Below are 54177 nucleotides of genomic sequence, written 5' to 3' on the forward strand. Positions count from 1 at the left end.
ATCGTGCTGCTGACCTGCGGCACATGGCTGTTTCACTTCGGCACGTTTTTTCATGCTTATTTCGAATCGCTGGAGACGCCCTGGTCTGGCGAACTTCACTGGTGGGCCATGAGCGTGATGGCGCTGGGCCTGATCATCATGCCTAGCGCCATGTTGCACCTGCTCCTAAGGCTCGCGCGCACGGGCGTGGTGGCGCATCCGCCGTTTGCCCCTGTATTCGGACTCGCCTACGCGCCCCTGATGTTGGTTCCGATCGTGATCGCCCGCTTCGCGGCCGATCCTGAGGGAAGATTTCTCGATATTTGTCGTCCGTGGGTGTGGCCTTACGTGGGCTGGACCGCGGCGGTGAACGTCACCGCGGCGGTCGTTTGCTTTCGGTTGAAGCTCGACGGGCAGGCGCCGTTTTACCGCGTGCTTGGCGTGACCCTGCTCGGCATGACGCTGCTTGTCGGCATCGCGGCGCCGCTGGCGCTGGTATGGCCTGACGGACTGCCGGCGTTACAAACCGTGGCGGTTTTGGCGCCGCTGCTGCCCGTGGTGCTGTTCACTTATTTCGTCGTGCGCTTCAACTTCTTGCAATTGTTTGTCGAGCGGACGCTGTTGTACGCGGCCGTCGCCATCGTCTTGCTGCTGGTCTATCAGTTGGCGCTACACGACGTGCATATGCGGATCGAAGATCGCTATGGGATTAACGTCGAGATTCTGCAGGGTGCCCTGGTATTCCTTCTGATACTGTTGCTGCCGCCATTGCGCCTTCGCATATTGGAATCGCTGCGGTATCTCGTGGCGGGGAAGAGGATCGTCGCGTTGCGCGATCAGATTCGCCGCATCGCGGTACATATCACGGAGCACGCGGGCGAGCCGCCCGCCGAACTATTTGCCAGCTTCGCCGTCGATTTGCGCCAGGCGCTACGGCTGGCCTATGTCTCGGGCTGGTTGGTTGGTGATCGTGGCGAGCTTATCCCGGTTGGCGACGATATTCTGGCGATCGAACCGAGCCAGTTGAAACTTTTGTATGGCGAACTGGCGGCGCAGCCCCATATTCTCTTTACGCGGCGGGATGGCCCCAGCGGCGAGGCGCATAGTGCCATGCATGCGGCTAATGCCTCGGCCGCGATGGCGTTTGCCGCGAATCGCGTACACGGGCTGATCATGCTCGGCCGCCGCGAGCGCAATCGGGATTTTGGCGAGGAGGAAGCCAGCATTTTGATGGTCTTGGCAGAGCAATTGGCGGTTGCCATGGACAACAGTCAATTGCAGGCGCAACGACTGGCCGCCGAGCGCCGCGCGTTTCAGAACGAGCGGTTGACAACGCTGGGATTGCTGGCCGGTGCTGTGGCGCACGAGATCAAAAACCCGCTCTCTTCGATCAAAACCATTGCCACCGTCCTGGGCGAAGACCTGGGGCCAGATAGCCCGCATGCGGACGATCTGCGCTTGATCGTCAACGAAACGCATCGCCTGGCGGTGACCACATCGCAACTTCTAGGCTTTGCCCGTCCCCCGGTAGACGCCGGCGCCGCGGGATCGGTTGTGGCGACTCTCAACGTTACATTGGCCGTCTTGCGGCACCTGGCGCGGCAAGAGGATATCGAACTGATCGCGCATATACCGGCCGAGTTGCCGGCGGTACGCATTGTCGGACCGGCGTTGCAAGAGATATTCTTGAACCTGCTCAACAACGGTATCGAGGCCGCCGGCCGAGGCGGCCAAGTGTCGGTGATCTGTCATCACGAGAATGGTCATGTAATCACCGAGGTTCGTGACACCGGGCCAGGCATCGCCCCGGATATCCAGGACCAACTGTTTCAACCTTTTATCACTACCAAGGAGTCCGGGACCGGTTTGGGGCTGTATATCGTTAGTTGTCGCGTGCGAGAAGCCGGCGGAGAGATCAGTTGTCAGAGCCGGGCCAACCAGGGAACAACTTTCGTGATTCGACTGCCGGTCGCCCACGTATGAAACTGCGGATTCTCATCGCCGACGACGAAGAAGCGGCACGCCGCGGCATGGCCAAGGCGCTCGAACGGACAGGACATGAGATCTTGTTCGCCGCGGACGGACGCGCCGCCATCGACGTGCTCAAAGACGCGGCGCCCGACCTGGTCTTTCTCGATCTGAACATGCCACAGGCGAATGGGCTCGACGTCTTGCGCACGATTGGTCCTACGACTGGTGAAATCATCGTCGTCACAGCCAACGATACGGTGCAAGTGGCGGTCGAGTGCATCCGGCTCGGCGCCGCGGACTATATCACCAAGCCGTACGAAGTGGAGCAGTTGCGGGCGATCGTGCGGCGATTAGAGCGGCGCCGTGAGCTGGAGCAGCGGATCGACTCGTTGGAATCACAACTCGCTACGAAGACGGCTTGCGGCGCTTTGGTGGGCGTCAGTCGACCGATGCAACAGCTATTCGCGCAGATCGAACGCGCGGCCCGCGCTCCGTTGGACGTGCTGATCCGCGGAGAAACAGGAACGGGCAAGGAATTGATTGCCCGCGAGTTGCACCGCCTTAGCCCGCGCGCGGCAGGACCGTTTGTTGCCATCAACACTGCCGCGGTTACTGAATCACTGGCCGAAAGCGAGTTGTTCGGCCACGTGCGCGGCGCGTTTACCGGGGCCGCCACTGATCGGCAAGGCGTATTTCAGCAGGCGCACGGGGGCACGCTATTTCTTGATGAAATCGGCGACATGCCGCCAGCCATCCAGGTCAAGCTACTGCGGACCTTGCAAGAGCGGGTGGTTCAACCTGTCGGCTCGACCGGACAGATTTCCATTGATGTGCGCGTCGTCTGCGCGACGCATCACGACCTGGCAACGGCCGTGCAAAGTGGCGGCTTTCGACAGGATTTGTATTATCGCGTGAAAGGAATCGAGCTAACGGTGCCGCCCTTGCGGCAGCGGCGCGAGGATATTCCGCTGCTGGCCGACTATTTTCTGGGTCGCCTGGCGAACAAGACTGGCGGGGCGCAGGGGACGCTTGCCGCCGCGGCGGTCGATCGCCTGCTCTCGTATCAATGGCCCGGCAATGTCCGCGAGCTGGAACACGTCATCATGGCGGCCGCCAGCATGGCCGCTGGACCAGAGGTTGCCGCGACAGAGCTGGCACTGCCCAGCCATGACCACGAGACGCACGATTGGGCCGACATGGGCGCGCTCGTGGATCTGCCGCTGACCGAGGCCAAGACGCGCTTGGTGGACTCGTTCGAGCGAAAAATGATCACCGCGGCGCTCGAGAAGCACAATGGAAACGTGAGCGCGGCGGCCCGGCAACTAGGAATCTATCGCCAGAATTTGCAGCAAAAGATGGCACAACTTGGTATCGCAAGCGGTGCCGATTAATTTCGGGCGATGGACGGGCCATTTATTAACAACGGTGCAAGCTTCCTGCTGACGAGTGACGTGACGGCTGCTGGTGCGATCGGGAATTGCCAATTCATTAAAATTTGCTGGCAAACCGTTCGGAAAGATTGCACAATGACGGTCCGGTGGGACATCCATTATTGCTGTGGCTGGCAATCCCAAAACCACTCGGGCCCAAAAACACTCGGGATAGGGGAGCAGGATGTTAGAGCGAGGGCAGAATCTCGTGCAGCAATCTCAGCGGATGATCTTCCGCACGAAACTTTGTCGAGAGGTTTGCACGGCAGCGGTTGCCTGCACTGTGCTTTTCGCGGGGATTTTTCCCGCCACGGCGGATCCGACGGCAGACGCCGGTAAATCCACGCCGCCAGAGGAACAAAAACAGCCCGCGCCGCCTCTTTCGCTGGCATACGTTCCCTCCGACGTCGTGGGATTGTTCGCGCTACGGCCCCAGGGTTTCTTTGGGCTGGGCGAATTCAAGGTGCTCGACCGCTGGTTGAACATTCCCGGGACGGATTTTCGGAATCCGATCGCGGTGACACAGATCGAACAGATCACGATGGCGGTCATGCGGCCCAACGCCGATCGTCCGCCTCCCGCAGCGGGTATGCGTCTGGACTTCGACATCAACATCATCCGTTCACGTGAGCCGATCGACTGGGAACGGAAGAAGGAGGCGGTTCCGTTTCGGCTCGAGCCGGCCGAACATGCCGGAAAGCAATATTACACGATTCCGGAGCAACCCAACGTTTGCTTCTGGCCGGTCGACGCGCACACCTACGTCTTGGCCGATCAATGGACGCTCAAGCGAGTGATCGAACAGGCACCGGGCGATGCTGCGCAGCTTCCCTGGGGAGATGCCTGGTCCGAGGTGGCCAATGCCCCGCTGGGATTTGCGTTTGCCTCGGACTGGGCCGCGCAATCGATCACGCAGGGGCGGCGCGATTTGCCGGGCGCGGATACGCTTCTCAAGGACACCAAGGCCCTGCTGGCGTCGCTGGATGCTGAGCACGGCGTTCGCTGGCGCGTCATGCTCAACTGCGCCGATGACGAATGGGCCAACAAGAAAACGCAGGCAGCCAAGGCGCTTATCGGTGCGGCGCGCCTGTTGATGAAGCCCAAGGCGGCTCCCGCACCTCAGCCGGACGGCAAGTTACCTCCCCCCTCGAGCGCCGAGCTGACGAACCAACTTTTAATGTCGGCCGAGTTTGCGCAGTCCGGGCACTGCGCGATCGTGACCATGCGCAGCGAGATCGAAGTACCTGTCGCCATGCAGGTTGTCGTTGGCGCGGTAGGACAGTTTTTTGGTCGCGGCGTGAGTGCCTCTGCCGGTCGTGTGCAATTTGGACGACCTGTCGAAGCCGCGACGACAGCCGTACCGGCGGGCGTGGTCAACTCGCCTGCGATGGCCAAGCGGCGAGCGCTATCTAAGGAGAATCTGGGTCGGGTGGCCGCGGCCCTGGCAAAATATCACGAACGAACCAGTACATTTCCCGCGCGGGCCAGCAAATCGGCCGACGGCAAACCGCTGCTAAGCTGGCGAGTTGAACTATTGCCCGACCTAGGGTACGAAGAACTCTATCGCGAATTCCATCTGGACGAAGCTTGGGATAGCGAGCACAACGCGCCGCTGGTGGCGAAGATGCCGCGCGAATACGGCGGCTCGTTGGCGGCCGACGCAAAGCCGGCCAACGGCAACACGCTGGTCGTGGCCGTGGTTGGGCCGGGAACCTGTTTTCCTGAGGAGGGCACGACGAGCGTGTCGCAGATCGCCGACGGCGTCGCCACGACCGAACTCATCGCTGAATCACGAAGCATTACACCCTGGACCAAGCCTGCTGACCTGGAATTGGATGCGTCCGGAAAATTAAAGGGGCGGCTCGGCGGTGTTCATCCTGGCGGCGTGGTGATTTGTACGGCTGACGGCAAGCCGCACTTTGTCCGCGATGCCAATTTGTCCGTGCTATTGCCAGGGCTAATTACCATCGCCGGAAACGAGACGATCGACCTCAAGGCCCTCGGCGAGGAATGAGGGTCACCGCCGGTATGCCTGGGCGGCATGCGACGGAGAATTGCGGGAATGGGCAGCACAAAGGGGACAGGACGATGCGCGAGGAGCATATTTCTCGGCCAGTGTGCCGTGGGGGCACGGCCTTGGTCGTGGCGGCTTTTTGCCTCGCGCAATGCTCGTGGCTTTCACACAGCGTCGCGGCGGAATCGGCGCCGGCAGCCGTCTCGTGGAGCGAGGCTAGCGCCCTCACGGCGACGATCGATGCGGAACTGGCCTCGCGCTGGAGCTTGCAAAACATCGTGCCGGCGGCTCCGGCCGGTGACGCCGAATTTCTTCGTCGAATATATTTGGACGTGGCTGGCCGCATCCCTTCGGTTTCCGAGGTCCGCGACTTCTTGGAAGACCAGTCGGCCGATCGGCGCGAACGGCTGGTCGATCGTTTGCTCGACGGCCCCGCGTTTACGAATCACTTTGCCCGCACGTGGCGCGCCGCGCTGATTCCGGAAGCGGATGCCAACATCCAACTGCGCTTTTCGTCACCATCGGTCGAGGGCTGGTTCCGCGGACAGCTGCGCGAGGGGCAAGGTTATGACGAGATCACGCGTCAGCTTCTGACGACACCCGTCACACAAGGGGGCCGACCGATTGGCCCGTTTGAACGGCGTACAGCCAGTCCTGTGGGATTTTACTTTGCCAAAGAGGGCAAGCCGGAGAATCTGGCCGCGACGACCGCGCGGACGTTTCTGGGGGTGCGGTTGGAGTGCGCGCAATGTCATGATCATCCGTTTGCCCATTGGAAGCGCGAACAGTTTTGGCAACTGGCCAGTTTTTTTGCCGGCATCGAGCGACAGCAAAAAGACGCCGACTATTCTCCGCTTAACGACGATGGGGTCCGTCACGAGCTGCGCATTCCGGATACCGAACGTGATGTGACGGCCGCGTTTCTCGACGGCTCGGCACCTACCTGGGGCGAAGGAGCGACGGCCCGCGGCAAGCTGGCCGAATGGGTCACCAGCCGTGAGAACCGGTATTTCAGCCGTGCGCTGGCCAATCGGATGTGGGCGCACTTTTTTGGCATCGGCCTGGTCGACCCTGTGGACGACCTCGACGAAAACAACCCTCCCAGCCATCCGGCATTGCTGGACGTCTTGGCCGAACGATTCGCCGGTCATGGATTTCGCATTGAGTATCTGATTCGCGCTATCACGCTCAGCCGTGCCTATCAATTCAGCAGCAGCGTAAGCGACGACAGCCAGCGCGACCCGCGCCGGTTTGCTGTGATGCCGGTGCGCGGTCTTTCGGGCGATCAGCTTTTCGACAGCCTGTCCGTGGCTGTCGGTTATCTGGACCAAAATTTACAGAACGGCCAGGAAGGGCTTGTGAACGGATCACCCCGCAGCATGTTCGTCGACTTGTTCAATAACCAACGCGATAAGCCGATCGACTACGACACCTCGATCATTCAGGCCATGGCGATCATGAATGGGCCGTTTGTCGCCGAGGCTACTAAAGTTAAGGGGAGCGCTATGCTCGCCGCCATTGCGCAATTTCCAGGGTTCGACGCCGCGCAGCGTTTGGAAACGATGTACCTGGCAAGCCTCTCACGGCTGCCCCGGCCAGACGAGGTCGAGCGCCTGACAAAGTACGTCGCCGAGGGGGGGCCGCGCCACAATACCGAGCAAGCGCTGGGGGACGTGTACTGGGCACTGCTGAACTCCAGTGAGTTTTTGTTCAACCATTAGATCAGTCAGAGCGACGCGCGTTTCCGCTACAGTTGTGGAAAAATAATGCCAAAACGGAACGAGGGCCGGTCGTCGTGCCGGCCTCGCTGCCGAGGAGGGTGAGGGGAATGGCGAACGAACGAATCAATATGTCAGGGTTCCCGCAACGCGAAGGACTATCGCGCCGCGAATGGCTGCGCAACTCGCTGGCCGGCGCCTTGGGCGTTTCGGCCAGCGGATGGTTCGAGGCTCTAGCCGCGAGGGCCGCCACGGACACCCGCCGCAAACGATCGTGCATTTTGTTGTGGATGCCGGGCGGGCCAAGCCAGACAGACACCTTCGATCCCAAGCCGGGGCATGAAAATGGTGGTCCGTTCAAGGCCATCCAGACGGCCGTGCCAGGCATGTCGATTTGTGAGCATTTCCCGCGGTTGGCGCGGCTGGCGGAAAACCTGACATTGGTGCGCTCGATGAGCACGAAGGAAGGGGACCATTCGCGCGCCACGTACCTACTGCGTACCGGCTACGTTCCCGGCGGTCCCGTCGCTTATCCGGCGTTGGGGACTTTGCTAGGCAAAACGCTGGGTGATGAAACAGCCGAGTTGCCGAATTGCATCTCGATCGGCGCCATGCCGTTTCTCAGCCCGGCCGCCTTTGGACCGGGCTTTCTCGGTCCGCGGCACGCGGCGCTGATGGTGGGCGGCGGCCAGGTGATGGTTGGGCAGCCTGGCAATAATAGTTATGAACAGCAGCTCAAGGTTCCTAACCTCGCGCCTCCCGCCGGCATTGAGCCGTCGCAGGCCACGGCACGGTTGGAGTTGCTGGCAGACCTGGAGCGCGATTTTGCCCAGACGCATCCTGCGCATGCGCCCCAAAGCCATGTGGCCGCCTATCGGCAGGCCGATCGCCTGATGCGGTCGGCATCTACCGCGGCCTTTGAGCTGGGTCGCGAGCCTGCCTACCTGCGCGACGCCTACGGCCGCAACACTTTTGGGCAAGGCTGTCTGCTGGCCCGTCGTCTGATCGAGCGCGGCGTGCCGTTTGTCGAAGTGTCGCTCAATGGCGTGCAAAACTCGAACGCCTTCGGCTGGGACACGCATCAGAACAATTTCGACGCGCTGAAGGCGATGCTCCCCGTGCTCGATAACGGCTGGTCGTCATTGCTCGAAGATCTAAAAATGCGCGGCCTGCTCGATTCGACGCTGGTGGTCTGGATGGGAGAATTCGGCCGCACGCCCAAGATCAACACCAACCAAGGACGCGATCACTTCGCGACGGCCTGGTCGACAGTTGTGTCCGGTGGAGGGATAGCTGGCGGCCACGTCATAGGCCGCACCACTGACGACGGGATGCAAGTCGCGGACAGACCGGTGACCGTGCCCGACCTGCTCGGCACCATCGTGCTGGCCCTGGGACTGGACCCGCTGGAACAGAATATGTCGAACGTCGGGCGGCCGATCCGCCTGGTCGATCCGAACGCCAAACCGCTGCACGAGTGCCTGGTATGAACAATCGTCTGATCGTGTTTTTTCTACTCTTGATCGTGGGCGCCGCCGTATCCTCGCCGGCGGTGGCGGACGAGCCCGCGGTGATGGCGCCCGCGGACGATCCTACGAACGTGCAGGATCTGGTCCTGCTGCACATTGGCCGGCCGATCATTATTCGTCTGCACATCCGCCTGGCAGGGCAGGGGTATCAGGCCACTTGGGGCGATTGCCTGTGGGATCGCTTTCAAGAACTTGACGCGGATGCCAACGGGTCCCTGGACCACGACGAATTTCAGCGCGGCGACTGGTCCACGTTCACAGAGCGGCGCACCAAGGCGGGCACCGTGCGCGGTGAGGCCATTACGTTTCTCGATTTGGATACCAATCCCCAGGACGACGTCATTTCGTTCACTGAGTTGGTCGAGCAGCTGGCCCAATGTTGCTTCGGGCTGAATCGCGCCGTTCAACGTCGTGCCACGGCCGCGGGCGATCCGCTGTTTGCGCTATTGGACCATGATCGTGATGGCCAGCTCGACAGTCAGGAAATGACAGCCGGGATCGAAACGCTCTACAGATTCGATCGGGACGAAGATGAGATGTTCAGTCAATTCGAGCTGCGCGCCGACGGGAATCCGTTTGCCGATTCCGTTTACGAGAACCCAGGCCAGGCGGGGCAGGCCAGCGGAGAGTTGATACTGGCGCCGATACCTGATCAAACGGCCGAGGCGGTTTGCCAGGCCATCATGGCGCGCTACGATCGGCCGGCCCAGGGTGAAACGCCGGCCGACCGCCGGCTCTCGCGCGAGGAATTGCGCCTGGCGGACGATCAGTTCGTCGCTGCCGACGCCAACGGCGATGGCGGAATCGACGCCGCCGAATTGCAAGCCTGGTATACGAGTCGACCCCCCGATGCAGAGCTCTCGGTCGTGCTCGATTCGGGCGTGCCGAACGACAAGCGGTTGCAAGTGATTAACTCGACCGGTGCCAGCGAATCAGGAATTGTGCAGAGTGCGGTCGCCGCGGACGGCTCGCTCGTGATTCGCGGAACCGCCTTCGAGCTGGACGTGCGGGCCAGCGGATCGGGCGAGCCGAAGCAGGTGGCAGAATCGGCGCGTCAGCTGTTTAAACGCGGCGACATGGACAAGAACGACTACCTGGACAAAAACGAACTGCGACGAGTGCGCGGCGGAGCCGAATTCTCGCGCATTGACAAGGACCACGACGGCAAGATCTTCGTCGAGGAATACGTCGAGTACATCACGCGGCAAACCGAGATCGCGTCGCAACGTACGAGTGCCGTTTTCTCCGATCGTGGCAGCACGTTGTTCGAGCTCATGGACACCAACCGTAATGGCCAACTGGCGACGCGCGAGCTGCGAACCTTGCCGCAGGTCGTCTCCGGCTGGGATAACGATCACGATGGCAAGATCAAGCACGACGACATTCCGCGCCGCTATCAGTTGCAATTCGCGCCGGGGGCCGGAAACGCGACAGCAAACAACGTCGGTACGTTTACCGTTGCCGCGCGCAGCCCCAACAATGCGCGTCTCAGTGGTACCGGCCCGGAGTGGTTTCAGCGCATGGACCGTAATCGCGACGGCGATCTCTCACGACGCGAGTTCCTCGGAACGCGTGCCGATTTTCTCAGGCTCGACGCAGACCACGACGGACTGATGAACCCCAAGGAAGCCGAAGCCCTGGGCACGGCAAAGTAAATCGCCTAACGCGGCACGCGTGGCAATCCGTCGGTGTTTGCCAGTCGCCGGGCAACCCGCTTTTTTGGGCTTTGCATTGGGGCAGCAGGTGCGAGGCCTTGGGGAAGCGGCTTTTCACCGTTAGGCCGGCGCAGCCATAGCGACGCCACGGCGATTTCCGCGGCCAGCGCCGCAAGCATCTGCTTGTTTTCGTTGAGCATGTCAGCGACGCCTTTTAACGATGCCCATTGATCGTCGGCCGGCATGGCCCGCTCGAGTGAAGACGACTCCTGCTGATCGACCGTAGCTTGGCCGCGTTGTGTCGCGTCCGCTATGGCGATACGCGCTGGCTGTTGAGTGCCATCCCATTCGAGAATCGCGGCATCGTGTACGGCCCAAGCGCCGGGCTGCGACGATCCGCCAGCTTGTGCGACGTGTCGGGCTGCAGCGCGATCCTGGGAAGCGATGCCGTGTTGTTGCACGGCCTGAAGTGCGTCTTGGTCCCCTGTGCCCTGGACGAGCGCGGCCAACTCGGGAAGCGCCACTACAAAGGCCTGAACACTGATACGCGTGGGCTCGAGCGCCGGGCGCGCCTGCGGATCGCGCGCCGCGAGGAACTGCGCAAAGTGGGATTCATCCGCTTGCGAATCCAGCTGATGTTCCTCGGCGGCAGAGAAGGTCGCCGACAACCAGCGCGGGCTATAACTACTGACGGCGCTAGTCGTGGCCGAGGTAGCATTGGCGGCAGTCGTGCTCGTGACAGCGCTCGCGACTGTGATCATGCCGGTGATTGCGCCTGGCGCTGGTGCGGCCAGCACCCTCGCCGCCGGCGCGGGAATGTCTGCCGAAATAGGCTCAATGATTTCGATTGGCCCTGAGCTCAGCAGCGTTGTCGGAGTTGACTTGCTTGCGCCGCTGGGATCAGGCGTTGAAACAGGATTCGTCGGTCCGTTCACCGCGATCGGATAAGACGGCGGTAAGGGCGACGCGATCGGCGCTGTTTCTGGTGGCGTAAGAGGATCGTGCCCGAGAATCGGATCGAGCTTTAGCGGCGCGAAAAGACCGGGCGGCTCGCCATCAAGGCCCCCATCCGACGCGGTGACGGGCGGCAGGCCACCAGACGTGACTCCCGCGGTGGCGGCCCCGCCTGTGGCGGACACGGTTATGCCTGCCGGAGTGGTCGAGGTTCCCAAGTCGTTTGTGATACTGATCACAGGGAACCCGCCGAGCGCGGTGAGCTTCCCGAGGTCCGCGATGCTTGTGCGTAAGACGAAGTTGCCTGCGCCGGTCGCGGACAGGGGTGTCGCGACCTCGCCGAACGAGATGCTTTGTGCCGAAGCAACCGGCAGGGCGCTCAGCATTTGGCGCGGTTCGCACAGCTCGAAACGGCAGCGGCGATGTCGAGATCGGCCCCGGTGGGATGTCTTGCCCATAGTTTGCATTCCGGTCTGAAGTGGATGGTCTTCCGGTCGGGTGAGTTACAGTTCTACTCGGCTACTCGAGGACGCACGACGCGCGGTACCTCGTCCGACAGAACGCGCGGCAGCAAAGGCAATGCCGTATCGATCGTCATATCAGCAAGCCGGCTGGCGGCTGCGGTTGGTTGGTCCAGAGATTGCTCCAGGGATTTCGATTGCTCCAGAATCTGGGCTGCGCGGCCGCTATGGGGGCTGGCGCTATCGCTCTGCTCACTGGCCTTGACCACTCGTTGCAGGTTGGCCTCGTGCGCCTCGAGGTACGACTGCGCTTGCTGCCAGTGGGGCGATAGATCAAGCGCCTTGCTCTGCCAATTGATAGCTTCGCGGTAGGCGGCCTGCGCGCGATCGAACGCGCGTCGGCTTTCGCAAGCCAGGCCAAGATTGTTGCAGATCGCGCCCAGACGGCTGGCATATTCAGGCGACTTCGAGTGCGCGCTGGCGAGGCGCGTGAGGTTAGCTCGCGCGCTGTCGAACTGTTCGATGGCGGCATCGTGGCACTCGCGTTGCGCGAGCAAATAGCCGAAGTTATTTTGCGATACGCCGAGGTCGCGTAGAAAGGCAACGACTTGAGGCGCCCGCTCGGCAAGTTGCTTCTGCAGGTCGATGGCGCGCTGGTAGGCGGCCGTGGCCTCGTCGAGGCGTCCGTCCCTCGTTGCCAGCGCCGCAAGATTGTTGAACGTGGTGGCCCATTCTGACTGCCACCGCAAGACTTGCGGCTCTTCATCAGCCAGTTGTTCGAATGCGACGGCTGCCTGACGATAGGCCGTCTTGGCGTCGGCCCCGGATGCCTGGCTGCACACGTATCCGAGTTGATTGTACGTGGCGGCCAGATCGCCGCGCTGCTGCGGAGACGCGACGCCCGCGCTTAACTGCATATCAATGGCCCGTTGCAGGTGTTCGCGGGCCGCGACCAACTGCCCCCCTAGCCCTAGCGCCGCGCCGAGATTGGCATAACTCAGCGCCAGCGACCGCTGCCCTGCGGCATTCTCCGGCTGGCGCTTTACCAGTTGGCTGTGCAGTTGGACCGCCGCACGCAAATGAGACTCTGCCTCACGGATTCTACCGGCGCGCAGGTAAATCAGCCCCAGATTGTTCTCGCACAGGCTAAGCGGCTGCGATTGATCTTCGCCGTCCTTTTCCGTTTGCAGAGCTAACCAGAGTTGTTTTGCCGCGCCGTATGCTGCGCACGCCGCTTCGTCATCGCCAAGCTGCTCGTTAATCTGCCCGGACCGATAATAGGCCGAAGCTGTCTCAGCGCGCACGGTCGCATCAGACGACGGCTGCGCGACGAACTTCCGATAGTACGAGAGAGCCTGGGTCAATAGCCGGTGGCGCACGCGTTCGGCACCGGGAATGTTGGTGAGATCCGCCGCGATGCCGGTAAAAACCTCGTCAACGGCGTGCCGGGCATCTTGCAAGTGCTCCGCCGCGCGCTCGTGATTGTCGCTCGCCAACATGAGCGCGCGCTGCGTCGCTGTTTGCGCCCGCCACACCAAGGCGGCGCTGACCGCGGTGCAGATCATGATCAGCAATAGGGCAACGCCGGCCGCCGCCACCAGGCGGGCATGTCGGCGGATCCACTTGTCGCACTGGTCGATCAGGGTGGCTGGTCGGGCAATGGTGGGGCGGCCATCCAGAAACGCCCGCAAATCATCTGCCAGGTCGCGGGCCGAGGCGTATCGTCCGTCCGGCGCTTTCGCTGTCGCCATGGCAATGATGCTGTCTAAATCGCGTGGCACGCGCGCGTCGCAACGCGCGAGCGATGGCAGCTCGTCCTGCTCAATCTGGCGAATCAATTCCTGGTGCGACTGCCCGTCAAAACCCGGGCGACCCGCAATCAACTCGTACAGCGTGAGGCCGAGCGAGTAGATATCCGTGCGATGGTCGACAATGCCCGGCTTGCTGCGCAGCTGTTCCGGGCTCATGTAGCGAAGCGTTCCCAGCAACTCGCCGCTGGCCGTCTTTACGTTATCTCGTGCGGTGCGTGCCAGGCCAAAGTCTGTGACCCACAGCTCTCCTTCGCCGCAGATCATAAGGTTCGAGGGTTTGATGTCGCGGTGGACGATGCCCTGTTCGTGCGCGTGATCCAACGCATCGGCGGCTTGCACAATCCACTGCACCAGCTTATGGCAATCCGCAGCGAGCGCCGGGAAGCCGACGGGGATTTCCGCCGAGGCGCGAGTGAACGTCCCGTCGTTCCTCTGCGCAGGGCCGCCTGGCGTCGCACGATTATGAATCAACTGCTCGAGGGTCTGTCCCTCGATCAATTGCATCACGTAGAAGTGCAGGCCGCGCTCGCAGCCCACGGCAAAGACGGGCACGATATGGGGATGCTGCAATTGCGCGGCGGCGAGCCCCTCGTTTTTGAAGCGCGCCAATTGGCGCTCGTCGAGCATCGAGGCAAACGGCAGGACTTTCAGCGCCACCCGGCGCCGCAGCGAAAGCTGCTCGGCTTCGTAAACGACGCCCATCCCGCCGCGGCCGATCTCGCAAATGATGCGAAAGTCGCCCAGCCGGCTGGGCATGGGGGGATTGGCCGTCGTGTCGTCGCCGAGCGGCTGGGCCTGGCACAACATTTCAACCCAGGGCAGATAAGGCGCGAGGTGTGCCGCGTGTTGCGGATGCTGGGCCAGGAACGCCTCGCGGTCGGGACGCAGTCCCTGTTCAAGTCCCGACAAGTACGATTCGAGTCGTTCCGCCAGGTCGGGACCAATTTCGCCATCGGCCTCCAACATCAGACTCGCCTGCGACATTCGATCGGTGTTCACGATAAACCCTCGTCGGTCAGTGATTGTCGTAGTCGGTCAATGGCCCTGACCCACAGCATTCTGGTGGCGGCGGCCGTTCGCCCCAAGCGCTGTGCAACCTCCTCGAAAGAGAGCTCTTCCAAGTGGCGCAGCACCAGAACGTCGCGGTATTGCGACGGTAGCTTTGCCAAATGGTCGGCCACGGTTGCCGCCCGTTCTGACGACTCGGCTCGATCGATCTGCGCAGGGACGGCGGCGCCGAACACCTGCTCTAGCCGGCAGGACGATTGATCGAAGGCCCGGGCGATGGCATCCAGCGAAACCTCTCTGCGCACATCCCGCTTTTGTGCGGCCAGATGGTGTTCGACAAGCCGGGCGATATTGCGGACCAGGATTTTGCGCAACCAGGCGACAAATTCCGCCAGAGTCGTTCCGCGGAATTGGACAAAGTCGCGATAGGCTTCGAGAAATGTGTCTTGCACGACGTCGGACGGCGTCGCACGCGGCAACAACTCGGGCGTCAACTGCGAACGGGCAAGAATGCGCAAGTAGTTGCGGTACAGCTCCAGCAGGGAACCGAGCGCCCCGGGACCGGCATCTTTTGCCGACTTCAAGAGTTGCGCCGCCGAACGATCTGATACGGCCATGAGCGGCTCGATATTAAGGATCCATTCGCCGCTACAGTATAAGCATCTCAACGGGGAGTAGGCACTCGCGCGGGTCGACAGATTTTGACTACAGGGGCTGCCCCGGCAGGCGCTACTTTAGTAGGCCGGAAACGACCCGGAATTGTCACGCGGATTTATCGCCGCGAGCAGGCGTTTTTTGCTACGAGAGGAGGCCCTGCGTCTGTAAATTCTGATCTGCAAGTAGGTTGCGGGGCGTGTGGCGACGGCGTGGCGGTAAAAAAGTAGCTCCCCGTTACGGTGTTTACTGCGAATGTTTGCTAACGATGCCAGAGACTTCGTTGCGCGTTAGTCTCGAAATCGGCCTCGTTACCTAGGGGCGTAAATAAGGTCATGGCGCGGCCAGGGGCAACGCGTTCGCGCTGGCGATGCTTCTAAATGAGCATCGTATGGCTGGTCCGATTTGAGGGAGGGAGTGCTCGGTGGCCAAATCGTCGATCCGGAATAATACCGGGGCGACTGCCGCAAGCGGGGCCGGAACAGAGGGAGGACGATCGCGAAGTTCAAGTTGAGTTTTCGTGACTGGGGTCGAGCGAGGCGAGCACCCAGATTGTCGCCAAAATCTGGCGGCGGCGAATACGCCGACCCCAGGCACCCATCGACTTTGCAATCCTCCTGGGAACAGAAGGTGCCGCCAGGTTGCATCGGGATACGCGTCGCGCACGCCCACCTCGTGCAACATTTGCCCGCCAGAGCATTTCCCCTCATGCGACCGGCGGCGGCTTGAAAGAAGGGCCTACTCCCGGCGGCTAATCGCACTTGACGCTTAGCTGCTGCGCCGTGCAGTCGTGGTCGCAAACCGGGCGACTGAGGCGATTGCCGATCGAGCGTATTGATTGACAGTATCTCCGTCGACGTCCGCCGCGCCAGACATCACCTGATCAACCGCTGCGGCATGGCTCTGATCCGATGGGCCGATAAAACTTGCCAGCGGAGCCGTGGCGCTCGACACAGACGGTGTCGCGGTCGAAGAAGCTATTTGTGCGGGCACTGCGGCCCACGACAGCGCTTCGGCAGCGTTATCGCTTCCCGAAAACCCGTTCGCAGCAGCAGAACGCAATGCCTGTTCAGCCGACAGGGGGCTGGCAGACGGACTTAAACCGGAGCTAGGAAAGGGTAATGGCCCCGTCCACACGTGGGTGCTAGAGACCGGCGGGGGCGCGTGTTCTGGTTGCGGTGTGTTGGCAGGCGGAACGATGGCCGGGGCCGACGGATCCCCCTGATTGCTGAGCGGATCAGCTTCTTGTCCCATGAATAGCACGCTGCCGGATTGCGTGTCGCGGATCATGTACAAAAACGGATGATCGGCATCGAATGCTATAGGTATCGTGGGATCCATTGTAACCACCGTGACGTGAACCAATCCCACTCCGGTGGCGGCCGCGGCCTCGGTGCCTGACTCGCCAACATCGATAAATGCTTTGTGTACGACGGCCGTGATGTTCAACAAACTCGGGTTAGTCATGCCCGAGAAATCCGCGTTGCGTTGGAATGGATCGATCATTCCCAATGTCGTCAAGGGCGGGACCAGGTCGAATTGGGAGGTGAGCGTGAATTTGGGGAGTGAAACGGCCACGTCCTGCCGGCTGAGGCCCGCTAGCCAACCGTTGAGGTCGCTAGGGAGTTGGCTGACACTCAAGCCGGCTGCTCCGCTAGTGGTGGGGAGCATGATGTCCATGACCATCCGTCCACTGGCGTAGGGTAGTTCGACGATTTGAAATCCGTCACTCTGCATGTACTTGAACGAGTCGGTCTGATGCATGGTCGAAACTTGCTCTGCCTCCCCTGAGCTGAGCGTAAAGTTGGCGCTATAAGTCATGGCCGCGTTGAATCCGCTCGACCATCCCCCCTGGAAGTACAGAGCATTGGCCAGCACGAGCTTGGTGAACTGGTTGATCGAGGCGTCGGAGAAAAGATTTTGGATCTTGCCGTTGGTCTGTTGGGAAACCCAATTATTGATCGTTTGTATGGCCGCATCAGGATTGCCCGCGAAGTTGGCCTGATTGAATGCGCCCCCGTAGGAGGTCTGCATGGTGTCAAGGAACTGCGTGAGGAATTGCAGCCCCTGTTGACCCCACAGCGCGTCGGCAACCGACAACGCGTATTGGCCTTGGCCGGCGCTATTCAAATCAGCCAGCAAGGTGCCAAACTCCTGGGCGGTGTCGGCCTGGCTCCCGCTTAGGTGCAGCACGCTGGCCATCTGCGCTGCGGTCTCGCCTTGGGCGCCGGCATAGGCCATGGCCAAAGCAGTCGAGATGCTCAGCGGCGAGAGGAGCATGTTCCCGCTGCCGCCGGGCGTTGTCTGCAACTCGTTGTAAAGATCGAGTCCGAGTGCATTGATCGACTGACCGGCTGCCGTCTCGTCGGCAATCTGCGCCGAGGTAAGAACCGGCGCGGCGGAGTTGGTATTGCCCGTCGTCGTCACGGGCGTTAGTACGGAGACTCCGGCAGGTGGCGCCGTACCGAACCGCAGCGGGCCGACAAAGGGGGCCACGGTCAGCAGATCGCGCGACTCGAGCGATTCGATCCGTAGCGGCCGCGACAGCTGCTTGCGATGGGGCCGACGCGATGCGGATCGGCCCCAAATGTTACTCAGTCGCTTGCGCTGCTCCTTCGCAAACATAATTCTTCTCCAACAGATCGAAATCAAGGGAGGGCCAGGGCCGAACGGACAAACGCAAAAGTGGATTCATGTCCCCCATAGTCCTAAAGGGCCGACTTTAGTCGCAGATTGTCACGGTGGCTGCCACGAGTAGGGCGGCCGATTGAACGCGGCGGGCCGCCGAAACCCGCTGGGGGCAGAGACCATTCCAAGATTCCGGTGGTCGCCTGCCACGGGTGGAACTGAGTTGTTTTCTAGCGATTTTCGGGCGGCTTCCGACCAATTGGCCGGTCACCAGACAACCAGGGTGCATGATTTTCGCCCATGATTTGCATAGTGATCGCCCCCTTTCCTATATTTCGCCTCAGCACAATGATCGACCCAGCCAGGTGATCCGTGTCGCAGCGGAAGTGTACCAGAGGCTGCCGTTGATACTCCATCGGAGCTGACCCGCTCCGTTATATGAGCCGTCAGGGCTTTGTGGATCGCCCTGGCGGCCTCTTTTTTGCGCACGCTAAGTGGTCCGGAGTTTGCATTCAGGCGAGAAGTAGTCGCCCAGCCCTCTCACAGGCGTTTAGTGCGACCGCGTGCACGATTTGATTGGGAAGACAAGGTTCCAGGATGAAGCCGACAGAACATCGCGAGCAGTCGTTACGGGCCTACGATGACCAATCGCTCATGGCCGCTTATAAGATCGCGGCCGGACTGCCGATGGACGCCATTGTTAGCGGCAAAACACGCGATCAGATGATCGCCTTCATCTTGAAGTCGGAGCAGGCGAAACGGAAGTGATCGTGCGCGGGCTGGAATCTGGCCTCCGCCCTGGCTCTTGCGGCCTGATGATTGGCGAAGGCCGTCTCGCCGGGGGACCTTGTTGGGCAGCGTCAGGTTCTATACTCTCATGAGCAAGCACGTAACGCCTTGATGGTTAAGTGGCGCCTCGATCATGAGGACGCCGCCGCACGACATTGCAAAGGGAGCCCAAGCTCGATGATTACCGTTGGCATGAACTACCACGTTATCGCCGGCAAGCAACAGGATTTCGAGGACAAGTTCAGCGCCGTCATTGCGGCACTGCGTGCTGCCGCGGGGCATACGAGCTCGACGCTTTGGAAGGACGTAGCCGACGACGCTTCGTACCTCATCACCAGTGAATGGTCTGACGAGCAAGCTTTTCAGGACTTCATCCGCAGCCAGGCTTTCAAAGACGTGACGACCTGGGGCAAAGAACAAATCCTATCGGGCCGCCCCCAGCACAAGATCTATAAGCACTAAAAAAACAACTGCCCGAGTGCCCGGCGTCCAGATTATGAACACGCCAAGCGATCTCCTGAAATATCGAGCTGGTTATCGGCTGGTGCATGGGCGCACGGGGCAGAGCGCATGGGTCACAAACAGCGCAAAAAACTGCCGCGATATGAGCAGGCGTTAGGTCGCGCGTAAAATGCGATGAAAGTATTCTCGCTCGCTCATCGCTCGACGCGAAGTGCTAATCGATTATTCGACCTTCCAGACCCTCACGGCACCATCGCGTCCGCCAGACGCCAGCAGCGTGCCATCGTCATTGAAGGCTAGGGATTGAATCCCCATCTTATGGTCGAGATAGCTCGTCAGCAGTTCTCCCGTCTCGGCGTTCCATAGTTTTACGGCGCCGTCCAGTCCGCCGGTGGCCAACGTCATGCTCTTGGGAGCAAAGACGACAGCCCAAATATCAGCATCGTGACCGATCCAGGATTTAACGAGCTGGCCACTCTTGGCGTCCCAGATGCGCACCGTCTTATCCCAGCCGACCGAGGCCAGGCGCGTGCCGGTGGAATCGAACGACAATCCATAGATCGGCCCGGCGTGACCTTCCAGCGGGAGGCGTTGGCCGAGTGATTTGGCATTCCACAAGCGCACCACTTTGTCGCTACCTCCGGTTGCCAACGTCTCGCCGTCGGATGAGACCGCCACCGCGTAAACGGCCCCGGGCTGCTGCGCCTCGACCACGGCTTGATCGGACTCTCGTGACCAGACGCGTAGCCCGCCGTCGCGATCTCCGGCGAAGAACGTTTGGCCATCGGGCGCGAACCCCAGAGCGCGCACTCCATTGGGATGTTTGAATATTTTAAGCGGCTCTGGCTGCGATGGTTTCCAGAGCTTGATCAGGCCATCGTCTCCGGCGGTTGCCAGTAGATCATCGCGTGGCGAAAACCGGGCAACCCAGGCATTGCCGCGATGCGCGTTCAGCGTTTCTTTGATGTTTTGTGTCGCTAAATCCCACAGGCGCACCAATCCATCTTCGACACCCATGGCTACCGTTTCTCCGGACCGGTCGAATGAGACCGACCAGATCGATCCGGCATTGGCGCTGAGGACTGCCACCGGCGCGGTCGTGGGAGATGCAGCCGTGCTCGCCTCGCGGCGGTTTGCCAGGAATGCGCCGCCAATGAGCCCGAGGGCCAGAAAGGCCGATCCCAGGCCCGCCGCGATCCAACGATTTCGCACGGTCCGTTTGCGGGCTTCGATTTTGCAAACCGTGGGCACGTCTTCCGACGTGGTTCTCATCATATTCCAATGAAATTCCAGCAGCTCGGCCAGCTGGCCAGCCGTCTGGATGCGATCGGCGGGCTTCTTCGCCAGCAGCCAATCGATCGTCTCGGCCAGCCAGTCCGGGACCGAGGGATTCAACTCGCGCAGCGGGCGATGCTTGGTATCGACGATCTGTTTGAGAATGGCCAGCGCAGAGTTGCCAGGGAAGGGGGGCTGGCCGGCGCACATCTCGTAGAGGATCGCCCCCAGGCTGAAAAGATCGGAGCGACTATCGGCCGATTCGCCCATGGCTTGCTCGGGCGCCATGTAGAGTGGTGTCCCCGACACGAAGCCCGTGCTGGTCAGCTTCACGTCTTCGACGGCGCGGGCCAGCCCGAAATCGGTCAGCTTCACTCGATCGTGCGGCGCTTCCAGCAGGATGTTGCCCGGCTTGATATCGCGGTGTATCAATCCCTGTTCGTGTGCCGCGGCGAGACCGTGGGCGGCCTGCATGCCGATCCGAACTATCTCGCGGAACGGCAACTTTTTGTCGCGTGCCAGCCGTTGCTCCAGTGACTCGCCCGCGATGACCTGCATAACGAGGAATGGCAAACTTCCCTCGGCAGCCTTCTCGACCTGATGTACGGCGACAACGTTTTCGTGCGTTATCGAGGCCGCGGCGCGGGCCTCGCGGCAGAAGCGCTGCTTGGCGATTTCATCGCCGGCCAGATCGGGATCGAGAACCTTGAGCGCCACGTTGCGATGGAGTCGCGAGTCGAACGCTTCCAACACCAGGCCCATCCCACCGCGTCCCAAAATACGCATGACGTCGAAGTGAGCCAGTCGTCCCAAATAGACCGAGTCGGACGCCGGCTGCAGAAACGTCAACGATACGTCGCGCCGGGTAACGGGGGGCGCGGCCACCGCCGGCTGCTCTTTGGCCCCCAGTGCCTGTAACGCTGGCCAATAGGCAGAAGTCGCCATGGGCGCACTGGCTGGCAAATGCTTAACGAGTTCCGAAAGGTTGGTCCCCTCGGTGGCGATTTGTTCTAGTCTCGACTGGCAGCAAGGGCACGAGTCCATATGCTCGGTGCATTCTTGCTGGCGCTGGTCGGCCAGTGTGCCGCCGATAAGTTCGCGCAGTTCTTCCGTGGGGGGACAAGTCATGCCGATTTTCATCTTACACCTCTTCCTGCCGACGCATCGATTCGACTTCTTCTTTGAGCCGGGCCAGAACGCGGCTCTTGGCAACGTAAATCGCCCCGGGTGAAATGCCCACCTGCTGGGCGGCCTCGGCCGCGCCGATCCCGTCGACCGCGGTCAGCCAGAAAGCCTGCCAGGTGGTTGCTTGAAATTCGCCTTTGACCCGCTCCATGGCGAGCGCCGCGAGCTGCCGCTGGTACTCGATTTCCCAGAAGTCGGCCCCGTCGACAGTGTCGGGCTGGGCCGCCAACAGCTGGTTCGTCGTAGTGTCGCCCGAGCCTTGAGGGCGAATACGGCGCGCCGATAAGAAATTGAAGACTTTGTTGCGGGTGATCGTAAACAGCCAGCCGCGAAACGACCCTTGATTGCGATCGTACTCCCATCGGCCAATGGCGCTGGAGACTGAGCGCATGACCTCCTGCATGAGATCCGCCGCGTCGGCGTCCTGCAGGCCCCGCTTGCGCGCATAGCCGTAGACCACGGGGCCGTAGAGCTTCATAAACTCTTGCCACGCGCTGTGGTTCTCGCCATCGCGGATTTGCACCAGCAAGCTGGCTCGGGTTAGCGGTGAATCGTCCGCGGTCATCATTGCACCTGAACGTGCCATCTGCGGCTGACGAGTTGTGCGACGCCCTCCGCCAAGGTCGCGTCGCCCTCCATGATACGCCGCAAAGGCCATACGGACGAGGGGCAGCAGGCCGCAGAGTGAGTGTTTGGCAGACCCCAGAAGGTTTGGGCTGTGCGCGTTGGACCCTCGCAGGGCCTTGCGAACAACCGGGGGCAAGCTGCACGTGACCCCGCCTCTGCCCGCGCAAGCAGTCAAATTTGCAATCATCCGAACACCGATGCTCGCTGCTTTTGTTTTGTGGCGTGATGTACTTGCCATTACGGGACACGTCGTCGCAGGCGGTTCGTTTGTTCATCATCGCGGCAGCCGTGATCAGCGCTGTGCCACTGTATCGGCGGCCTGGCCGCCGCGGCCGATTTGGATCTGCGTGCCGCTTACCAGATCGTCGCCCGGATTGACGACCAGCCGTTCGTCTCCGGCGATGCCCTCGGTGACGACGATGCGAGAGCCCAGGTCCCGCCCCAGGCTAACGGGCTTGATTTCGATTTGATTGTGATCGTTGACGATTACGACGTGGGGACCTTCGACCCGCATCGATACGGCCGAAGCAGGTATCGACCACGAGCCGTTTCGTCGAGGTGTCGCCAGTGCGACCTGGGCATAGCTGCCGGGTTGCAAGTGATGGGTGGTATTTTCAAGTTCGATCTCGGCCAGCATCGATCGGTTGGATGAATCGACCGATTGAGCAAACCGCGTAACGGTGCCCGCGATTGCCGGCGTGGCCGATTCCGGGACGCTGACCGTGGCCGAGGCGCCTGCGGCGACCTGCATGGCATAGGTCTGTGGCACGTTGACCTGCACGCGGACACGGCTCATGTCCTCGACGACAAATAATTGTTCCTTGCCGGCTGTCACCAACATGCCGATCTCGGCAGCGCGTCGCGTGACGATCCCGTCGAAGGGGGCCACGATTTGTTTGAATCGTTGCAGCTCTTTTAATCGGTCGACATTCGCCTGACGGCTGTTCGCCGTCGCCTCACGTACTTCGATGATGGCGGCACGCGTTTCCAAGTTCGTGCGCCGGCGCGCCACATCGGCTTCGGCCGAGGTCACATCGGCCTCGCGAACTTCCAAATCTCGACGAAAGACTTCGTATTCTTCTTGCGAAATGGCCCGCTTGGCGACCAACTGCTCGCGACGTCCCAGTTGTAGCCTGGTCAATCCGACTTCCGAGTTCACCTTGATGAGCTGAGCTTCGGCAACTTGCAGATCGGCCTGAGCCTCGACGCGTTCTGCCTTCGCCTGCGCGACGGCCGCGGTGGCCTCTCGCGCGAGTGCCAGGCCTTCAGAGACTTCCTGGTCTAGCTCGGGGGTTTCTAGTTCGGCCAATAGTTCGCCCGCTTGGACCGGGGCGCCCAGATCTTTGTGCCAGGCCGACAGATAGCCGCTGGCCCGCGCGTGCAGGGCAGCCGTCTGCCAGGGACGAATCGTGGCCGGCAGTACAATGCTCGCCACGGTAGAAGGCGTGGGCCGATCGATGTTGACGACTTTCACTCCCTCTGTCGCTGCGTCCGCCGCCGTGCCCTCGTGAGACGTGAGCGATTCTCCCGATGGGTAAACCGCGGCCAGCGCGCCCGCGGCCAGTAGGAGAATCGAAGTAAACAGCAACCGTTTCCCCCACGAACGTCGCGGTGGCTGATCCTGAGGTGATCCCTCGTCGAGTTGCTGTGCCGACAAATCCGCGGCGTCGACGCGCGACCAGATTCCCTGGCCCGAGCTGTGGAAATCTGCGACGACCCGGTTGAGTGCGGTAGTGGACATCACAATTCTCCTGGACCCTGACCTGGCTTGCCCGACACGGCTATATAAAGGAATACCGGTGGCAATTCCGGGCCTTACACCGTTTGGTGGGAATCGTGTTCAAGGCCCCGATTCACGATCTTTTCCCGACGCAAAACGCTGTACACGACAGGGACAAACAGCAACGTCGTGATGGTCGCCACGAAAAGTCCGCCAATCACGGCCCGCCCCAATGGGGCGTTCTGCTCTCCCCCTTCGCCAATGCCGAGCGACATGGGCAACATGCCAATGATCATGGCCGCGGCGGTCATCAGCACGGGTCGCATGCGGGTGCGTCCTGCCTCGAGAGCCGAGTCAAACGCCGATTTCCCCTCCAGGCGTTGCTCGTTGGCGAACGTCACCAACAGAATGCTATTGGCCGTGGCCACGCCGATGGACATGATCGCCCCCATCAGCGCCGGCACGCTGAAGGTCGTGTGCCAAAGGAATAACGACCAGACAATACCGACGAAAGCTCCTGGCAATGCCGTGATGATGATGAACGGATCGAGCCAGCTTTGAAAGTTCACCACCATCAGCAGGTACACCAGCACGGCGGCAAAAATCAAACCCAGGCCCAGTCGCAAGAAGGCCGACTCCATGCTCTCGACCTGGCCCCGCATGGTGATCGTGTTGCCCGGCGAGAGCTTGGCACGATACTCGGCCAGCACGCGGTCAATCTCACCGGCCACGCTTCCCAAGTCGCGCCCTTGCACGTTGGCGTAGACATCGAAGGTGGGCTGGACGTTCGTATGATTGGCGACTTCGGGCGTAATACTGCGCTCGACCTTGGCGACGTTCGAAAGCAATTGCACGCCGGGCACGCCTTGTGAGGTCAGCGGCAAGCCGTTGATGGCGTCAACGCTGTCCAGTTTGTAGGTCGGCGTGCGCGTCTCGACGAGATACGAAATACCCATGCCCGGGTCGACCCAGTAGTTGGGCTGTACCTGCCCGCTTCCAGAAAGAGACACGAGCACGCTGTTGGCGACATCCTGTTGCGTCAGACCCAACTCACGGGCGCGCGTTTGATCGACTTCGACGTGCAACTTTGGCACGTTCAGCACCTGGTGCAAATGCACGTCCTCGACACCGCGAATGTGACGTATCCGGGCTGCGATCTCGGTCGCCATGTGGTGGTTGTCGTCGCGATTCAATCCGGCGAGCTGAATATCGATAGGAGCGGGCAGGCCGAAGTTGAGAATCTGGCTGACGATGTCGGCCGGTTGAAAAAAGAAAACGAGCTGTGGAAACCGCTTCGGCAGCTCGCGCCGCAAAATCGCGATGTATTCCGGAGTCGAGTGTGCGCGAGCATGAGCGAGCGCGACGAGGATCTCGCCATCGGCCATGCCGGTCGTGGCGCTGTCGCCAAAGGCCATCGCATAGGTGCGATTCGGCAAGCCGATGTTATCGAGCACGAGCTCAATTTCTTCATGTGGGATGATTCCGCGGATGGCGGTTTCGACCTGGCTGAAGTAGCGCTCGGTCTGTTCGACGCGCGTGCCGGCGGGCGCCCGCACGTGTAGGCGGAATTGCCCAGTGTCGACGGTCGGGAAAAAGTCGCGTCCCACAAAGGGTAATACCGCGAGGCCGCTGGCGACGATCAGTGCAAACGTGGCGAAGACTGCCGTGCGATGCTGCAAGTTCCATTTCAACAGCGACACGTAGGCATCGCGCCCTTGCTCAAAACGCCGCTCGAAGGCGCCGTGCAGGCGCGCGAACCATCCACCCCCCTGACCATGACCATGCGCCAACTCGGCCGGCAGCAGGAAATCGACCATGGTGGGGACGATCGTACGCGATAGCAAATACGACGCCAGCATGGCGAAGGCCACGGCCAACGCCAGCGGTGTGAACAAATATTTGGGAGGACCATCCAGGAATAGTACCGAAACAAACACGATGCTGATTGTGAGCGTCGAGACAAAGGTCGGGCCGGCAATCTGCATGGCGCCGTCGAGAATCGCCTCGCGCAGTGGCTTGCCCAAGCCCAGGTTGCGATGGATGTTCTCGATCTCGACAGTGGCGTCATCGACGAGGATCCCCACGGCCAGCGCCAGTCCGCCCAGAGTCATGACGTTCAGCGAGTGGCCCAACAAGTACAGCATCACGATCGAAGACAGAATTGCCAGCGGAATCGAAACCGCCACGATCAGCGTGCTGCGCCAACTGCCAAGAAATATCAGGATCATCGTGGCTGTAAGCAATCCGGCGATGATACTTTCGGCCACAACGCCATCGATGGCCGCGGTGACGAACAATGATTGATCGAACAGCAGATCGATCCGCAGGTCGGCAGGCGCCGCGGCCCGAATCTGGGGCATGGCTTCTTTGACCTGCTTGACGATATCCAGCGTCGAGGCGTTGCCGTTCTTAAGCAAAGTGACCAATGCCCCGCGACTGCCATTGCGCCGCACGATCGTGGATTGCGACGTGCTGCCGTCACGGACCTGGGCGACGTCACGCATGTAAATCGTAGCGCCGCCGATGACCTTGATGGGAATGTCGTTGAACCGCTCGGGCGTGAGCGGCGTGTTGTTCAACGTTACTGGATATTCGTGCGTGTCGATCCGTGCCACGCCCGTCGGATAGGCCAGGTTGTAGGCATTGATCGCATCGGCGACTTCCTTGGGCGACAGTCCCTTGGCTTGCAATAATTGCGGGTCAACGTCCACCATCACTTGCCGTTCGCGTCCACCGTAGGGGGTGGGCATCGTGAGTCCCTGCACGGTTGAAAGCTGGGTTCGCAGCACGTACAGACCGTAGTCGTAGACCTCTTCTTCGGACATGCTTTCGCTGCTCAAACTGATTTGCAGAATCGGCACGCTCGACGCGTTGAAGCGAACCACCACGGGAGGTTGTATCCCCGGCGGCATCAAAGCCCGGATAGATTGCACAGTGGAAGTGACCTGAGACAGGGCGGTGCCGATCTCGACGCCCGGATGAAAATGAATGCGGATCACCGCCACGCCGTTGAGCGTTTGCGATTCCACGCGTTTGATGTCGGTCACGTTGGAAGTGATCGCGTATTCGCTGTAAGTCGTGATACGCCGCTCGACCTCGCTCGTCTCCATCCCCTTATAGGTCCAAATGACGGTCACGACGGGGATGTCGATTTCGGGGAAAATATCGGTGCGCATTTGCGTGATCGAAGTCACACCTAAGACGACGATCAGCAGCGCCAGCACCACAAACGTGTAAGGGCTTTTCAATGCAAGGCGTACGATCCACATGGCTGGCTCTCTGCTCGGGACAAGATTCATCCGCTGAGAGGAATACCAGCCGGCGGCAATGACCTTACAGCCCGGGGTGGAATCGACGGGAAAGCCGATTCCGAGCGGCGGAATGCCGGGAGGGCAGCTGCCCTCTGAGAGGGGCGCTGGTAGTCTGCCCGTTACAGATGAGAGTGGACTGCGGTCGGACCTAAAGTCGATCCTTCAATTCTCGCAGGTCGGTACGGCCGGCGCAGCGGCTGCGGCCGGTTCTCCGGCAGACAACTCGCGTAAGAGAACGTTGGCCAAGGTGCAATTCCATTTCGTGGTTTTCGTGGCCACGCATTTTTCCAAGAACTGGCGTGCCAGCTCCTGATGCGCGTGGTCCTGGAAGTATCGCGCGGCGAAGTACTCTAAATTCGCCTGCTCGCCCGCGTCGGTCGATTTAAGAATGTCGTTGAGTGCCTCCACGTCTAGTGTGGCGTCCGCCGGCAGGTGGCACACATTGTTCAACCATTTGGCGAACTCGATCGTGGCCTTTTGCACGCCGGAGGGGCTTTGATATTGCGGCCCGCGATCGACCGCGCCCATGAGCGCCTTGTCGCGGGCCTCGGTGTCGCCGGCGGCGTCGGCGAGCAATCCCAGGTGCAACGCGGAGTACGGGTTTCCCGAACTCTCGAACGAACGTGCAAAGGATTTCCGGGCCAGCTCGTTATTTCCTGCGAGCACATGATAGACACCCAGATGGTCCCAGTCGTACGGGTTCGGGCTGAGCGACAGCTGCGGGGCGTACTGCTTGGCCAGCGTGCGGGCCCCTTCCAAATCGCCGTGCGCTGTTCGGCGGCACCAGAAGTACCAATCGAGCGCTGAATTGGTATATCGTTCCGACGTGGCGCGGATCAGCTGCTCGGACTCGTCCCATTGCTGCAAGGATTCGTAACATTCAGCGGCGCACATCATGGCCCAGGCGGCTCCCGTCTGAGCGGCCGCGTGCGCGTAAGGAAGTGCCTGGTCCCAGTCTTTCTTCTCCATGAAGTAGCGGGCCAGCTTGACTTGTGTTTGGGCGTGCGAGAGGGCGAAATCTTCGTGATTGAGCGACTCGTCGAGCGCCTCTTTCCATTTGTCCGGCTGTTTCTGCCTCCAGTAATTGTCGGCCAGATACTGATAACCCCACTGGTCAGGCGACAACTCGACGTATCGTTTCAAACATCGTTCTGCGTCGGCGAATTGTCCTAGCTGCGCGTATCTGATCGATAGCGCTTTGGAGACGACGGGCTGATTGCTGTAATCTTGCTCCCAGTCCTTCATCTTGGGGGGCGAGAATTCGTGATCATAGAGGACCAGCAGGGCAACGGCTTGCGGCGAATGGGGGCTGACGGCAAATAGCTCGCGTGCCATACCACGGTTCTGCGAGTAGTAGGCCATTTGTTCCAAGTCTTCGGCAACCATGTCCGTGTGACGCCACATGGCACTCCATAGTCGCGTCCGTATGCTGTCGCGCGCCGCGCTGGCATAGTTGGCGCGTCTTTGAGTGGGGTAAAGAGTCAGCTCCACGTCGACCGGTTTTGCGCTTTCACAGAGAGCGACGATTTGCTCTACGTCGCGCTGCGGATTCAACACCGCGGTTTTGACGAGCGGCAAATAGGGATGATCGCCGACGGCTGCGTAAGCGGGTACTAGCTGGTCACGGTAGCTGGCTGATGGGAGGCCAAGCCCGTCGTGAAAGAATTCCAGACGTCGATAGACATGCACTAGCGTTACATCCTCGACCAGCCGTGCGAGCAATTCCCAGGACGGTTCCCTCGTGTCGTCGCCGGCGGCGCCAGCAGTCGCGAGGCGTTTGACCAGGGTTGCTCTTTTCGCGCCGCCGGCCCAGGCCGGCTCAGATTGGAGCCCGCCAAAATCTGGCGCGAGGTTGTCCAACGACTTGTTGACGCTCAGCGGCAGGTTGGGCATCTGGCGCAGCCTGGCGGCAATTGTCTGGCCGAGCACGAGCGGCCCTTGCACCGTTGTCTTGTGTCGACTGATGACGCCGGTATAGCGCGCCATCGAATCACAGATGCAATAGCATTCGGGTATTTCATCGAGTGCTTTGCTGCCGGCGGTCAACGTCAGGCTTTCACAGTTCGAGTTCTCGACCACGAGAAACCGGCAGAGTGCTGCGAATTGCCTTAAATCAACCTCGGCAGGCTCCTTCCGAAGCGCCTGGGCATCGTAATGGCACAACGCCACGAGCAGCGTCTCCCACGCGGTCGATCGATCTTTCTTGCCGGCCTCGGCAGGGGGCGCGTCGGCGCCAGAATTAGCCGGATCGGTTGCTGCCTTCAGGTCCGACAGTGCCGTGGCGTGCAGCCCGGCCAGGCCCGCCGCGTAGGCACGATGTTTCAGCGACCAGGGACTTTTCTTCTCGGTCTCGACCAGCCGCTGTGCGTACAGTAGCGAACGGGCGTGGAACGCCTTGTGCGAGGCATTCCAATGAAACTTGGTCAATTGTCCCAAATGGGCGTAGGCTCGGGCTAATGCGGCCAGCGTCTCGGGCGATTCTCCTTTTTCGCGTTGCAATTCGTGCAGCTCGCGCAGCGCGGCAAACTGCGAGAAAAAGTTCATCTCGGCCAGTTGCTCGTATACGCTGGCGGGCACTGTGACGGTCGGGTCCGCGCGATGGGCCTCTCCGCGAAAATCAGCCTTACGCAGGGCATCGGCAATCTCGCTGCGCGACAGCTCTTCGGCCGCCACGACGAGCGCGAGATAGTCGACCGTCTTGTCCGAGGCCAATGGCAGCGGGATTTCCTTTTCGTAGAGCACGGTCAGACCTTCGCCGCTGCCACGAGTCAACCGCATGCGCACGAACTTGTCGGCGCTTTCGGCGGTCGAGATGTTAATGGTCTGCACCCGATCGGTGTCGGTCGAGGGCATCGTCTCGCGCAAGGTCATATCCCGCGTGGCCAGGCCAAGCTGGTCCCGCGCCGCGATCAAGACCGCTTGCCGTGCGATCTCGCGAACGAGCAACCTGCCAGCGGATTGCGGCACCTTAAAGTCGGGCTCGGCGGCCGTCAGGCAGATCGTGACGGGCGTGTCTTCATTGCTTGCTGGGTCGGCGGCCGCGGCGTGTGCACAAAATGCCCAACTGAGAGCAACCATCAAGAATGGTTGCCAAGAAGCACTTCGCATGGCGGACCTCCGTAGGAAAAGTCAGAGTCACCTGAGCGAGCACAATCGACCGGCACGACGGGCAACGAGCAGTGGTTGCCATCTCTGCGGACTCGAGCGCCAGCAAGATATGCGGCGACGATCCACGCGCCATTAGCACTCTACTGCTGCAGGAACACGAAAACAAGGATTCGGCCCTCATGACTCAGGAGGATTGCAAAGTCGATGAGTGCCTGGGATCGGCGTATTCGCCGCCCCCAGAATGTCGCGAGAAACTGAGGGCTCGCTTCGCTCGAACCCAGACCATCCAAAAAGCAAAAATGGAACTTCGCGATCGTTCGGTCTTGATGACCGGTGTGGTCTGAAACTGACGATGCTGACGGCGTTTTTCCGCAGATCCGTGGCATGGCTTCCCGATTGCCTGGCGATTAAAGTGCATTGGTGCCGTCATCGGCATGACGCGAATTCCTGTTCAGCCGCCGGCAAGGTTGCCGGTCTGCCTGTTGGTGTTCTGGGAGCCAGCTCTTGACGACCGATTACTCACTTGGCGGTTTTCGCAGCCGGCTCGCGAACCTCGATAGCACGACTGATGCCTATGCCACGCGATTCGTGGATGTGTTGCTAACGGCCGGCCGCAGCCTGGGCGCCAGCGACTTGCACCTGTTACCCACCGATGCGGGCATGGAAATTCGCCTCCGCATCGACGGCGTGCTAGAGCAGCTGGGAACGTTCCCGCCGGGAAAAACATCGGACGTCATATCGCGGCTGAAGGTTCTGGCGGAGTTGCTCACGTATCGCACAGATGTGCCGCAGGAGGGGCGCATTCGCGATCCGGACGCCGAGATTGAAATGCGCGTGAGCACGTTTCCCACACTGCACGGCGAAAAAGCAGTGGTGCGGCTGTTTGCCGCGGTTGCTTGTTATCCGTACCTTGCCGATCTTGGGTTGCCCGCCACGGTCGCAACGCAATTGAACCGACTGTTGGACGAAACTTCGGGTGCGATAATGATTGTCGGCCCGGCAGGCAGCGGCAAGACGACCACGGCCTATGCTTGCCTGCGCGAGTTAGTGCGGCGCTCGGGGGGACGAAGTATCGCGACGTTGGAAGACCCCGTCGAAGTGGCCCTGGCGGGCGTGGCACAGTCGCAGGTCAATGCACGCGCGGGCTTGGACCTGGCGACCGGCCTGCGATCGCTCTTACGGCAAGATCCGCAGGTGATCATGGTGGGCGAGATGCGCGATCCGGTCACGGCTGGCATCGCCTTGCAGGCCTCGCTTACCGGACAGTTGATGTTGACCACATTTCATGCCGGTAGCGCCGCCGGCGCGATCAGCCGGTTGGCGGATATGGGGGTCGAGCCGTATGTCTTGCGTTCGGGCATTCTGGCCGTCGTATGTCAGCGCCTGGTGCGCAAGCTTTGTTCGTGCGCGATTGAGAGCGATGCGCCCGAGGCGCGGCTCGGTTTGCCCGTTGCCCAGGCACGCCTGGCGGGTTCTTGTCCGCAATGTCACGGGACGGGATATTGCGGACGCACGCTGCTGGCCGAAATGCTTGCGATGGAAATGGGGGAAGTCCCGGCCGGAGTCTTGTCACGTGCCGACATGGTCAAGCTCGAACGGGCAGCCCTCGACGGCGGCATGTTGAGCCGTTGGCATTGGGCACTGCAGGCCGTCGAAACAGGGCTTACCAGTGCCGCCGAGGTCCGCCGAGTGCTCGGTTTTACCGATGCGTTGGGACCCACAGCCAGCTAGAATGACGGGACAGGGAGAGGGGCCCGCCGTGTCGACCTTGCCATCATTGCACGCAGGAAGCATCTCGCTCGACGAGTTGATCGCGCTCGCCGACGAAATGGCGGCATTGGCGCGCGCCGGTGTGCCGCTCGAACAAGGACTACTCGAAGCGGCCGGCGACCTCTCCAACCGCTCGGGTAAGTTGGCCACCGATGTCGCTCACCGCATGCGGACGGGCGAGAGTTTTCTGCACATCATTGCCAGCTCGCCGGGAATATTTCCTCCCGCCTATCGGGCCGTTGTCGAAGCGGGGGCCCGTACCGGACGACTATCGTCGGCGCTCGAGGGGTTGGCCAACTCGGCCCGCCGTGCTGCCGAGCTGCGCAGGCTTGCCAGGGCAGCCATTGTGTATCCGTTGTCGGTTGCCCTGCTGGCATACGTGCTTTTCATCCTTTCGATATTGCGGTTTCAGCCGCTTGTCTCCGAGGCGTATCAAACGCTGAACGCGCCGCCCAATCGGTTGAATCACGCGTTGGTAAACCTGGGACAGAGTGCGAGCATTTGGGGGCCGGCCTTGCCGTTGCTCGTTCTGCTACCGCTTGGCTTTTGGTGGTATCGATCCGGACGAACCGGACAACTGCAGGCTGTTCGCAGGGAAGGAATCCTTCCGACGGCACGACTCATTAAATATGGACAGATCGCCACGTTCGCCGATGTGCTCGGGCTGCTAGTCGAGCACGAGGTGCCGCTGGGAGAATCGATCGTATTGGCGGCCGATGCCAGTGGCGATCCGCAATTGGCACGCGGCGCGCGAACGCTTGCCCAAAACATCGAGCGCGGTGGTAGGGCAGACGCGGCGCAAGCTACGATCGAGGGCTGCCCGCCGCTGTTGGCGTGGCTCCTGTCGCGCGGCAGTACGCAGCCTGGCCTGGCAGAAGCACTGCGCCGGACGGCCGAATCTTTTCGTGGCCGTGCCGTGCAACTTGACGATCGACTGCGGCTGTATTTGCCGTTGGCTCTTACGTTTTTGATCGGCGGCACCGCCGTTGCCGTTTATGCGCTGAGTGTGTTCGTGCCCTGGTACGATCTGCTTTTTAGCATGTCGGGCAACTCTTGATCCTAAGGACGGTCGCGTGACGCGGCCTGTGTATCGATCCGGCGTATGAGTGAAACGCAATTCCACTATTCGGCCGTCACGACCGACGGGCGGACGACGGCCGGCGAAATCGAGGCGACCGATCTCGACCATGCGCTGGCGCTGCTGACGGCGAGCGGCTTGCGTTCGGTGCAGGTTGTTGCCTTGCCAGCCACGAAAAAGCCTGGTGGCACATCGTCCGATCCGGCGCGGCCTCGGCCGGTTCCCTTATCTGCCGACGAGTTGCTGCGATTGGCCGAACATCTGGAAATGCTGGCGCGCTCCGGCCTGCCACTTTCGCCCGGCTTGCGGGCGGCGGCGGAGGAGCAGTCGCATCGTCATCTGGCCCAATCGCTGGTCGAGCTGGCTCGGCAATTGGAAATGGGGCGCTCACTGGATCAGGTCCTGGCATCGCAACCGCAAATGGTACCCGGCCACTTGAGCCGATTGATTGAAGCGGGATTGCAGTCAGGTACGCTGGCCGAGGTGCTTACCCAGTTGCTCGATATCGATCGATCGTCGCGCGACATGTGGCGCTCGGTCAGACTGGCGATTTCTTATCCCTTGGTATTGCTGGTCGGGTATGTGGCGTTAGTGGTATTTCTGGGAGTGTTTGTGTTGCCAGGGTTGTCTGACGTGTACGAAGGCGTCGGACCGCTTCCCATGTCGACAAGCGTGCTGCTGTGGTTTGCAGGTGATCGGCTGTTGGTCACCGTGGGCATTGCCGTAGCGGCCGTGCCGATGCTGATGCTGATGTTTCGGGCGTTGCTGTCGCCGGTGGGCCATTGGCGCTTGCTGACCAAGATTCCTTTCCTGGGACCGATGCTGCTGTGGCGTAGCGTGGCCACATGGACGCGCCTGCTAGGGCTGTTTTTGGAAAACGATATTCCCGCGCCCGAGGCCTTGCGATTTGCCGCAGACGGGATAAGCGATGCGAATGTGGCCGCCGAAAGCCGCAGAATCGCGCAATTGACGGCCGTCGGACGGCCATTGGCCGAAGCCGTGGCTGCGATGCGGCGCTTGCCGGCTTCGTTGGTTCCGATCGTGCGCTGGGGTGAAAATGCGGGTGCCTTGCCCGAAGCCCTGCGCGCCGCGGGTGAGATGTTCGAGAATCGCGTGCGTGTTCGCGCGACGTTTTTGCAATCGGCCTTGCCGCCGATCATGTTCATTTTCGTCGCTTTGGGCGTCCTGGCGTTACTGAATGCTTTGATTGCGCCCATGGTTAATATGGTCAGTACGTTCATGTAATGTGCTTGACAATGTGGCACAACACTTTCGGAAATAAATGATATGCGGCCGTGGTTCGTAGATGTGGGCCTGATCCTCTTCCTGGTGTTCCTCCTGGTGAGGTTGCGCTGGCACGCGGATTTGCACATCGCGGCGATGGCCCTACGGCTATTGAAGTTCTGCGCGTGGCTCGTGTTTTTCGCCGCGCTATTGGCCGGCATGGTGGTTTTGGGAGGAGTTCTTGGCTTTCTGTTGTGGCTGGCGACTTTGATCATCGCCATGATGATTGCCAGCCGTTACCGGGAAACCGAGCGCCGCATGCTCTTGTGGTCGTTAGGCTTGGCCGCCGAAAAAGGCATTCCGCTGCCTGCCGCGGCGCGGGCCTTTGCGGATGAACGGCACGACGGCATCGGCCAGCGAGCGCGGTACCTGGCCGAAGGTCTAGAGCAAGGCATGCCGCTGGACGCCGCCTTGCGAGCGTCGGGCACGCCATTGCCGCCCGACGCGTTGATGGCCGTGCGGATTGGCTGCGAAACAGGGCGACTGGGGGCTTGCTTGAAGGGAGCCGCGCGTGCCGCCGCGCAGATCGAAACGACAGCACGCGGCGCCGCGTCACAGGTAATCTACCTGACCATCCTTGTCTGCTTTTGTTGTGGCGTGATCGGTTTTATTCAATACAAAATCGTTCCTGAATTGGTCAAGATATGCTACAGCCACAACATGCGGCTGCCCGCGGTGAGCGTGTTTGTGATCAACGGGTGCAATTGGCTGTCGAGCCCTTTCTTGCTTTTCGGAATTCCACTGCTACTGGTTACGTTGTTGTTTGCCCTGGGGCGATATGTGGGCCTGATACGATGGGATCCGCCGCTAGTGCGCCGTTTGACGCGTCGCCTCGACGAGGCCGTGGTGTTGCGCTCGCTGGGTCAGGCCGTCGAGCAGCAGCAGGCCCTGCCCGCCGCGGTTGCCTCCTTGGCGAAGCTCTATCCGAAGTCCTATGTTCGGGCGCGCCTGCGGCAAGCCCGGGATCTGATGCGGGGAGGAACCGATTGGTGCGACAGCTTGCAAGCCGCCGGACTGCTCGGATCGGTCGAGGCGTTGGTGCTGAAATCGGCAGAGCGCGTCGAAAATCTGGGCTGGGCCCTGGGGGAGATGGCCGACAGACAGGTCCGTCGTTTTACAGTACGCATCACTACGTTGAACGCGATCGGCTTTCCTGTGGCTTTGCTGGCGATTGCGTCGGTGGTGTTTGCCATAGCGCTCAGCGTGTTCCTGCCTCTGGTGGAGTTGATTGGGAATCTGTCATGAGAAAGCTAAGACGCGGCACCACACTGGTGGAAGTGTCACTGGCGTTGTGCCTGTTGGCCGTGGCCATTGTGGCGACGGCGCAAATACTGACCTTGTGCGCGCGGCAAAGGAAAGCGGCCGATCGTCAGTTCGCCGCACAGATGGAAGCCAGCAACGTCGCCGAGCGCATTGCCGCCATAGACTACGATGATGTTACGGCTGTGTCGCTGGCGGCCATGAAACTGTCGCCCGAGACGCAGTCAGCGCTGGCAGGCGGAGAGTTGGCGATCGACTGCATCGACGCCGCTGAACCGCCGTTGCGTCAAAAACGAATCACGATCGAGGTTACCTGGCCGACACCCCAGGAGGGGAAACGCTCCGTACAGCTCACCACTTGGAAATTCGCAGCGCCAAGATCACCATGATCTACAAGTTGTCACACAACCGACACCCAGCACGTTCCCGCGGACGCACAATGCGGCGGCGTGGGTTCACGCTCGTCGAAATGACGGTTGTCGTTAGCCTGGCATCGATTGTGTTGGGAGGGGTGGCGGTGCTATTGCAAGGCGTTTGGCGCGCCGAGCGGTCGGTCGCGGATCATCGCGCCATAAGGGCCGCGATGTTTCGCCTGGGCGAGCTATTTCGCGCGGACGTCCATGCCGGAAAAGTTGCGGACGCGATGACGCCGCCTGACGGTGCTACGGCAGACAAGATCGCCCTGGCGTTGCCTGGGGATCGCACGGTGGAATACTCGTGGGCAAATGCCCAAATCGAACGCGTCGTAAGGGTCAACGGTGAGATCGTTCACCAGGACACATTCCCGCTCCCTGCGGGTGCGACAGCCGTTTGGCAGGTTGCTGACGCGGAGCCGCGACTGGTCACGCTGCTGATCACCATGCCGCTGGGCGTCAAGCAATTGGAACTGGCCGACAAACGCACGATGCGCATTGATGCCGTGATCGACAGACGCTCGCCGGCCATTGCCCGCGCGAAGTGAGAAACGCATGAACCAGCCACGCCGAATTCATCGAACCACGCAGCGCGGCATCGCCCGGCGGCGCGTCGCGCGGCGTGGTGTTGCGCTGATCGCCGTGCTGTGCTGTCTGATGGTCGCAGCCGTGGTGGTTTTGAACATGCTGCGTTCGACGATTATGGAACAGCGGCAATTGCGCGGGCAACGTCAGCATTTGCAAGCAGAACGATTGGCCGAGGCCGGCCTGGAACGCGGTCTGGCGCAATTGCAGCAATCATCCACGTACGCCGGCGAGATTTGGCGTATTACGGCCGTCGAGCTGGGTGGCGCCTCGGCAGGTGCGGTCACGATTCGCGTCGAGCCACTCAAAGATCGGCCCCAAGAGCGAACGATTCTGGTCCAAGCAGATTATCCCGATGATCCACTGCACCGGGTCCGTAAGACTCGTGAAGCGTCCTTCACACTTTCGCAATGAGAGCGTCGTTATGAAAACGCAACAGCGCGCCATGGTCTTGACCAGCATCCGTCGAACGACAGCGAACCCGTGCGGGCAGCGCTTTCATTGGTTGGATTGCCGGGTTCGGACGGCCCATCGTTCCCAGGCTTGGCGGAGCGGTTTTACTTTGGTCGAGCTGTTGGTGGTCATCGCGATCATTGGGATCCTGGTCAGCATGATGTTGCCAGCCGTACAAGCGGCTCGCGAATCTGCCCGACGATCGATGTGCACCAATAACCTGGCGCAATTGATCCTCGCGGTCCACAACTATGAGTCGGCACACGAGGTCTATCCGCCGGGGACGATTAACGACAAAGGCCCGATTCGCAACGAGCCGAAGGGTTATCACCACAACTGGATTGTGCAAATCCTGCCCTACGTTGACGAAGAAAACGCTTACCGGCAGATCGATCAGAGCGTGAGCGTCTATGCGCCGAAGAACGCCGCGGTTCGGCAGCATTCGATTGGGCTTTTGCAATGTCCTTCGGAGCCTGGACAAATGTGGAATGGCATTGGCGGCACCAATTATGCCGGTTCGCACCACGACGTCGAGGCGCCCATCGACGTTGATAATAACGGTGTCTTCTTCCTAAATAGTCGTCTTCGCTATGAAGACATTCGCGACGGTTCGTCGCATACGATCTTTCTTGCCGAAAAGCGACTTGATGGGAACGATCTGGGCTGGATGAGCGGAACGCGCGCTGCGTTGCGCAACACGGGCACGCCGCTCAACAGCACCGTTCCCTCGGCAGTGGCCTTCGCAGCAGCGGCACCTGGCGCGCCGCCACCGTCGCAGGCTGACGAAGAGGGGACTGTTCAGACTGAAGATGGTGCGCAACCGCCGCAAGCCGACAGCAGCGACAAGCCGGATGCCGGGGATGATCCTCAAAGTAATGAAACACCGGCAGCGCCTCCCACGCAGAGCGAACCTGTCGGCGATGCCGCCGAGCAGGCGAAGGCAACCGTCTCAGCCACGCCGGCGGTACAGGCCAAGGCGCAGGCCAGCGCCGCCGGGTCGAAGTCGTTGCTTTTCGTAGGCGGCTTTGGCAGTTCGCACCCGTCGCTAACCAATGTGGCGTTCGGAGATGGCAACGTGCGCGTGCTTTCCAACTCGATCGATGCGCAAGTTCTCCAGCAACTCGGGCACCGCGCCGATGGCAAGTTGCTCGACGCTGCCGGCTGGTGATCGCCGCCGTGGGCTACGGTACCACGGCAATCCGCTTCCGCTGCGTCGTGATGGCACCGCGAGCATCGATGCACTCCAAGCGCATCATCGATCCATGGAGGGGAACGGCACGATGACTTTTTAGTAACGTTGTCAAACTGGGACGACGTATTGATCTGGGGACTGTGTGTTCGTCTTGTCGCCATTCGATTGGCGAGTACATTGGCGGCAGCATCCACGATCGAAGCGTTCCTCATCGATCTCTCGCACGCATTGTTGCCTGCCGTTTTGTGTCACTCCCACGTCGTGCGAGGTCCTGATGATGTCTACCGCCAATGCCGGGCAGGCCGATGCGAAAGCCAAAACGAAAATCGTCGCCACGATCGGTCCCGCCTGTGAAGGCCCCGAGCGACTCACGGAACTCGTGCTGGCCGGCGTCGACGTGTTTCGCCTGAATACGGCGCACGGCGACGTGGCCGAGCACACGGCTCGCGTGGCAGACATCAGGCGCGTGAGCCGGGAACTCGAACGGCCGATCGCAATTCTTGTCGATTTAGGCGGACCCAAGATCCGCTTGGGCGATCTGCCCGGCGACCTGCTCGATTGCCCACTGGGTGCTGAGTTCCGCTTTGTGCGTGGCCAGCGCGGCAATGAACCGAACGAGCTCGTGACTACTTACGCGCCATTGGTCGACGAGCTGCAACCCAATAATCGCGTGATGCTGGCCGACGGCACCGTGGTCATGCGCGTGATCGCGCGCGAGCCGAACGCTGCCGTCTGTCGCGTGGTGCAGCCTGGCATTGTGCGCAGCCGGCAGGGGGTGAATCTGCCCGGCGTGAAGCTCAGCACGCCGGCGCTGACCGATGCCGATCGTACTTTTGCCGCCTGGGCCGCCGAAGTCGACGCGGACTTTGTTGGCCTCAGCTTCGTGCGCGACGCGGCCGACGTACACGAGCTGAAGAGCCTGCTGAAATCCAAGGGATCGCACGGCCAGGTGATCGCCAAGATCGAAAAGCCCGAGGCGCTGGAGCAACTGACAGCCATCGTGCAGGCGGCCGACGGCCTGATGATTGCCCGCGGCGACTTGGGGGTGGAGATCGACGTGGCCCGGGTGCCGGTCGTGCAAAAACAGATCATCGCGCTCGCGAATGCCTATCAAAAGCCGGTGATAACCGCGACCCAGATGCTGGACAGCATGCAGCATTCGTCGCGTCCGACGCGGGCGGAAGCTAGCGACGTGGCCAACGCTATTTTCGATGGCACCGATGCCTGCATGCTGTCCGGCGAAACGGCGATCGGCAAGCATCCGCGCGAAGCGGTGGAAATGATGAATCGTATCGCCTTGGTGACTGAGGAAGCCTCGGTCACGGTCGAGCATCGCATCGCTACGCCGACCAAGAATGCCGAGGGCCTGCACCAGATCACGGCCGCGGTAGTGGCCGGAGCCGGCTTAATGGCGCAGCAGATACACGCCCGGTTGATCGTGTGCGTGAGCCAAACGGGAGCGACGGCGCTAGCGCTCTCGAAGCAACGCAACTATGTGCCGACGGTCGGTGTGAGTCCAGTCGACGCCACGCTGCGCAAGATGTGCATGTACTGGGGTGTGAACCCGCTGCCCGGTACGCACGCTTCCTCGCGGCCGGATCTAATTGCGCAAATCGCGCTGTGGGGACGCAGCGAAGGTTTGCTGGCCCACGGCGACCGCATCATTCTCGTGACCGGAACTCAGACCAATATTACCGGTCACAACCACGTCATGGTTTATGAAATGACGTAGGGATCGCCGTCGTCGCATGGTCGCATTCTTAAGTTCAGTGCCCTCAGTGATGCACTCGAACTTGAGTGCAACGACGCAGCATGGCCGGAAGCTGGTGTGCTGGGCAATCACCAGGGCTCGCATCATGGCGCCTTGTGATCCTTGCGGCGGATGAGCACGACCCAGTCTGATTCTGGATCAGCCGGTGGTGGACCAAGCGGTTGCTTCGCCCCGCCAGTTATTGCGACGGCGTCTCCTGCGAACTGGCCCGTGCGCGGGTTGTACCAGCGTTGCTCGGCCGCGCCAGAGAGAGTGGCCAGGTCCAACGTGCCTGTGGGGGATGCGGTCGGCAGATACACGGCGTAGATCTCGCCCTGTTTGGCAAAGACTTGCGGACCCAGCGGAATCGACTTGCCGCGTCCGACGCCGAGCGGAATCGTGCCGGCGTCTTGCGACAATTCGTCGGCAGGCTCCATTTCCCAAAACGGAAGTTGCTCCTCCATGAAACGCCGCGCATACCACAGGTATTGCCACAGCTTGTCGCGCTCGGGCGTTTTGAAGTTGTCGGTCTTTAACAAGTCGTCAAGGATGAACTCGATCATGCCGCCCGAGAAATAGGTGGGCCAGATCTTCTCGCGGCGGTGCCCCTCGGCGTCGTCGACAGGAATATGCGAGGCCCGCTGGCCACGATCCAACGTGAATTCGTCCAGGCTGACGGGCAGCGGCCGGCCGGCCGCCTCTGTCGCGCGACGAACGGCCTCGGTCACCTCGTGGATGGGACGCTGGTTCAACTGGATCGACGTCATCGAGAAGCGCGGGTCGCCAAAGGTGAAACGCAATTTCTCGACCGGATCCCCCGCGCTGTGCACCGTGACCGGATGGTCGTAAGGATCGAGGGCGCAAACATAGTCAGCGAAGGCGCGCACGCGGTCGGCCCCAAAATCGAATTGCAGATTGTATTCCTCGCACAGATTCCATTGCAAAGCCACATGATGGCCGAAGCGGGCGATCATCTCCCGGTAAAACAGCTTGCGTTCGGGCCCGAGTTCGCCATCGTCGAGCTCCTTCTTATTGGCTTCTTCGGCCTCGTTGAATACGAAATGCAGAAAGATACCCAGGCGCTGGGCATGGCCAAAAACGATCTCCCATTGGCGCAGTTTTCCCACGTCGTAATGCAAGTTGTTATTGCTCGCGTTACCACGCGGAGCCTGGGGGCTGGTAAAAGGCCAGGTGTTTTTACCGTCGCCGCCGATGTTCATCGGTAGAAAGTAGATGCTGTTCACATGGCGGCCGGCCAAATAGTTGAGCGCGCCGATGATTGCGCGCCCTTTGCCGTCCGCCCAATCCGGATCTCCGGGGCGCCAATCTTCTACGTGAGCGGCATAGCGGTGCGACGGCGGGGTATTGTTAAAGCCGACATAGCCCAGGAAATCCTCGGGCTCGTCGGTGCCCCCGCGCAGCCAGTAGGGGCCGTCCTGAAATTTCAGATAGTGCTTGCCGACATAACGCAGCGCGCCCCATTTTAAGAATCCTGGCGCCTGCGGATCGCGCGGCGCGACGTCGATGGTACCGGTCAGCGGGGGCGAGGTCCATGCTGCGCCTGCCTCGGGCTCGAGTTGAATGGCAACGCCCGCGCCCTGCCGGAAGCTGGCCGTGTATTGCCAGCGGCCCGCCGCCGCGGGAGTGAACCGCACGCGCCATACGTTTCCTTGCGGCCCTCCTTGTCCGTCGCCATCAAAAAAACCGGGCACGCTCAGCCGCTCGCCCGATGGCCCAACGAATGTCGCCTGCAAACGGAAGTCGAGAAAAGGATTGGGTGATGTATTGGTCTCGGCGGCCTGCGGACCTGGCATGGTCAGTGTGATCGGATACCAAACGATCGGCTCTCCCTCGACGACGACCTGTGCCGAGGCGGCACCGGCCGTTAACAATAACGATGCGAGTATGAATCTTGCCACCAGCACAGGTTTCTCCTCTTTGCGATGCGGCCGGGCGGATTGCGCGAACTTCTCACGAGCGACCAAGGCGCGTGATGCTCTCATTGGTCGGGCGTCGCGGCGGGGGTTGCGGCAGCCACGATCAGTTTCAGCCGCTCGTTCATCACGCAGTCGGACTTGCCCGGTTCGATTTGCCCCCAATCCGCCTCGGCCGCCACGACGACCAGCTTCAGGCTGGGGATGATCAGCGAACAGTTGCCGCGATGCCCAAGTGACATGAAAGCGTCTGGCGGGGCGTCGGGCCAGGTGCGACGGTCCATATGGTCGCGACCGGTGTCGTTGAACCACCAATTGAATCCATAAATGCCGGCGCCGAAATTGCTGCCGTGCTTCGACTCGCCGCCGTAGCTGCCGATGCCCAGATAATCATTCGTCGCTGCATCGACAGACACTGGCAGATCCTTCGGCACGCTGGGGTGCATGTACTCGTCAAAGTATGCGGCCGGCAAAAGCTGTTTGTCCCCCCAGCGCCCGTGGTTTAGCCACAACCATGCGATGCGGGCAAAATCGCGGACCGAGGCAATCATCCGGCGGTTGGATTTGCGGAACGAAAACCGATCCTCCAGCCCGAGAGCGCCAAACCGTTGTGGATCATGAAAGACCTCTTCCGGCACGCCTTGGAATACCTTGTCGAACAACGTCTTCTGATAAAGCTGAATGGCGTAGTCGTTATAGGCCCACGCCTGGCCGGGCTCTTCGGGGCGAGCATAGCCGCTGGTCATGCTGGCCAGGTGCCGGAACTTCATCGTGCGATCTTTGGGGAGCAGGTCCCAGCCGAAGTCGGCAATCGGCTGATCGACGCTGCGGACCTTGCCCTCCTGGATGGCGAAAAACAGCAGCGTGCTGAGCACCGGCTTGGCCGACGAGAAAACGTCGGACTTCTCCGATTGCGAACCCCAGGTCTTGACGACGTAACCATCTTTGATGACGCAGCCGCGACTGCCAAGTGCCGTGGCCACTTCATCGAGGAGAGCAGCAGAGAGCCCCAACTCGGCCGGTGCCTTTGTCTGCCAATGTTCTGCGGGGAAAACGGTTTCCGCGCCGCTGACCTCCACACTCAGGCAAGAAAGTTGGGCGGAGCAGATGAGTAACGCCATTGCGAAAGTTCGCGGACGGACTCGTTGACGATAAATATTCATTGAAGGAGCTCTCATTGACGAAATCGTGCTTGTCGGTCCGAGAGAGGGAAGCTCGGGCAGCTTTTCACAGCCACCAGGCGAAGCGATCATTGCTTAGCGGGCTGCGTCGCGAGCCACTCGTCATAACCTTTGTTCTTGCGATCGCCAAGGTACTTGTAGGCGTCGAAGATCGCTCCCTGCCCCAGCGTGCGAGGATCCTCTTCGGCGCGGAGCATCGTTTCCAGCCGGCTTCGCAGCGCGCGCAACGCGTCTTGATGCTTTGGATCCGTGGCAAGGTTGTGCAGGCATGCCGGATCGTCGGCGACGCGATACAACTCCTCGGCCGGACGTTTGCCGAATGCCAGGTCGTAGTAGCGTCCACGCGTTTCGACCAAGAGCGTCTTGGTCGGTCCGTCGTCGCAGTTGCCAAGCCCCGTCTCGGGATTACAGGCGGGCCAACGGTCGGGCTCGAAATTGTGGACAAACAAATATTCGGGTGTGCGAATGGCGCGGACCGGATAGCCCTCGTCATGAGGTCGGCCCAGATCGTGCCGCTCCTTGCCGATCAGCATCACGGTCCGCTGTGGATCGACCAGGCCGGATTTATCTGAAGTGAGAGTCTCCAAAAAACTACGGCCGCTCATCTGCGACGATGGCGGCAATCCGGCTGCTGCCAGGAAGGTGGGAGCGAAATCGCGCACATTGATAAAGTCGTCGATCACGCGGCCGGCCGGCACACGTTTGCCCCAGCGAATGGCCAGCGGCAGGTGAAACCCATCTTCGTAGATTTGTCCTTTGACGCGCGGGAAGGGCATGCCGTGATCCGACGTGATCACAATCAGCGTGTTATCTAATTCGCCCGCCGCCTCGAGCACCGCGATCGCGCGTCCGAACTGCTCGTCGCCCCATTCGACTTCTAGCGCGTAATCCAGCAGATCGCGTCGCACGATATCGTCGTCAGGCAAATACGCCGGGACGACGGCATCGCTCGGTTGTCGTCCAGCGCGCAGGCCCGCATCACGATCGTAGGCGCGATGGGGCTCAGTGGTCCCGAGCCAGAAGCAGAACGGTTGCCCTGCTTTCCGTTCGGCCAGAAAATCAGCAAAATTTTTGGCCAGGTCGCGGTTCGAAACATTTTTTAGCGGGGGCGTAAGCTGGCGGCGGTTGTATTCGTGGCCGGCCGGGTTGTGTGCGAAGCCGCCGTGCTTCCAATCACCGGGCCCCCAGCCTTTGCCGGTGCAGCCCACGTGATAACCGGCCTCTTCGAGCAGCGAGGGATAAACCGCGAATTTGGAAGGGAACAGCCCAAAATGGCAACTCGCTTCTTCCAACTGCCAGGTACTACGGCCTGTCAGGATACTTGCGCGACAGGGACTGCACTTTGGATTGTTCGTGAAGCAGTTTCTGAATAGCACGCCCTCGCGTGCCATCCGGTCGAACGTAGGCGTTTTGACCCATGTGCAGCCAGACGCACCGGCATGCTGCCAGCCCCAATCATCGGCGATCATAAAGAGAATATTGGGGCGCTGCGGATGAGTGTCGTCCGCGCTGCAAGGGGGCGGCGTTAGGACCAACGACAAAAGCAGGCATGATAACAGGCGAAAGTCCGACATGGCGGAGAGCTGCCAGGGGCTGAGTTCTGCGAGACCCGTCGAGCCGAGTCGCACAATTATGACCTCGCCGCGGTGCCGCGTCGAGTTGGCCGACAGATCCCGCACGAAGCGCGATCAGATCGCGAAGCGACGTACGGAACATCAGAACCTGCGGGCAGGCACCATCTCAGGCCGTCACGCGTGCGGCAGAGCCGCGAACAACGCGGCCAGCTCGCGCTCATAATGTCTCCAACGCGCTACCGAGCGCGTGTAGATCGGCTCGCGGACCTGGGTGCTACTGGCAGTGCGGATCGGTCGTTGCGTGCGATGAAACGCCAGACAAGCCGGTTCCCAATCAACGCCGCAGGCAGTCAACAACCGGCGCGCCACGGGCTCGAGATCAGCGACCGCGTCTTCGTAGTCGACTTCATGAATCGTCACGGGTAACGTGGCACGCCAATGTTCCATGATGCGGAGATATTGCCTAAAGCGCGAGGCGATGTCCCCGAAATCGTTGGCCCAACGGACGTCGACAAAATCGGTCATCCAGCACGAGACCGCCACGTCGCGCAGCTCGCGGCGGCAATGGATGATCACGCTGTTGGGGAACATCGTCGCGATGAGCCCCAGGTGCAGGTAATTCTCGGGCATTTTGTCGACCACGCGTTTAGCACGACCGCCGTCGAGTGCGCCGAGTCGCTCTAAGTAATGCCCTGCTAGCAGCCGCAAGCCCGGCGCATTGAGATGTTCGACACAGTCCAGCGGCAGCTCCTGGCGACAGAGAAGCGAAGGCACCGCGTCGAGCGTCTCTTGCGCCAAACGCAGTTCTCCGGCGCCGTGAATCTGTGAATGGCTGGCCAATACTTGTTCTAGCAAGGTTGTGCCCGAGCGTGGCAGCCCAACGATGAACACGGGCCGGCCAGTATCGAGCCCCGCGCCGGCCATGCGAGCGAAGAACGGTCGATCGAAGGTCCGCATGATATGGTCGACGAATTGCGCATGGTCGGCCGGGCGATAGGCGGCGTGATCAGGACGTGAATTCCGTCGCAGAGCATTGGCCTGTTGCGCCAAATCCGCAGCGCGTTCGTACTTGTTCTGAGCATCGTAGACATGTGCCAAGGCAAACGACAATTCAGCGCGCGAATCATCAGAGAGCTGCAAACCAGCCAATAGATTCTCTAGATCCGTGCGATCCGCGTCCGGCAAGCGGCCACGCAGCAAAGTTGCCAGGCGGGCGTGGGGCAGCGGGGAGGTGGGTTGCAATTCACGGGCGGCGCGGAATGCCTGTTCCGCCGCAGACAGCTCGCCCAGTTGCTCGTGCATGCCGCCGAGATTCACTTTTGCTTCGGTGAATTCGGGGCGCAGTTCCAAGACGCGCCGGTAGCAGGCCGCCGCTTCCTGGAGCCGGTCTTGGTCCCGCAAGACATTTCCCAAGTTGTTATGCGCCTCGGCGAAGTCCGGCTTGATCTGCAAGGCGCGATGAAAGCAATCGACTGCTTCCGGCAACTGTCCCTGTTCGCGCAAGGTGTTGCCCAAGTTGCTGTGTGCCTCGGCAAAGTCCGGTTTGATTGCGACGGCCCGGCGGTAGCAGGCGATCGCTTCCTGCTGGCGCCCTTGTGATTTGAGGCAATCCGCCAGGTTGTAAAGTGCGTCGACGTAGTCAGGTTGAAGGGCGAGCGCCTGGCGATAGCAAGCCTCGGCCTCGGCCAGCTTGCCTTGAGTGTACAGGGTGACACCGAGATTGTTGTGCGCCTCGGCATAGGCTGGTTTGATTGCCAGCGCGCGGCGGTAACAAGCTACCGCATCGTCGAGCTTGGCTTGGATTTTGAATGCGTTGCCCAGGTTGTTATGCGCCTCTGCGAATTCAGGCCGCAGTTGCAAGGCCCGACGGTAGCAAGCCACTGCGTCGTCCACCTTTCCCTGCGCCTTATAGAGGTTTCCCAGGTTGCTATGCGCCTCGACCAAGTCGGGCTGAAGCGCAAGCGCGCGCTGGTAGCTGGCGGCCGCTTCGTCCCCATGGCCGAGCGATTGCAGGGCATTACCGAGATTGATGTAGAAAGGGGCCGCGGTGGCACGGAGGCCAATGGCGCGCGAAATATATTCGACGGCCCGCTCGTGTTGGCCCGATTCGTGCGATAGCACTCCCAGCAGGTGCAACGCGTCGGGCTGATCCGGGTCGGCGTCGAGAACCTGCCGATAAAGCTGCTCGGCCTCGGCTCGACGCCCGGCCAGGTGATGTTGGAGCGCTATCGAGAGCGCTTCCAAGATTGTGGCCATAGACTCTTTCTGACGCAAAAACGGTTTCGGCTACTCCGCTTATGGCCACGATACCCCGCATGGTCGATTCGATGAAGTCCCCGCCTTAGGACCATGTAGGGCGGTGGCATGTCGCGCGCCGGCGACGATCAGGATTGCCAATGGTGCCGCATGGCTGCGCGAGCAACACATGGCGGCGCGGTGGGGGCCTTTACTTTTCCACGACCTTGACGTCCCCCGCGTCGTTCAACTCAGACAGATCGCACTGGATCACGTCCTCTTGCCCAGTGAAGTCGACCCACGCACCATCCTGCTTCTTTTTCAGCACCTGGATCCAGCCGTCGGCGCGTAGTCCGGTTTGTACGGCGGTCTTGATCGACTTGCCGTTTTCGTACAGGTAGCAAGAAATCTGATTGCCTAGTTCGACGACGGTCGCTTGCGGTATGGCGAGCGCGCCCGGCCGCTCGATGACCACCGTGCCATAGGCGTACATTCCCGGCAGCAACTTGGCGTTGGGATTCGACAGATCGATTTCAGCCCGCAATGTGCGGCTTTTCATGTTCAAGGCCCACGACGATCTGGTCACGGTCGCGGGGATATCGTCATTTTGAAACGCCGCCACACGTACCGTGGCCTTGGTGACTGGGCGGTCGTCGCCCGCTTTGCTGTCGACCTCGCTGACGATGTAGTTCGCTTCGGATTCGGGGACGTCGACGTAGATCCGCACGATGTCCGTTCTGGCCAAGACGTAAATCGGAGTGGCGCGGCTGGCCGCTTGATCGGGCGAGCGGCCCGATGCCGATGGATCGCCGGTAGCCGGCAGCACGAAGTCGCCTGTATTGGCGTTACGCAACACGACGATACTGTCGTAGGGCGCCGTGAGCTTGGTGTATCCATAGAGGGCGCCCACGCGTTTTTCATCGGCATCGGCGACCTTCAGCCGAGCCAGGGCGACGTCGACGTCGACCTTGGACTTGTCCAAGTCGGCGCCCCGGGCGAGCTGCAGAGCTTCGGCGGTTTTTACGGCCGCATCGGCGGCATCCTTCGACGCGCGGCTCGATTCTAGTTGCCGGCGCGACTCGCCGAGGATTTGCTGATCGATGACCCGCTCGGCCACCATCGTGGCTTGTCGGTCGACCTCGGAATCCCAACGCCTGACGAGCGCCTCGAACTTGCCGACGTCGGCTTGGGTCTCAGACACCTTGGCCACCGCCGCCTTGAGATTGCCATCGGCCACGTCGACCAGCTTGTTCGCTTGCGCGATGAGGGCCTGGTCCATTACGACTTGGGCCTTCTTCAGGTTGTATTCCTGTTCCAACTCGGGGATGAACAGCGTCGCCAGCAGCTCATCTTTCTTGGTGCGATCCCCGATATCCACGTTCCATTTCAGCACGTAGCCTGGCAGCTTGGCATAAATCGCCGTCTGTTCATACGAATCAATGAACGACGGCTGTCCAACCTGGCGCGTCAGATCGCGCTTCTCGGGCTTGACGAGATGGACCGAGGGAATGTCGCTGACGGTGGGCGTGGCGTCGGGCGCTTTTTTGGCGCAACCGATCGTGAGCAGCATCAGCAGCAAGGCGAGGTCATTTTGCTTCCGGATCATAGTGCGGGCTTTCCGGGTCATCGGGGTGTACGGACAACGAATGCGGCGTCAAGCGGCCCATGACAACCACAAAGATCGAAGGAACAATCAACAACGTGGCAATGGTCGAACAGACAAGTCCGCCGATCACCGCCCGGCCCAAGGGGGCCTGCATTTGGCTGCCGGCCTCTAAGGCGAGCGACATCGGCACCATGCCCACGGTCATGGCGCAGGCCGTCATGATAATCGGTCGCAGTCGTTCGGTGGCGCCGCGCACCGCGGCATCGACCGAGGACAGCCCGCCGCGCCAATGCTCGTGGACAAATGTCACGAGCATCACCGAGTTCGAGACCGATACGCCGATGCACATGATGGTGCCCATGAACGACTCGAGATTCAACGTCGTGCGCGTCATCAACAGCATGAGGATCACACCCGACAAAACGCCGGGGACGGCGCTGATCGAGATCAGCGCCAATCGTGGCGATTCGAAATACGCCGTGAGCAAGATCAGGATCACCACCACAGCAATGCACAAACCGCTGGCCAAACCGGTGAACATCTCGACCATCGGCGGGAACTGGCCGCGCGTCATCACACGAACACCGCGCGGAGGCGTGCCGGCCGCCTTGATCGCTGCCGAGACCTGTCGCGACGCCCGGCCCATGTCTTCTCCCTCGACATTGGCCGTGATGCTCACGTAGCGTTGCGACGAAATGCGATCGATCTGCTCCATCATGGTGGTTTCGTGAATACTGGCTACGTCGCGCACCATCAAGTTGACAGAGTCGGTTACTTGTTCGATCGGCAGGGTCGCCACCTGGTCTGACGAGGTCATCTGCTGCGTCGGCACCAGGACTTCCACCTGGTAGTCAAAGCCCGTCTTGGGATTTTGCCAATAGTTCAGCGCAATGAACCGGCTGGATGAAGTAGCCACGATGGCCGCGTTGCCAACCTGTTGCGCCGTCACGCCCGAAAGTCCGGCCTTCTCTCGGTCGATGTCGATTTCGACCGAGGGATAATCCAGCGACTCGTTGAATTGCACATCGCGCAGCCAGGGTATCTTCCGCATCTCGGCGCGAATCCGATCGGCATGCTTCACGGCATCGGGAATGTTAGGGCTGGCCACGACAATTTCGATCGGCGTCGGCGACCCAAAGCTCATCACCTCGCTGACAATATCCCCTGGCTCGAAGCCGAAGGTGCATGTTTTGGCTCGATGGGCCGCGACCTCAGGTGGCACGCCATACTCAAGCAACAGTTTGTTCATGAACGGCGCGATCCGCTCAGGGAGGATTTTGCGCATTTTTTCGCGGAAGGCGTCCAGTTTAATCCCGCCTTCCTCGCGAAACTTGACACGCAGCCAACCGTCGTCAGGACCGCGCATGAAGAGCACGATGTTGTTCATGCCGAAGTTGGGCGCGATCTGGCCGGCGTAGCCCAGGCAGATGTCGATGTTCTCGGCGCCGACTTCTTCTTGCATGATTTGCAGAATCTTGACCCCCATCTGACGGGTGATCTCGAAGTTCGATCCGGAAGGGGGCCGGTAGCGCAGCACGAACTCGCCCGAGTCGATCTGCGGAAACAACTCGGTGCCCAATTGCATTCCACCCAGCGACAACACCAGGCCGCAGGCGGCGAAATAGCCAATCACAATCCAGCGTCGCCAGGCCACGAGCAACGTCACGACGGTTTGGAACTTAGCCTGAACGCGGTCGAACAGGCCCTCTTTTTCCGACTCGTCGTGCTCATGCGGTTTGAGCAGCCACACGCAAACGATCGGCACCAAGGTGCTCGATAGCAGGTACGACGAGATCATGGCGAAGCCGACAGCGATTGCTAGCGGCATGAACAGGGCGCGCATCGGGTCTTTCATTACGAAGGCCGGAATGAAAACCGACAGAATGCACAACATCGCTAGCAAACGCGGTACTGCGGTCTGCACGCTACCGCGCTCCACGGCCCGCGCCAGCCGTTTTGTTTTAGTCATTTGGACGTGAATATTTTCGATCGAAACCGTGGCCTCGTCGACGAGCATGCCGATCGACAGCGCCATGCCGCCCAACGACATAATGTTGATCGTATTGCCGGTCAGCCACAGTCCGGCCAGTGACCCGGTCAACGCCAACGGAATGTTGAGCACGACCACGACCACGCTACGCAAGTCGCGGAGAAAGAGCAGGATCATCAAGCCGGTCAATGCGGCGCCGATGAACCCTTCGGTGACGACGCTCTTGATGGCCGCCCGGACAGTTGGCGATTCGTCAAACTCGAAACGCACCTGCACGTCTTCCGGCACCGCGTCCTTGAAGATCTGCATGGACTTGTAGATGTCGGCGACGACAGTCAACGTCGAGGCCGTGTCCTTCTTGATGATGGGCAAGTACACAGACTTGTGCCCATCGACTAGCGCGTAGCCGTAGTTGACGTCGGTGCTGTCCTGGATGTTGGCGACGTCACGGATGTACAAATTGCGGCCCAGCCGCACCGGAATCTTGCCAATGTCCTGGATGTCGTCGACCAGTGCGTTGTTTGGCACCAACGGCATCTGGTCTTTGATATATAAATTGCCCGCCGGCACGATCGCATTGCCGGCCATCAACGAATTGACGATATCCTGCGGCTTCAGGTTGTAGCTTTGCAGCTTCTGGGGATCGATGTTCACCAGGATGGTGCGGACGTTCGGACCAAACGGCGAGACCGCGACCGTGCCTGGCACGTTGGATTGCACCAGTGGTCGGATGATGTTCTGGGCAATATCGCCGACGAGCCCCAGCGGCGTTTTCTCGCTTGTCAGCACGAGGTAGCCGACCGGCACGCTGCCTTCGTCCATGCGCATGATCATGGGAGGCAAGGTGCCTGGAGGCATGCGTGCCATGGCGCGATTGGCCATGGCCACGACTTCGCCTTCGGCCGAGCCCATGTCCGTTCCGGGAAAGAACGACAGTTTGATCAGTGCCACCTGCTGAATGCTGTGCGACTCGATGTCCTTGACGCCATCGACGTACTGGAACAGCAATTCGAACTGGTTGACGATCAAGCCCTCCATCTGCGCAGGGCTCATGCCGCCGTACTGCAAGAAGACGTAAATGCGCGGCTCGTTGAGCGGTGGAAAGATATCCACGCGCATGCGATTGAGCGCCATCGCACCACCGCAAATCAGTCCCACCACCAGCATCAGTGTGGTGACCGGGTGCTTCATCGCAAAGAAGACGGGATTCACGCAACAGACCTTTCTCGACCGGCAGGTATCTCTCGCGGCAGCGGGGGGCCGCATTTGGGGCAGGCAACGGATGGCAGGCAGCAGGCAGTATCGGCGCGCACGCAGGGCCTCAACAATCGCGCGCGAGCAATGCTCACGCTCGATGCGCAAGGCGCTACGGCCGGAAGCACTTCATGTGCAGGGCCTTAGGAACGTAACACGCACCTAAGGGCCGCGTCGCGAGACCGGGTAAGATGGGCCGGAAATACCGAAAAGTCGTGTCGTATCGCCTGCTTTTATCGGCTCAAGCGGCACGCGCGCAACTTCCGATTCCAACAGCACAGGCCGCATAACCGGTCTGACCGCCCCCCCTCGTTTTTCGGAAGGCGATCCTGTCGTAGCAGGCACGTGTAAAGGTTCCCTAATGGCAGAGACCGCCTCGAAACGCTGCGAGGCGAGGCTGCCGTGCCTATCGGTCTGGCGAGTGCCCAAGTTCCGTCTCTGGCGGCAGGTGGCGCTGGCGACGCTAGCTCTCGTTGGCATGGCACGCATCCCGGTCGGCGCCCTGGCCCAGGTTGTGACTCAGGCGCCGCCGCGCATTCCCGCCGAGGCTGTGCCCAGGCCCCCGCTCGGCCCCCCGGCAGCCGCGCCAGCACCGAGGCCGGCGCAGCCCCCCGCACAGTCAGGGGTTCGCACTGAACAATTTGCCGTGCCCATGACACGCCTGCCCCAAGTGCGCGGCGCGCTTTTGCCGGCGCCAACGATGTCGGATAGCGGTGCCGTGGGCAGCCTGCCGCCGGGTGCTGTGGGCCCCACTGATCGTCCGCTGCCAATCAACCTGGCCACGGCCTTGCGCCTCTCGAACGGACGGCCGCTGATGATCGCCGCGGCGCAAGCGCGCGTGCAGATTGCCGCTGCGCAGGCTCAGAAAGCCAGCGTTCTGTGGTTACCCAGCGCGAATGTAGGCACGGATTACATTCGGCATACCGGCGGACTGCAAGATACGTCGGGCAATCTGCTGGTCGAGAACACGAACTCGTTCATCGCCGGCGGCAGTGCGGTGTTGCGCGTCGCCACGACGGATGCGATATTCGAGCCGTTGGCTGCGCGGCAGGTACTCGCCTCGCGACGCATAGATACCCAAACCGCTCGCAACGAAATGCTGCGGGCGACGGCCGAGTCGTATTTCCAAGTGCAATTGTCGCGTGGCACGTACGCGGCGATGACTGATGCCGATGTCAAAGCCGTGGACCTGGTGCGGCGCGTGCAATCCTTGGCTGGGGGCCTGGTAGCACCGGACGAAATCGATCGCGCGCAGACCCTGCACGCCGAGTTGGAACAATCCGTGCAGGTGGCGCGCCAGCAATGGCGCGTGACTAGCGCCACGTTGACTCGCGTGCTACGGTTGGACCCGGGGGCCGTCATTGTGCCTCTGGAGCCAGATCATTTACAAGTCACGATTGTTTCGCCGGATTGGCACGTCGACGATCTGATCGTCGTCGGACTCAGCAACCGGCCGGAATTGGCTTCGAATCGCGCGCTCGTGCGTGCGACTTTGATACGTCTGAAGAAAGAAAGGCTCCGCCCGCTAACGCCCAGTATCCTCATCACAGGCAATGGGACGCCGGACTTTTATTTTCAGGGTGGCATTTTCGGCACGGGTTCCGGCAATAGCCTGGATCAATGGGCCGGCCGCGGTGACGTCAGTGCGCAGGCCATCTGGCAGTTGGACAACCTTGGGTTTGGCTACGCGGCCAAAGTCCGCGAACAGCGCGGCGAGGTGCAGTTGGCGACGATCGAACTGTTCAACGTTCAAGACCACGTGGCGGCCGAAGTCGCGCAAGCCAAGGCCGATGTCGATTCGGCCACTATCCGCGTCACGCAGGCGGAAACCGGTCTGCAAAAATCGCTGGTCACGTATACCGGCAACCTCAAGGGGCTCGGCCAAACCCAGAGATTTGGCGACGTGTTGACGCTGATCAATCGGCCACAGGAAGTAGTCGCGGCGCTACAGCAGTTGCAGCAAGCGTATGTGAACTATTACCGCACCGTGGCCGAGGCCAACCAGGCGCAATTCCGCCTGTATTACGCGCTGGGCTTTCCGGCCGAACAACTGGCCTGTGTCCGTCCGCTCGGTCCGTTGGAGCCTGTCGATTCGTACCGTGGGCCGGCGCTACCCAACGTGCCAATCCAATAAAACGGCACAGCCCGATGGCGCCGCGCAATGATTGCCTCGGCGTCTGCACGACGGACTAAGAACAAGTCTTCAAATTGCCTGAATCGATGAAAAACGTTACGACTCCGCCCTCTTGGTTCTCAAGTCAAGGAAGACGGAGCCGTAACAATGAGTGCGAATTATCCCAGCGATTTGACGGACGGACAATGGCAATGG

Annotated in this window: 33 protein-coding genes; 18 read left to right on the forward strand and 15 right to left on the reverse strand. The window is 60.9% G+C overall.

The features are described 5' to 3' along the window. The 6 genes from VGG64_06705 to VGG64_06730 form a co-directional block, all read left to right on the forward strand. Nucleotides 1-1962, forward strand: a 1962-nt coding sequence (locus VGG64_06705; GenBank protein HEY1599273.1) for an ATP-binding protein, incomplete at its 5' end; no start/stop codon positions are given. Further along, a complete protein-coding gene (locus tag VGG64_06710) occupies nt 1959-3341 on the forward strand; it encodes a sigma-54 dependent transcriptional regulator (protein HEY1599274.1) in 1383 nt (460 codons plus the stop codon). The genes VGG64_06705 and VGG64_06710, both read left to right, overlap by 4 nt. 223 nt (nt 3342-3564) lie before the next feature. Next, complete coding sequence (locus tag VGG64_06715; protein ID HEY1599275.1) at nt 3565-5394, forward strand: DUF1559 domain-containing protein; 1830 nt, start codon at nt 3565-3567, stop codon at nt 5392-5394. Between the two features lie 74 nt (nt 5395-5468). Beyond that, nucleotides 5469-7115: a DUF1549 and DUF1553 domain-containing protein gene (locus VGG64_06720; GenBank protein ID HEY1599276.1), complete on the forward strand. Its 1647-nt coding sequence runs from the start codon at nt 5469-5471 to the stop codon at nt 7113-7115. 107 nt (nt 7116-7222) lie between these two features. Further along, nucleotides 7223-8602 carry a DUF1501 domain-containing protein gene (locus VGG64_06725; protein ID HEY1599277.1) on the forward strand — a complete coding sequence of 460 codons (1380 nt, stop codon included), beginning with the start codon at nt 7223-7225 and terminating at the stop codon, nt 8600-8602. Continuing rightward, a complete protein-coding gene (locus tag VGG64_06730) occupies nt 8599-10296 on the forward strand; it encodes a hypothetical protein (GenBank protein ID HEY1599278.1) in 1698 nt (565 codons plus the stop codon). The genes VGG64_06725 and VGG64_06730 overlap by 4 nt, the downstream gene beginning before the upstream one ends. Nucleotides 10297-10301: 5 nt before the next feature. Here VGG64_06730 and VGG64_06735 read toward each other — a convergent pair whose 3' ends face one another. The 4 genes from VGG64_06735 to VGG64_06750 form a co-directional block, all read right to left on the reverse strand. Next, complete coding sequence (locus VGG64_06735; protein ID HEY1599279.1) at nt 10302-11636, reverse strand: hypothetical protein; 1335 nt, start codon at nt 11634-11636, stop codon at nt 10302-10304. 125 nt (nt 11637-11761) lie between these two features. Further along, the gene (locus tag VGG64_06740) at nt 11762-14521 is read right to left on the reverse strand and encodes a protein kinase (protein HEY1599280.1); all 2760 of its coding nucleotides are present in this window, start codon (nt 14519-14521) and stop codon (nt 11762-11764) included. Next, nucleotides 14518-15147, reverse strand: coding sequence for a sigma-70 family RNA polymerase sigma factor (locus tag VGG64_06745; GenBank protein ID HEY1599281.1), 630 nt, complete (start codon nt 15145-15147; stop codon nt 14518-14520). Before VGG64_06745 ends, VGG64_06740 begins: the two co-directional genes overlap by 4 nt. A gap of 805 nt (nt 15148-15952) precedes the next feature. After that, a complete protein-coding gene (locus tag VGG64_06750; GenBank protein ID HEY1599282.1) occupies nt 15953-17809 on the reverse strand; it encodes a serpin family protein in 1857 nt (618 codons plus the stop codon). 600 nt (nt 17810-18409) lie between these two features. Between VGG64_06750 and VGG64_06755 the strand changes: the two genes are divergently transcribed. Next, the gene (locus tag VGG64_06755) at nt 18410-18580 is read left to right on the forward strand and encodes a hypothetical protein (protein HEY1599283.1); all 171 of its coding nucleotides are present in this window, start codon (nt 18410-18412) and stop codon (nt 18578-18580) included. 198 nt (nt 18581-18778) lie between these two features. Beyond that, the gene (locus VGG64_06760) at nt 18779-19063 is read left to right on the forward strand and encodes an antibiotic biosynthesis monooxygenase (GenBank protein ID HEY1599284.1); all 285 of its coding nucleotides are present in this window, start codon (nt 18779-18781) and stop codon (nt 19061-19063) included. Between the two features lie 222 nt (nt 19064-19285). Here VGG64_06760 and VGG64_06765 read toward each other — a convergent pair whose 3' ends face one another. From VGG64_06765 to VGG64_06785, 5 genes are all read right to left on the reverse strand, one after another. After that, on the reverse strand, nt 19286-21478 hold the full coding sequence (locus tag VGG64_06765) for a serine/threonine-protein kinase (GenBank protein ID HEY1599285.1): 2193 nt from the start codon (nt 21476-21478) through the stop codon (nt 19286-19288). A gap of 1 nt (nt 21479) precedes the next feature. Continuing rightward, nucleotides 21480-22088, reverse strand: a complete 609-nt coding sequence (locus VGG64_06770) for a sigma-70 family RNA polymerase sigma factor (protein HEY1599286.1) — start codon at nt 22086-22088, stop codon at nt 21480-21482. 354 nt (nt 22089-22442) lie between these two features. After that, nucleotides 22443-23891 carry an efflux RND transporter periplasmic adaptor subunit gene (locus tag VGG64_06775; GenBank protein ID HEY1599287.1) on the reverse strand — a complete coding sequence of 483 codons (1449 nt, stop codon included), beginning with the start codon at nt 23889-23891 and terminating at the stop codon, nt 22443-22445. Between the two features lie 74 nt (nt 23892-23965). Beyond that, nucleotides 23966-27139: an efflux RND transporter permease subunit gene (locus tag VGG64_06780; protein ID HEY1599288.1), complete on the reverse strand. Its 3174-nt coding sequence runs from the start codon at nt 27137-27139 to the stop codon at nt 23966-23968. Nucleotides 27140-27343: 204 nt separating this feature from the next. After that, nucleotides 27344-30289, reverse strand: a complete 2946-nt coding sequence (locus VGG64_06785; protein HEY1599289.1) for a hypothetical protein — start codon at nt 30287-30289, stop codon at nt 27344-27346. A 504-nt stretch (nt 30290-30793) separates the two neighbouring features. Here VGG64_06785 and VGG64_06790 point away from each other — a divergent pair. From VGG64_06790 to pyk, 9 genes are all read left to right on the forward strand, one after another. Beyond that, entirely contained in the window at nt 30794-32020 is a 1227-nt protein-coding gene (locus VGG64_06790; GenBank protein ID HEY1599290.1) for a GspE/PulE family protein, read from the forward strand. 28 nt (nt 32021-32048) lie between these two features. Continuing rightward, nucleotides 32049-33116: a type II secretion system F family protein gene (locus VGG64_06795; protein HEY1599291.1), complete on the forward strand. Its 1068-nt coding sequence runs from the start codon at nt 32049-32051 to the stop codon at nt 33114-33116. A 45-nt stretch (nt 33117-33161) separates the two neighbouring features. Further along, nucleotides 33162-34382 carry a type II secretion system F family protein gene (locus tag VGG64_06800; GenBank protein HEY1599292.1) on the forward strand — a complete coding sequence of 407 codons (1221 nt, stop codon included), beginning with the start codon at nt 33162-33164 and terminating at the stop codon, nt 34380-34382. Between the two features lie 42 nt (nt 34383-34424). Continuing rightward, nucleotides 34425-35666, forward strand: coding sequence for a type II secretion system F family protein (locus VGG64_06805; GenBank protein HEY1599293.1), 1242 nt, complete (start codon nt 34425-34427; stop codon nt 35664-35666). Further along, entirely contained in the window at nt 35663-36070 is a 408-nt protein-coding gene (locus VGG64_06810) for a hypothetical protein (GenBank protein HEY1599294.1), read from the forward strand. The genes VGG64_06805 and VGG64_06810 overlap by 4 nt, the downstream gene beginning before the upstream one ends. 50 nt (nt 36071-36120) lie before the next feature. Next, the gene (locus tag VGG64_06815) at nt 36121-36642 is read left to right on the forward strand and encodes a type II secretion system protein (protein HEY1599295.1); all 522 of its coding nucleotides are present in this window, start codon (nt 36121-36123) and stop codon (nt 36640-36642) included. 7 nt (nt 36643-36649) lie between these two features. Further along, a complete protein-coding gene (locus VGG64_06820) occupies nt 36650-37093 on the forward strand; it encodes a hypothetical protein (protein ID HEY1599296.1) in 444 nt (147 codons plus the stop codon). Nucleotides 37094-37103: 10 nt separating this feature from the next. Next, nucleotides 37104-38300 (forward strand): DUF1559 domain-containing protein, encoded by a 1197-nt coding sequence (locus VGG64_06825; GenBank protein ID HEY1599297.1) that lies wholly within the window; start codon nt 37104-37106, stop codon nt 38298-38300. Nucleotides 38301-38601: 301 nt separating this feature from the next. Then, complete coding sequence (pyk, locus tag VGG64_06830) at nt 38602-40056, forward strand: pyruvate kinase (GenBank protein HEY1599298.1); 1455 nt, start codon at nt 38602-38604, stop codon at nt 40054-40056. A gap of 122 nt (nt 40057-40178) precedes the next feature. Here the strand turns inward: pyk and VGG64_06835 are convergent, their stop codons facing one another. The 6 genes from VGG64_06835 to VGG64_06860 form a co-directional block, all read right to left on the reverse strand. Next, nucleotides 40179-42077, reverse strand: coding sequence for a DUF5060 domain-containing protein (locus tag VGG64_06835; GenBank protein ID HEY1599299.1), 1899 nt, complete (start codon nt 42075-42077; stop codon nt 40179-40181). After that, the gene (locus VGG64_06840; GenBank protein HEY1599300.1) at nt 42074-43129 is read right to left on the reverse strand and encodes a serine hydrolase; all 1056 of its coding nucleotides are present in this window, start codon (nt 43127-43129) and stop codon (nt 42074-42076) included. Before VGG64_06840 ends, VGG64_06835 begins: the two co-directional genes overlap by 4 nt. Nucleotides 43130-43257: 128 nt before the next feature. After that, complete coding sequence (locus tag VGG64_06845) at nt 43258-44763, reverse strand: sulfatase (GenBank protein ID HEY1599301.1); 1506 nt, start codon at nt 44761-44763, stop codon at nt 43258-43260. A gap of 174 nt (nt 44764-44937) precedes the next feature. Continuing rightward, the gene (locus VGG64_06850) at nt 44938-47019 is read right to left on the reverse strand and encodes a tetratricopeptide repeat protein (GenBank protein HEY1599302.1); all 2082 of its coding nucleotides are present in this window, start codon (nt 47017-47019) and stop codon (nt 44938-44940) included. A gap of 190 nt (nt 47020-47209) precedes the next feature. Beyond that, nucleotides 47210-48604 carry an efflux RND transporter periplasmic adaptor subunit gene (locus VGG64_06855; protein HEY1599303.1) on the reverse strand — a complete coding sequence of 465 codons (1395 nt, stop codon included), beginning with the start codon at nt 48602-48604 and terminating at the stop codon, nt 47210-47212. Then, nucleotides 48585-51806 (reverse strand): efflux RND transporter permease subunit, encoded by a 3222-nt coding sequence (locus VGG64_06860; protein ID HEY1599304.1) that lies wholly within the window; start codon nt 51804-51806, stop codon nt 48585-48587. The genes VGG64_06855 and VGG64_06860 overlap by 20 nt, the downstream gene beginning before the upstream one ends. A gap of 403 nt (nt 51807-52209) precedes the next feature. Between VGG64_06860 and VGG64_06865 the strand changes: the two genes are divergently transcribed. After that, nucleotides 52210-53982 (forward strand): hypothetical protein, encoded by a 1773-nt coding sequence (locus VGG64_06865; protein ID HEY1599305.1) that lies wholly within the window; start codon nt 52210-52212, stop codon nt 53980-53982. Nucleotides 53983-54177: the final 195 nt, after the last annotated feature.

The sequence above is a fragment of the Pirellulales bacterium genome (genome assembly GCA_036490175.1).
GTDB lineage: Bacteria > Planctomycetota > Planctomycetia > Pirellulales > JACPPG01 > JACPPG01.

Excerpts from the sequence above, each read along its gene's own strand:
- VGG64_06710 (HEY1599274.1), top strand. The coding sequence starts at position 1,959 with ATGAAACTGCGGATTCTCATCGCCGACGACGAAGAAGCGGCACGCCGC.
- VGG64_06715 (HEY1599275.1), top strand. The coding sequence starts at position 3,565 with ATGTTAGAGCGAGGGCAGAATCTCGTGCAGCAATCTCAGCGGATGATC.
- VGG64_06720 (HEY1599276.1), top strand. The coding sequence starts at position 5,469 with ATGCGCGAGGAGCATATTTCTCGGCCAGTGTGCCGTGGGGGCACGGCC.
- VGG64_06725 (HEY1599277.1), top strand. The coding sequence starts at position 7,223 with ATGGCGAACGAACGAATCAATATGTCAGGGTTCCCGCAACGCGAAGGA.
- VGG64_06730 (HEY1599278.1), top strand. The coding sequence starts at position 8,599 with ATGAACAATCGTCTGATCGTGTTTTTTCTACTCTTGATCGTGGGCGCC.
- VGG64_06735 (HEY1599279.1), bottom strand. The coding sequence starts at position 11,636 with ATGCTGAGCGCCCTGCCGGTTGCTTCGGCACAAAGCATCTCGTTCGGC.
- VGG64_06745 (HEY1599281.1), bottom strand. The coding sequence starts at position 15,147 with ATGGCCGTATCAGATCGTTCGGCGGCGCAACTCTTGAAGTCGGCAAAA.
- VGG64_06750 (HEY1599282.1), bottom strand. The coding sequence starts at position 17,809 with ATGTTTGCGAAGGAGCAGCGCAAGCGACTGAGTAACATTTGGGGCCGA.
- VGG64_06755 (HEY1599283.1), top strand. The coding sequence starts at position 18,410 with ATGAAGCCGACAGAACATCGCGAGCAGTCGTTACGGGCCTACGATGAC.
- VGG64_06760 (HEY1599284.1), top strand. The coding sequence starts at position 18,779 with ATGATTACCGTTGGCATGAACTACCACGTTATCGCCGGCAAGCAACAG.
- VGG64_06765 (HEY1599285.1), bottom strand. The coding sequence starts at position 21,478 with ATGAAAATCGGCATGACTTGTCCCCCCACGGAAGAACTGCGCGAACTT.
- VGG64_06770 (HEY1599286.1), bottom strand. The coding sequence starts at position 22,088 with ATGACCGCGGACGATTCACCGCTAACCCGAGCCAGCTTGCTGGTGCAA.
- VGG64_06775 (HEY1599287.1), bottom strand. The coding sequence starts at position 23,891 with ATGTCCACTACCGCACTCAACCGGGTCGTCGCAGATTTCCACAGCTCG.
- VGG64_06780 (HEY1599288.1), bottom strand. The coding sequence starts at position 27,139 with ATGTGGATCGTACGCCTTGCATTGAAAAGCCCTTACACGTTTGTGGTG.
- VGG64_06785 (HEY1599289.1), bottom strand. The coding sequence starts at position 30,289 with ATGCGAAGTGCTTCTTGGCAACCATTCTTGATGGTTGCTCTCAGTTGG.
- VGG64_06800 (HEY1599292.1), top strand. The coding sequence starts at position 33,162 with ATGAGTGAAACGCAATTCCACTATTCGGCCGTCACGACCGACGGGCGG.
- VGG64_06805 (HEY1599293.1), top strand. The coding sequence starts at position 34,425 with ATGCGGCCGTGGTTCGTAGATGTGGGCCTGATCCTCTTCCTGGTGTTC.
- VGG64_06810 (HEY1599294.1), top strand. The coding sequence starts at position 35,663 with ATGAGAAAGCTAAGACGCGGCACCACACTGGTGGAAGTGTCACTGGCG.
- VGG64_06815 (HEY1599295.1), top strand. The coding sequence starts at position 36,121 with ATGCGGCGGCGTGGGTTCACGCTCGTCGAAATGACGGTTGTCGTTAGC.
- VGG64_06820 (HEY1599296.1), top strand. The coding sequence starts at position 36,650 with ATGAACCAGCCACGCCGAATTCATCGAACCACGCAGCGCGGCATCGCC.
- VGG64_06825 (HEY1599297.1), top strand. The coding sequence starts at position 37,104 with ATGAAAACGCAACAGCGCGCCATGGTCTTGACCAGCATCCGTCGAACG.
- pyk (HEY1599298.1), top strand. The coding sequence starts at position 38,602 with ATGTCTACCGCCAATGCCGGGCAGGCCGATGCGAAAGCCAAAACGAAA.
- VGG64_06835 (HEY1599299.1), bottom strand. The coding sequence starts at position 42,077 with ATGAGAGCATCACGCGCCTTGGTCGCTCGTGAGAAGTTCGCGCAATCC.
- VGG64_06840 (HEY1599300.1), bottom strand. The coding sequence starts at position 43,129 with ATGGCGTTACTCATCTGCTCCGCCCAACTTTCTTGCCTGAGTGTGGAG.
- VGG64_06845 (HEY1599301.1), bottom strand. The coding sequence starts at position 44,763 with ATGTCGGACTTTCGCCTGTTATCATGCCTGCTTTTGTCGTTGGTCCTA.
- VGG64_06850 (HEY1599302.1), bottom strand. The coding sequence starts at position 47,019 with ATGGCCACAATCTTGGAAGCGCTCTCGATAGCGCTCCAACATCACCTG.
- VGG64_06855 (HEY1599303.1), bottom strand. The coding sequence starts at position 48,604 with ATGATCCGGAAGCAAAATGACCTCGCCTTGCTGCTGATGCTGCTCACG.
- VGG64_06865 (HEY1599305.1), top strand. The coding sequence starts at position 52,210 with ATGGCAGAGACCGCCTCGAAACGCTGCGAGGCGAGGCTGCCGTGCCTA.